Here is a 57,671-nt window from a genome sequence, read left to right on the forward strand (position 1 = left end):
CCGCACTTCAACAACTCATGAGTTTATTTATCGAAATGTCCCAAGCTAAAACGAAGAAGAACAAAACAGCTGTTTTTTGTCAACTACAGGACTGGATCTCTGGTTTGCCCAGCTATATCAAGGGTTTATTTGGAGATTTGAGCTGCGAAAGTTGAGTTAATAATTTTTAATGTCATTTTCTATTTGCTCCGTTCTATCAGAAATGAAAGTCTTGATGGTTATTTCAATTGCGTAGGTTTCGTTTAAATTTACTTTTTGTCTCTTTGAGCCTTGTTTCTGCATTATGTTCAATAATTGGATCAGACCAAGAAAAGCCATCATTCTTGTACCGAGGAATTAAATGCATATGATAATGATGTAAGTCGTTGAATATACCACCATTCTGACAGATGGTAATTCCATCAGGAGTAAATATATCTTTTATAATTCCAGACATCTTAACTGAGGTTGTCATTATTTCATTCAAAGTTACTTCATCTATCTCTTCTAATTCATGAAAATGCTTCTTAGGTAGAATTAAAAGATGACCTTCATTGAAAGGCTCGATATCTAACACACAAGCTATATATTCATTCTCATAAACTACCTGTACATCAGGCTCCATGTGATTAGCTATCCTACATCCGAGACAATCCAAATTGCTCACCTCGTCTTTTACTGTTTTTCAGAATTTAAGCTAACGTTCTTGTATTCACGAACCTAAGAATCTCATAACAATTTAGTAAATCAGTTCACAGTCGTGATGCTCCCAAACATCAAATAAATTTCCATCTAGATCTTCTAATACAAAAAACTTTCCGTACTGACCTTCATCACTTATACTCCCGACTTTCACATCTTCTGATTTTAAATAGGTATGTAAAGATTCAATATCATCAGTGAAAAATGTTACAACCCATCGTTTCTTATTATCGACTTCAAAAACTGCCCTTGTTTCATTATCACTCTGTATTAAATCAAGGATCGGCCTGTTTCCCCTAAACAAACTTAAGTAGCCTTCCCTCTTGTTTCTGATATTGAACCCAAAATGCTTAACAAACCATTTCGCCGATGTCTCAATATTGGCAACTGGAATAACATTATAAGCAATTCCTAGGATCCTTCCATTCTCCATGAAATAACCTCCAATATGTTGTTAACATGTTTCATGCTATGTTATATAAAGTTCTGGAATTCACGAAACGTCTCAGCCTTAGGTGGCTCTTATCTCGAAATACCTTAATAATCTACCAGTTTTTTATTATCCAATCTTTTATTTCTTTCGCCACTTCTTCTGGTGGTAACATTGAGGTGTCTATGGTTGGCATGGGTGGATTAAAAGCACGATCTGAGTTTATTAATAACCAGTTTGCAAAGTTCTTATGTTCTTCAATTAAGGTTTCTTCCCATCCTCTGGATCTTAATCGTTGTTCACGCGTTTGATCATTACAATGCAAATTAATATACAGTATCCTATCAAACTTATCTTTATATTCCGCCGATTCTATATTCTCTGGCACCATTGTTCCGCACAAAACTGTACCACGACCGCTTAATGAAATACTATATGCTATTCTCAACCAATTAGCTTTAGCTACTTGCCAATCTATATTATTAATAATATCCATATCAAATACATCAAAATCGGGTAGTAATTTGCGCAGCAATGAACTTATAGTAGTTTTTCCTGTTCCACTGGCACCTGTAACAACAAATAAAGGTAATTTCTTCATACACTTCACCTCTTATAAATAGTTGTTTTAAGGCAACTAAGATCCGGCTCGGAAAAGCGGTAGCCGTTGACGATAACTGTCTGCAGAGCCTTTATAGCTTTGTAGACGATGCCATGTTTGAAACCGCGTTTTTTCACACGAAGCCCCACACCGCTGTCCACTTTGAAAAGCTGTAGAGATTTCGACCGCCCCTACTGGAGTGCGAGATTGATACAAATTGGAAGACCTTAATTTTGTTCTTTTCAGGGGGTGCAAAACTGCCGAGGGGGGTGCAAGCCCTCAAAGAGTCATTTCCATACAGCGTTTTCTCCAAAGACGCTCATAATCTTTATGTGGAACAATCCTCTTTGAAAGGTCAATCGGGTTTATGATACCTTCATCTTTGCACCAGCATACATCAATCTCATAAGAACGCATGTCAAGATCATCTTCATCCCAATATACGGGAACACTATCCCATCCGGCGAGGTGAGCGGCAACGGCTCGGGTATGCCCATCAGTCATTAAGATTCTGCCGTCAAACCGTTTTACTGGAATGGGGTCGAAATTCTCCATATCATCAGGAGTAAACCACTCCCTGACAAGCCTCAGTTTGCCCTCGCTTATGTATAGTTGACTCGGCTGAAGCTCCGTAAGGGGGAAGGTAAATTGTTGATCTGCCGGAACCTTGACCCTGCGGCGTTCTATGAACTCCTGTCGTGTGAGGCGGTAGTGGTATTGCCACTGGCCTTTTTGTGGTTGTGGTTCCAACGGTTCTTCCAAAACCCGTGTAAACCCGTGCTTCTCCCACATGCGCTGTGAGCGGATGTTATAATCTTCGCAGAAACAATGCAAAACGTCTACATATTCGCCGCAGAACGCGAAGTCTACTATCATACCGATGAACTGTGTACCGATTCCCTTGTTCCAGTAAGCTTTCTCCCCGATGGACATATCAATCCTGCGGACGTCAAGGGTTTCGGGGTACATGGCTTTCACATCCGGCAGATTCATCTTTTGTAGCCAGCACTCGCCGATGGGTATATTATTTACCTCAATCAAGAAACAAAATGCATTTTGCGAAACTCCACCGTATATCTGATGTACCGTGTCCGCACCGTATGAAAGGTTGGTGCCCGCTGTACCTCCTTCAGTCCAGTATAACACCTCCGGGTCGGCACACCATTTGTACAACAGCGGCAGATGCTCGTCGCACAGCGGAAGCAGGACAATATCAACGTCGTTGCCGCCGTACAGGGTAATGTCGTGAGTTTTTATGATACTCATTTATATCTCTCCTTCCGTGCGGAAAACCCTATCCATTGTGGCAAAGCCGCAAAGGGGTTACGTTTCCAGTCGAATTTCTTATAATCGTCTGCTTCGGCTTCCACAAGCGTTTTATACCACCAGCAGTCGAAAGAGCCCAACTGAGAATGAAATTCCTCTATGTGCTTGATTAATAGCCCTGCGTCAAGCATTGCATTTACCAAATCCATGATGCGCCAAGAATAAGTCGGAACTTCACCAAATGGGCCGGTGTCTTCATACAGCTTCTTAACCTGAAACTGCATTTTATCAGCGGCATCACTGTCGAACGGTCGGATAAACGGATGTGTCTCGAACATGATGTAGCTTCCCCCAGGCTTCAGAACACGGGAAAAATTATGGTACATGGCGGCAAGGTCGTTAATCCACACATGCACACCGTTTGATGTGTAGACAAGGTCATATTCACCGTCTTTGATATGTTCAAGCGTCATGCTGTCGTCGCATATAAATTCGATATCCCAGCCTGATGCGTGATAAGACAGCCTCGACATATTCTGGACAAAGGATAAGTCGCTTGCCAACCCTGATAATCTCCCCTCGCCTGACGTCCTTGTGGATGAAATCATTGACAAGTATTCATGAACTGAGGGAACAGCTGTGTTAAATTTTGTTTTTCCTCGCATCAAATCGTTACATAAATTCAAACACCAACTAAACACCAAGGGCTTCGTTACAGCGCTGAAAAGTCCTGTAGTATCGGGCTTTCCGCTGTATCAAAGTCTTTTTTTTTCAAAAATCTTATCCTTACTCATCTTAACTTGTTCTATCATATGACCAATATTACCTTCACCTGCAAACAATGACATATCGAAAAAGTCTTTATTTAGATCGGACCAGTATAATTCATTTTCATCCCCGAAGACCTCTACATCATGATCTAACTGGCCAACATAAACTTCCACGTAACATTCATGAATATAGTATTTGAAGTCCATTAAATGATATAGAATTACATCTTTATTTGATATGTTAGTCTCTTCAAGTAATTCTCTATAAGCTGCCATAATGCCCGTTTCTCCGCGTTCAATCTTACCACCGACAAGATTACTTAAACCTTTATATGGATCCCTTGATCGCTTACACATAAGTAATTTATCCATATCTTTGTTGTAAATCATGAGCACATTATAGCCTTGCACTTTATGATCCCCCCTTTTAAGATCATTCAATATTGTCTGCTTGTTATTTAATATATTGTGCTGTTTTCCAATGTCGTTTTTGTATTTTGCAAACCCCACAGCTATAAGTGAGCAATGATTGGCATAAGACTAAGGCATGCAGGTCCGATCGCCTTTTTCCACTTCCAGGCTTCATAACTTCTGGGATCCAGGGAGACTTAGGGTACGTAGCGTGAATACAACGTTTTACGACGTAATGGCTTTCAACGGATTCTCATTCAAAAATTGCTCTTTCATTTCTGTCCTTTATAAAGATTTCTTTGGGATAGGGATTAGCTATTGGGGGGATTTCATCTTCGTTGAAGTATTTTAGTTCTTTGATTTCATCATTATCAGGAGTCAATTCTCCTCCTATACATATACATTCAAATACAATTGTTAAATACTCGACCTTATGACCATTTTTATATGTAAATCTATGTTTCTCTCCCCCAAAAACACCTATTAATCGTTCTGGTCGAACGATTAAACCTGTCTCTTCTAAAACTTCTCGGCAAACCGCTTCGGAAGGTGTTTCTCCAATTTCTATAGCTCCAGCGATCAACCCCCAATTATCCTCACTATGTTTTCTCCCAAAGAGTATTTCATTGTTTTCATTTCGAATAACTCCAACAACCGCAGGCATAAATATCAATTCAGATCCAAATTTGTTTCTTAGGTTTGCATAATATTCTGACATTCCCATTTGAATAGACCTCCTTTATGTTTGATCTTATTTTTAGGAATTATCCCGTCTAACAATGTTGCATTCACGACGCCTCATTGGCTAAAAGCCACCAAGCCAGGTATCTCCCACTCTTAGTCGTCCGGTGAATCTGCTCCCCGAAACTTCTCTTCCTTGCCAATGGTGGTCTTGCCGATCAGCTGCGTCCGTTGAATGCGATATTAGATGATGCTAGCTCCTTCTTTGAGCTTAATTCTAATTAATTTATATTTTTTCCTTTACATTGTATTCATACTGTATAAGTTGATCGTTCTTACCTAAATATTCTTCCATTCCATTTCTACTTATTTCCTTGTATCCTATCTTCTCTAGCATTCTTCTAGATCGAGTATTTGATTCATGTGTTTCCGCATAATAAGTTGTTATCCCTAGATTTATTGAACCATAACTCATCATACAAATAGCAGCTTGATATCCAATCCCTTTCCCCCATAATGTAGTTTCACCAATGGCTATACCCAATTCAGCAGTTTTGTCTTTTATACAGGCTAAATCAACGTAGCCAATTAATCCCTTATTAGCATTAGCCTCAATTCCCATTCGAATAAAATCGTCTGGAGGTGTGTTTACATATCTAGCCCACCAGTTATATATTTCTTCAGAACTTCTATTTTTTACCCATCCATTAGCAGAGCAAAAAATGTCATTCTTGCTCCAGGATAATACTGAATTACAGTCTTTCATTGTTATCATTCTTAGAATTATTGAAGTAGTAATGATGCTTCTTCCTTTCAAAATCTTTGGTTGGTTTGCTTTAGTATATATAATTGCGGAGATTCTAATAACGTTTCCGCATTCACGCTGAAACAGAACCTTAAATTTTGTATAGGAACCGCTGCCGCTTGCGGCAGTTAAACGGTTGAATGTGTTCGGTGAATGCTTCCCAGAAGTGCCTCTTCCTGACAAAGAAGAGCTTGCCGATCAGTTTAAATGCGATGTTACCAAATGTTAGGTTCTTTCAATGAGATGCCTACAAATGTTTCCACCAAATGCCTGCGCACTCTGGTACTATAGACCATTGATTCTGAATTATTTTATCTATTAATTCCTGCCCAAAGAAAAATTCTGTGTTCTTTATTGCATCATCTACACTCTCAAAAATATAATCAGTTCTCACCCATCGATGATCAAAACCGTATTTATCTTGTAATAATGCATAATACGAAGTCAAAAACTCAGGTGGATTTGGCGTTTCATATCCCGTTCCCATCGTCTCAAATATGATTATGCTTCCATTCGGTTTTAGAACTCGTTGTAGCTCTGTAATTATTAGATCAAGATTCTGTTCCCAGCCACTTTCATATGTATTTGTTAAGTAGCTTATACTCCACCCAGATACTACTAAATCAATTGATGCCTCAGGTACTGGCAACTCCCTATGATCCGACACTACAGTTTTCCAATTCAATGAATAGTTATTACTCATTAGTTTCTTCTCTAATACTTCCAACATCGGACGTGAAATATCAGTACAAATAAGCGATTTTGCCAGCGGAGCAATCACAGTAGATAGTCTTCCTGAGCCCGCCCCTAAATCTAATACATCCAAATATTTAAATGGTCTAATTTCATTGATTATGTCAGCTAAATTGGGTTGACGACTAATCATAGCATCGTACAATTCTGATTGGTTTAGGTAAACATTATTTGACATCAAAACAACACCTCACTTGTAATGTTATTGCTTTGTTTCGTTTCCCATGATTAACCCCTCACAAAACTCACACTGATTTCTGATAACGTTTCCATTTTCGGATGTGTCCCGGCAATCACTTTTTCGACTATCTAACACCTATGTCTCTTTAATTTTAGCCACATTCAAATGGTTCTTCATTAATCTTTTGTCTTTAAACTTTACGGTACACATAATGCTTCTTGTCTTACAAACCTGACCGTTTGATTTCCGCAATTGCATCGGGGCTAAGTGAAACCACTGTTTTTAAGCTTGTACAGATCCGTTCGATAATGTCCATTCGCCGTCCATTTCTCCAAGCCTCACTTTTGTAGAATGAATCTAAGGTTAAGTTCAGATGGACTAAGCTTTCAAAAGACCGTATCAAGTAGTACGCATTAGGGTCGTGAAGAGAATTGCCATAAGCAACAATGTCAATACCATTTTTAATATGCAACGGAACACTCATTTCTTTCATGATTCTATGAAATTCAACACCCGTCCCAGGCTTCAATGTTTACAGAAGAATCTCGATTATTCTATTCATATTAGGCTCCTTCGAATCTTTAGATTTGGCTATACTTTTTTGCGCATTTAGGCTTTAGTCACTTGAATTCGTTTAGTCGGATACTTCTTTCTGATCTGATAAGCTCTCTAGACTAGATGATTTACCATTTGTATAAGAAAACCGAGTGTGGTAAACACTCGGCTATACGTTGACTTGGATGGGGAAGGATCATGATCGTTATTGCATCTTTCAACTCTACAGATTCACTTCCTATCGAAGGGAAGCCATACCACCCAAAATTCAATTACACTTCCTTATTCTACCACATCATTCCAATAAATATTAGAATGTTTGTTCGTGTATACCGGGAAATCCATCCCGGGGACCTGTGACGTATGGCCCGATATGCCTCGGATGTCATGTAGTTAATTCTATTTGACACTGATCCTTCCATTTTAATAACCAATCAAGTTGATTATTAATAAAGTTTTCATCAACACAATCAAGTCCATAAATCTCAATTATGGTAGCCTGGAGCTGATAGTGCATGATAGAAACTAAATCATCAAATGCAAACAATTCACTTTCTGAAAGAGTTTGGTACTGTAAATAACCAGTTAAAAATCTCTTGAAAATCTTTCTAGTTTCTTTATATCCATTATCATCATAACTGAAATAGTCCGTACAATTACACACCATCATTATGTCATACATAGGAAAAGCTCTACATGAAGTATCAAAATCTAAAAGATACATATTCCCTTCTGGGGTTTGATGAATGTTTCCGCGATTAAGATCACCATGACAATAACCATACGGAAGACTCTTGACCTTTTCCCATAATAAATCTCCATACTCTATATATGTTTTCAGCTTTTCCTCTGGGTACTTTTTTCTCCTTAGTATTTCTATATATCTATCAACAAAAAAGTATTTGTTACGAGATATCAAATGGCCAGGGTAATTCTGCATAATACTGTGAAATTCCCCTACTAAACAACCAATCTTTTCTGCATCCTTATTCATATCAGGTTCTTGACCATCAATATATTCATATAAAATATAGAGGTGTTTCCCATTATCATGATCTACACTAATATATGGAGTTTCGTATTTAGTAAAAATAATTTGTGGTACAGGAAAATGATTGTTATACAAAAATAAATGAATATCAACTGACTGCAGAGCAGTATCCAAAAATTCCGGTCGAATTATTCTTAGAAAAAAACGTTTACTGTTTGAATAAACATTATATGATAGACTACCGCCATCACGGGTGAAAATGATCTCATCAAATTTAGTGGAATAGTTATTATTAATTTCACTTAGTATTCGAGCATCATTGATCATAGAAATACAACCCTCCTTGTAATTTTCGCTGATTTCCGATAACGTTCTCGTATCTACCAACCCGAAAGGCCCAAGGCGCGTATGCGCCGGGTGGCTTAGCCACTTCAGCCTTCAGGGTTGTGAACTGAAAGTTTACAGAAGTTACTTTACTCAAAAACAAACTTTACTCGTTGATCTTCACACCACTTTTCTCTTACCTGATCATAGTAAACATCCATATTTTTATTAATTATATTATTATAAGTGCTAACTAATTGAGGGTAGTTATGTCTAATAAACTTTTCTAACGTTGGCCCCGTGTTTTTTCCTATTCTAACTTTATCTAAAAATACGGGTATGTCTTTATCTAGAGCATTAATCATTAAATCTACGTCTGTTATTCCGGGTAAAATCGGAGTAATAAATGTCCAAACATTAATTCCCATTCTATGCAACTCATTTGCTGTCTGTATATTGCTCATCAGTGAATAATCATCAACCTTCTTCAACTGTTCCAGGTTAGATAATCCTAAAAGCAGAGTGAATTTATCCCCCATCGGTTTAACCACATCGAGATCTCTATAGATTAGTTTTGACCCGGCTTTAGTTGTGACCATACACTTTACGTTTAACTTACTTAATTCGATTAAACATTTCCTCGTTAATTGATATTTTCGCTCAATTTCCATATAAGGATCACACTTACTTCCCAAATATACGATATCTTCTTTATTCCAGTGAATTAATTCTTCATTTAAGATATCCGCAATATTGAGTTTAACATTTAAGTTGTTATTCCAATTATCATCTTCTAGCTGGAAACAGTACGGGCACCCGATTGTACATCCATCATACGGATCAATTATTGGTAATGTTGCACCGTCAGGGGGATATTCATTTGTCATTGCACTACTAACACGTATTTCTTTAAGCATTTTTAACCATCTCCATTCGTTCGTTTATACAAAGATGGTACGTTAATCCCAGAAAAAAATATAGACTTATAATATCCATTCTGTTATGATGTTAAATAAGGTCTTGAAAAAAATACTCATACAAACCCTGAGTTCTTAATGAACTCAGGGTTTTATTTTTTCGTTTTCGGTTGATTTCAGCTAACTGTTGTGGATGCCAATGTCGCGGATCAGCACTACTCCTTTATCCGTTTTGTCAAATATAAAGCCGATTCCGCTAAGCCGCTCTGGCTGAAATTTGGGATTCGCTTTTTGGAAGTCGGCCAGCCGGAAGGCAAAGTTTTGGAATACCGGCTCCTTCGCCGGCAGTGACCAACTGAACGGCCATTTGACAATTTTGCTTTCGAATATCGGCAGCAAGCTTCCGAAAGTGCTTAAAGGCAGCGCCGCAACGTTGCCGTTTGCATCAACGGCCTGTACCGTCAAGTCAACGAGCGCTTCCTTCGCATCGGTCGCCTCTTTCTGATCGTCCCTGTCTGCCATCGAAAACACGATCGAGCTGTTTGCCTGCGTGCCGATCCCGGCACCGCCACCCGGCAAAGCAATCTTGTAAGCTGGAACGCCGGTTTTTGCTGCGCGATCCCAACCTAGATGAACGGCGCTGTATTGAACCGGCGCAAATTTCATCTCAACTTTGCCTTCCTTCCACTCCTTAAGATGCTCCCCAGAGAGCCGTCCGCCAGCCAACGTTGTTGTGTTCAGATCGATATCTTCGTCAAAGCTGGCGACCACCTTCGTCTGAGAGTCCATATAATCGCTTATGTACATCGTATCCGGCAACCATTCCCGGGCATACCCGAGATCCTGGAATACGGTGCGGTACTCGCGTTTCCCGTTTAAAGTCGAATCGAGGAACGACGAAACGAGTACTTTGGCCGCTTGCAGCTGCTCCTCCTGCGATATGAGCTGAGCCGTGTTGTAAAGCTTGTTACCGAGACCGACGCCGTCGTACCGTCCCCAAACGGTGTTGAATTGTCCGTGGTTCGCTCCGTACATATATACGGCCGCTTTAAAATAATCTCCGCCCGAAAACCCGACCCGGCTGTATTGGCTTGCCCCATCGAACGAGCTGACATCCATGTCGTGCGATCCCTGCAAGGCCAAATAGTTCAAATCGTTCAGCACCGTTGGTTGCCCGGCCGGCTTGTATTGCCCGTCCGTACCCGCAAGCGAAATGACGGAACGGATGCCGAAATGGTAATCGAACTTGATGTTGCCGTTTTCGGGGTAAGCCTGCAGCTTGTTGTACGCCGCCGCCACCGTTACCGCTTCGCCGCCGCGAGAATGCCCGATCAGTGCAACCCGGTTCAAGTCCACTTTGCCGTAGAACGGGTTACCCATCGTGACGTTCCATTCCTTCCATGCTTTCAAATGCTCAAGCATAAGCCAGCCGCGCGCCGAGTTTTCCTTTTCCAGCGCATTGATCATAGACAAGTCGTCGTATGGCGACGTATTGAGGAAATTTTCATCGATTGATACAACAATGTAACCGCGGCTTGCCAGCAATTGACCAAGATATTCGTAACCGGGATCCGAATAATCGGTTGCGAGATGGTTGCCGTGCACGACAACGACGATTGGAAACGGACCTGCTCCGTCGGGATACCAAACCAGCCCGTTCAACGGCATCGCTTCCGGTCCAAAGCCAAACGTTTTCGTGCGGAGCGACGACCATTTCTCGACAAAAGCCGATCCGTCCACCGGTTTCGTCACAAGCGAGCCTTCCGCATTAAACTGTTTTCTGTAGCTGTTTGCACTTCCATACGTTAACGTCTTTACTTTATACGATCCTGGTTCCGCCGGATTCGCCATCGTCGTCTTATAGCGGTCCGCCGGCTTTACCGACTGTAGTCGGTACGGTTTTGCCAAATCCGCGCTGCCGTTTTCCACTAGCCAGTAACCGCCGATTATGATGAAGCAGAACGTGAATGCCGCTAGAACGCCAGCCGTCGCTTTCGAAATGGTCTTCGCCCCCCGGTACGCTCCGCATATCCACCTTGCGACTAACGCACCTAGCAAAGAAACGGAGGCAATCACCGACAGCGTGATTAGAAACGTAAGCTGCAGCGGGCCGATAAAGCTGATGAACAGCAGGCAGAAGGAAACAAGTGCCAGCCAAACATAACGCGAAGGCATTTTTTTAGCCCAGTGCAGCAGCCCGGCGGCGACGCCGGCGATCAGGACAATTGCAAGCAGGAATACGGCTGACCCCGTGACATAATCCACCGCGCCTCGCGACCCGATCAGATAATACGCCTGGACAAGGTAAATGCAACCGGCCGAGGCAGCCAACGCAATGAGAGCCCCCTTCCAGCCCGGCGTGAGCGGAGTAATTCGCTTGAACAGGGCCAGAAGGCGGGCGAACCGTTTCGGAGACGGTTCCTGTGGGGTCAATTCAGTTTGTGCCATAAGACAACCTCTTTTCACCATTAAATATGTTTTTCTCCATTGGACATTGCTCATTATAGAAACCGTTTCTTTCCGCCGACTTTCACTTTTCTTAAAACGATTTTACTTGTCGACGACGAACCGGATATCGTCGATTTGCATAAGCTTTTTCTGGAAAAAGATTTCGACGTGCTCGGGGCACACGACGGCCATGCGGCAGTAGAGTTATTTTCACGGCATTCGGTCGATTTAGCTGTGATCGATATCATGATGGGGGTTAAGAGAAGCGCAGCGACTGGGTCGAAGACTTATCCTCGCAGGGTTGATTTCCTGATTCCGCTTCATGGCTCCTTATCTTCTGGCGATCCAAGGAGCATTCAGGCTACGCAGCGAAAGATACAATACAGTGTTATCCGAAGTTAACGACCTTCTTGAAACACTTTTAGGTTTATTCCAATTCCTTATTAAATACTAAGTCTTCTTTTTGGTGATATCCTGCTTTTTCATATGTTTTTATTGCCTTTGTATTCTTTAATCCTGTCAAAATCTTTATATTCTTTACTCCAGCATTCTTAAATATTTCTTCTAATAGTTCTATCATCCTTACAGCCAAGCCATTCCTTCGGGCAAATTCTTGTATGTACATTTCTGTAATTTCAGCCTGAGACTCTGCATAGCAAAACGATTTATAAATTTGTCCGCATGCAAATCCCACGATTTGCTCTTCCATTACTGCTACTACAATTGTTTCTCTTGTATTTAATAGATCCGTTTTCACCTCTTCTATACTTCGCCGAACCCCATTAAATTGGAAATTCAGTTCTACTAAAGACGGAATATCCTCTTGAACAATTTCACGAACGAGTAATTTTGGCGCTGACAAGGAAGTGCCTCCTTAAAAGGTTTTAAATGTTTTTTTCTATCATTAATTTCAGATAAAGTTCCGTATATACGAACCCGAGAACCTTAAGCCTCCACGAGGGCGACCGCGATGCGGTTAGGTTCGTAGGGTTGTCGCCTGAATCCGCTCCCTAGAAATGTCTCTCGGCGACCTAGCAGCCATAAAGCTGGGATGCATGAATGCAATGTTATAAGAAGTCAGGGGGCATCTTCGCTAAATTCCGGGCAGTTGGATGCCGCACCTGCCGCTTACATCGCATTGTCCATATTCATTATCACCAACAGCAATCACCGTACCGTCCGATTTAAGACCGACGGTATGGGCACAACCCGCCGTAATCGCCATAATATTGCGCCAATCATTTACATTACATTGGCCATACTCATTCCAACCCACTGCCGTCACCGTACCGTCCGATTTAAGACCGATGGTATGGCTACTACCCACCGCAATCGCCACAATATCGTGCCAGTCGCTTACATCGCATTGGCCATGTTTATTCCAACCCACTGCCATCACCGTACCGTCCGATTTAAGACCGATGGTATGAAGATAACCTGCCGCTACCGCCACAATATCGCACCAACCGCTCACATTGCATTGGCAATATCGATTATTACCAGCAGCAATCACCGTGCCGTCCAATTTAAGACCGATGGTGTGCCAATCACCCGCAGCGACCGCCGTTATATCATGCCAACCGCTTACACTGCATTCACCTTCATTATTTCGGCCCACAGCTACCACCTTGCCATCCGATTTAAGCCCAATGGTACGACACCAACCTGCCGTAACCGCTACAATATCGCGCCAGTGTTTACATTGCATTGATTATGCTTATTCCAACCCACAGCCGCCACAGTACCGTCCGATTTAAGACCGATGGTATGAGCATTACCTGTGTTCGTCGCCATATGAACATTACTAGCCGCAATCGCCGCAATATCGCGCCAGCCGCTTACATCACATTGACCATATTTATTATCACCCACAGCAGTCACCGTTCCGTCAGATTTGAGCCCCACGGTATAACGACGACCCGCTACTATAGTTTCTTTAGGCCACCGTTTCACCTTTAATAACGCTTCTTTCGGTGAAATGTAATCCATATCTTACCTCCCTAAAAACAAGAGCTATTTTATTCTAAAGAAGACATCTCCAATATCATCCGTTATATCATGCTTGATAAGCCTAGCCCTATCCATGGTCAATAATTATGAGTAATCAATATCAGTAGTATTAGAGTTAATTCCAAACAGCGATACGATTCCCGATGACATTAAACCTCAATCTTGAGCTAAAGAATGTTGTTGTGGAACCTTCCTGAATGACTCTCAAATTCATTTTTCACTTTTATTATCATTTGGTTCTGAGGGGTATTTTATCGATACTAATTTCACCTTATTGGTTATATCCTCATATTCATAGGTAGCAAAATAGATTTGATCAACTTTAATCAAATTCCACAAGTTTCCATCATTAATTTGTATTTTGAATATTTTAGCATTCTTATCATATGGATTCTTTGCTTCAAGTTCCATCTGAGATTTCGTATAACGTTCTTGTATTCACGAAACGCCCAAGCCTTAGATACCTCTTATCTTAGGCTGGGGCGTTTGTTGTCTGAGCTTCTTTTATGATTATACATCTGGACAATCAAGGGGCGATAGTCCCGATGCGTGAATGGGGTATTATATGATGTGAAAGTCACACAGTTTATACAATCAAAATTTCTTACTGATATTCAATATAATGTTTAATGATATTGGTCTGACTAAGATCCTTAAGATCTTCTTTCAATCTCTCTGGATATACCTCTATATTCTGCAACTCTTGAATATGGAACCACTTGAAGATAAGTCTTCCTCCATCCTCTATTCCATTAAATTCTCCGTTCATGCCTACTATCTCATGACCTTCTGGAAAGGAAAATAAATAATAAAACCCTATCTCATGATAGTTCAAATCGTCGTATTCAAAAAAGTCTTCATTTATGAAAATCAATCGATCTATCTTTATGTCTATATCTAATTCTTCCTTGATCTCTCTAACTAAAGTCTTGTCAGTTGATTCCTGAAATTCCACACGACCACCTGGCAAGGTCCAAAAATCATCCTTTAAGGTTGTATGTAACAAAATCCTATCATTATGTATTACTATTCCTACCACTCTAAAATTAAATTTGTCTCTGTCTTGTGTAAATGAGATCATCAGAATCACCTTTCTTTATTTCATTTATGATTTCGATCCGCTGCTTTTTCATATGACGTTCTTGATTCACGAACCTTCACTGGCTTAGGGTGCGTAAGCGCCGGGTCCGACGGACTTAGCCAGTGAAGGGCTGTCTGATGATTCCACTCCCCCCGAAAATCCTCTGAAGACTAAAAAGCCGTAAAGCCCGCCGAGTGAATACGGTGCTATACGCTGTTACTGTCTATTGTGCGGGGATCCATGATACCAAATGCCCATAACTCACCTCATGTCTTTTCATGTTTTTATTCTTAATATGTATTGCAGTAGTTGCGCACTACATCCCGTATTCACGAACCCAAAAAGCTTAGGCGGCAACATCGCCGGATACGCTTGCGCAATTAACCCCGCAGGGCTGGTTGCCTGAGTATACTTCCTCGCTTTTTTCTCTTCGGGCAATCCTAGAGCCAAAGGTCCGCAGCGTGAAAACTGTGTTATAAGATGTCACGCCCTCTACGAAATATTCAGTTTAACTGTTCATCTCCCATCATTCAGAAATCCTCCTGCAAATACGATTAGCGTTCAAAATGGCCTAGCTTATTACGATCTCTAGTCATGATACTTTCATATATTTATTCAATTGCCCTCTTGCGCTACTTCCCACATATTAAATTAAATATGCCTTTGAATCTTTACGTTAAATTCTGACATTGTCGGAGTAATATACTCAATATAATTCACCGAGCCAGTATAATTTAAATAAGCTTCATAGCGAACTCTAATGGTTGGTAGAGTAATGAAATCCAAGACTTTGTCCCTTGGAACCCAACGACAGTCGCTTGTTTCATCAGAGGTAGTAATCTCTCCTCCCTCAACTTTACATACGAAATCAAACATGACCTTCGTCGGAACATCAGTTGCACCATCATACCACTTATGCATTACTGTGCTTGAAACAACATTAATCAAATGGCTTACGGTTGCGTCTATTCCACTCTCCTCTTTGATTTCACGAATCACACCATCAATCAGATTTTCCCCAACTTCAGTAATTCCACCAGGATATACCCAGCCATCATCATGAGCTTTTACCAATAAGATATTTCCGTTTCCATCCTCTACAATTCCGCCAGCAGAAACGATATGTGTTGGAAATGCCATTTTTAAAACCTCCATATCATCACATTCTCTTATTTTTTCAATTTTGTTCATGTGCAATACAACTTAGTAAGGAGATTATCATTTCTTTTTTGATTTATGAAAAGCCATTTTCCTTTCTACTTCTGTTTCTTCATAATTACCATTAGAATCTAACCGGAATCTATCAAATCCAACCGTAAGCAATTGGTACGGCTTCCTGTCTTTATTTTTGTAATACAAAATGGCTTCAGGTACATTCTGATTTGTTAACTCAGGTACAGATTTATATTTGTGATTCTTGGGTTGAGGGATCTTTATAATCTTATCTCCATTGAAAGGAATAAATATCTGCATCCAGTCATACATATCACTCTTTCAATTTTTTATTTATCCTGATTTCACATAACATTCCCGCATTCACGACGTTCAAGCAGCTTAAGGCACGTAAGTGCCGGGTGGCTCTGCCACTTAGCCGGTTGAATGTGTCCGGAGAATTAGCTTCCCCGAAATGCCCCTTCCGGACCAAGGGTCGGGCTTGTCCCGGCTCGCATTTCACATATTTATTATTTTAAACTAACTTCTTTATATATCTAATTTGGTCTCTATTATCGATAAAGACCCTGTCTAGCATTTTAAACCCTGCACCTTCATAAAAATTACGAAGTCTTGGTCTAAAAGTACCACAGTTCAATCGTAGTGATTCAATACCTCGTTCTCTACATAATTGTTCAGCAGAATATATTAGCTTTCTGCCAAATCCTTTACCGCAATATTCTCTACATACAGCTAATTTATGTAAATATCCAGATTCATTTTTTCTTAATTCAGACCAAAAAAGGGGATCATAACACTGAATAACATATACTCCTATCAAGTTACTATCATCATAACAAAGCCGCATCTCTTCCATACTATACTTTTCAAGTAAAGCTTGTACTGATACATCATTAGCTTTCCACATGGATAGACCTTTTGAATTCAACCATTCCGATGCCTCAATTAATACTCTTGAAAATATTCCCACATTACCTCTATTCACTTTCACAATATTCATTTAAACCACCCCCAATAATACTTCATTCACAGAATTTTACTTTCTATTTATTTCACTTCTCGCTAAAGTAATCAGGATCGTCACCGTATTTTGGTATTTTTTGCTTTTTATCCTTTTTGATTTTATTGAGTTTCAGGCATTTCACCTAACATTCTCGTATTCACAACATCCTACCACCTCAAGCCCGAAGGGCGGCCGCGATGCGGTTAGGTGGTAGGATGTGTCCGGTTGAATTGCTTCCTTTGCTACTGAATTACTCCAATCGAATTCTCTTCTCTACTTCTGCCGGACCGAGGGCGAATGCCCGATGCATGAATTTGGTGTTAGCTGAAGTTTATGCCATCTCGAAACACTTTCACAACCTATTTTCTGTTCTATTATTTTACTTTTCTAATGCTTTTCTTGTCCTTCACTTAACTTCAAGTTCTTTATTTTTTTGATTACTACTTGATGTTTTAACTATTTTCTTAATTTTATCCTCAAAACACCCAATCAAAATTTAAATTGTCCCTAACACACTAAATGTGATTCCATAATAAGTTAGCTGTAATTTATGTGTTTCATCTAAGGCACTCCAATACTTCCCTTTGTCTGAATACCATGATGTAACTAATGGTAAATAATTTACTGCTTGAATATGTGCCGTAATATAGAGAACTAATCCAAAAAATAAGAATGATATTCCACCGAGAATTTTCCTCATGAATTTACCTCCAGTTCTTTTCTGATTTCTATTCAAGCATAAATTTCGGCTAAGGTTCTTGCATTTACAACGCCCCACCCACCTTAAGGTCCCGTTAGGGACCGGCTGCTACGCAGTTAGGTGGTGCGGGTGTGTCCGCCTGATTTCGCTCCCTTGATGCCAACTTCAGGCGGACCGAGGGGCTTTAACCCCGATGCGTGATGCGGTGTTAGCCGATGCCATTGCCACCATTGAGAAACTTACAAGTCTGACCTACCTGGTTTCCAACCGACTTCCTGAGACCAAATGTGAGACTTTTGTATTATATTCCATACGATCGGATCTTTACCTTCAACATATTTAGGCCATTCATTCTTAAATAATTTCATCAATCGATGTTTTTCCTCGGCATATCTCAAGCAATCTTCCGGATGCCCCCTAAGATAATCTCTAAAAAGTATAGTCATTTGTTCTGAAAAACTTCCTAGTTGTCTTACGTGAATATGAGTTCTTCTTGCCCCAGGAACTTCCCTAAAATATCTCTTCGTCTTGTCTGGATTTTCTTCACGAAGTACAAATCCAACAGCTTTGATTTTATCCTTATAGACCAGTACATCCTCGAAATCCAGGACAGAGATCTGAATATCTATGATCGGTTTTGCATCTAGTCCAACAACTGACGTCGAACCAACATGATCTATCCGGACTGCAAGGTCCCCCAATGATTCCCTTAATTTCATTCCAGTTTCAAGGAACAGATTTCTCCATTCTGGATCATGTTTCGCTATTCTCCATTGATCTTCCATGAAATTGCTCCTTTGAAATAAATCTCTGCAATGGTTTCACCTAACGTTTCCGTGTTCACGAGGTCCCACCGCCTTAAGGCCACATAGTGACCGGCAGCGACGCGGTTAGGTGGTGAGGAGTCCTGGCAATAGCTTCCTCGACTTATCTCTCCCGGGACCCAGGCAGTTGTCCGCCGATGCCCTTGCATCCTTTATTACATTCAAATTATTGTTACTTAGCATTCAAATGACGGCAAATCTTTTATCTCCTCATTAAAGATAGCTTCCCAAGTAAACCAATCATCAGAACTTAATACACCAACAATTTGTAAACCAGAGGGTTCCACTGAAGCATATAGATAATACTCTGACTTCCCTTCCTCGCCAAACCAAGCTTGAACATTATTATTTATTATTTGCATTGGAAGTTTTGAATATATGACTGCAAGTTTATCCCAGGTTTCCTCGCTAAAGTTACTGAAGTCTAAACAATACACTCTATCTATCCTAATCTTGGGTTCGTTAATAATTTCGCTGTTATCATAAAAACAAACTGACAAACCAATCATCTCCTATAGCAAAACCAAAGTACTTAGTGGTTTTTGAATAATTCCTCGCAGCGGTTTCATCTAAACGTTCATGCATTCACGAAACGCCCCAGCCATAAATTACTCTTATCTTAGGCTGGAGCGTTTGTTGTCTGAGTTTCTTCCATGATTATACATCTGGGCAACCGAGGTACGGTAGTCCAGATGCGTGAATATGGTGTATCTGCTATTCCTCGCTTCCTGGATTAATCTCAAATTCTTTTATTTTCTATATTCAATAATATAGGCATGCGGAATGTCATCAATTTCATATTGAGTTCTAAAAGCCATTCCATGCCCTACAATTATTACATGATCATAGTTCAAATATTTATTGATGACTCCATCCATTCGTGCTTTCATCATTGGTTTGGACTCCCATAGTCGGGTTTCACCCACAGGATAATTTCCGTTATTTAAATCAAAATCAGTTCCGAGTTTTTTCAATTGTTCTAATGAATCATATTGAAATGTTAGATCGGGTTGCCATTCTCTTAAATCAAACTCAACCTGAATCTCAAGATATAATTCCTTTGACAAAATTGCAGCTGTTTGCAATGCTCTTGTATACGGTGATGAAAGTATTAATTGAGCATTCTGAAGTCTTTCGTCTTTGGATGCCTTATAGACTTGCTCAACTCCAAGTTGAGTTAAAGGGACTAGATCCCTACCATGGCCCTTAAGTTTGTATTTCTCATTAATATCCCAATCTGGTTCACCGTGACGAACAAGATAAAAGGTAGTCATAGTTTCCCACCCTCCTTTTTGAATTTAGAGCCATTCGAGGAATTGCAGATAACGTTTCCGCCTTCTTCGAATTACTCTGTTTAACTGTTCCTTTCCCTCTCCACAAATCCTCATGCAGACACGATTTATTTTGAAAATGGCTATTACGACCTCAATTTATGATACTTATATATATTATTCTATTGCCTCCTTACACTATTGCCCCAAATGTGCAATTAAACATGTCTTTGAACCTTTACATTAAATTCTGACGTTGTCGGAGTAATATACTCAATATAATTTACCGAGCCGTTATAATTTAAATAAGCTTCATAGCGAGTTCTAATGGTTGGTAGAGTAATGAAATCCAATACTTTGTCCTTGGGAACCCAACGACAGTCGCTTGTTTCGTCAGAGGTAGTTAACTCTCCTCCTTCAACTTTACATACGAAATCAAACATGACCTTCGTCGGGACATCAGTTGTGCCATCATACCACTTATGTATCACTGTGCTAGAAACAATATTAATCAAATGACTTACGGTCGCATCTATACCACTTTCCTCTTTGATTTCACGAATCACACCATCAATTAGATTTTCCCCAACTTCAGTAATTCCACCAGGATATACCCAGCCATCATCATGAGCTTTTACCAATAGGATATTTCCGTTCCCATCCTCTACAATTCCTCCAGCAGAAACGATATGTGTTGGAAATGCCATTTTTCATCCTCCATTTCATCATATTTACTTATTTTTTTCGACTTTGTTTCCGTACAATTCTACCTTTTGTTCTTCTTAGTGTGAAGATCATCATTTCCTTTTTGATTTTTTGCGGTGATTTCTTATAACTTTCTTATATTCACGAAACGACCCAGCCTTAGATAGCTTTATCTTAGGCTGGGTCGTTTGTTATCTGAGTTTCTTCCATAATTATGCATCTGACAACCAAGGGGCAGTTGCCCCGTAACGTGAATAGGATGTTATCCGAAGTTAATGCCTCCATTGAAATATCCATCAATAGTTTGTCACTCATTTTCGAACTGGGTACCACCTCAACTCTTCCAGATTTGTATAGTTTGGTCTTGCAAATCTATATTCATATAGAATCTTTCCCTCCTGGTTTAAAGCTTTTGGAGTCAAGTCCAACAAATTGATAGTTTTATTCCATGAAAAAGTAATAGGTTCCCCTAATACCACTTTTTTTCTTTGCTTTTCTCCTTCAGGCCCTGCTTCTAACAGAGTCACTTCAGGGTCAGTTACTATTAAACACAGTTGCCTGTTCTTCCTCTTCCGCTATAGTGACTCCACCAATTGTTTTCACAGGATCGCTATTATGGAAGAAATATGTTGATGCCCTGGAAACCCAAAGAAAACTAAACTTCTTATTACTAATAGCTGTTACAGATTTTTCTTTTGAATTAAATATATAGACTTTACCCCAGTTATAATCTACCTGATCAAGAAGAATTGCATCTTTTGGTACAAAACTATTCGCTCTTGCAGCACTTAACCCGTTAGTTCTATACCCACCCCAATAAATACTGACAAGCACTAGAAAAGCAATAATAACTAGCGGTATTAATCTGTTTTTCATCTTTTCCCCCTATGCATTAATTTCATATAACGTTCTTGTATTCACGAACCCGAGAGGCTTAAGGCGCGAAGTACCGGGTCAAGACTTAGCATCACAGGGTTGTTCACTTGAATCCACTCCTCTGAAATCCCTCGGGCGAACCATGGGCAATTGCCCCCCGTAGCGTGAATGCGGTGTTAGGCGATGTTACGTCCATCCATGAAAAACTCACACATTACTATATCGTTCTTAATTCATCACCATCACTTCGGGTCAATCCATTGTCCCATTTAATTCTTTCAATGGTTTTAATACTGTTTTCTTTTCGAGGTGCAGCCAACTTACGTTTGATCTTTATATCGAGAATTCCCCAGCATTCTCCATCAACAACTAAACAAACTTTCGTAGAATCATGAGACCAAACAATATTTACAAAATTACATTCTTGAATTGCAGGTTTTATTTGGTTATATATCCACAAATGATCAAGTATTTTATATTTTTGGTTGTCAGAATTATAGCTACAAAAATACAAATATCCCGTTTCCCCATCATCTTCGAATATAACCAACCAACGTTCATCTGGGGATATTGCATCAATCAAGAAATTATTGAGTTCTTTCTTGCTTTCATGATTTTTAGTCATCATTTATCTTCCTTGTCATCTTTATTATGCCGTAATTTCGGATAACGTTCTCGCATTCACGACGTCCCAGCGCCTTAAGGCTCCGTCAGGAAGCCGGTTTTTTTCTAGCTTTTATAATATAAAATGAGATGTATCCCAAATCACTTTCAAGTTATCTTATTATCCTAGTATTTTATTGAATGTTTGTTCTTACGAACAGAAAATAACTGATGTAATCCACACGTCCCCAAAGCCTTGAACCATTGTATATAATTACTTTTTACATACTAAGAAATACTGAATCATACCGGCTACTTTTTCTTTTTTTTCTATTTCAAAGTAATTCTGAAGCATAGTATCAAATTCTTGAGATGACATATTAAATTTATCAGGTCTGCCTAAATGCTCCTCAATTAACTTTGTAATTCGGAAGATTGGACTATCAAAGTTAGGAATATCAAGAACAAATCTTCCATAAGGTTTTATGATTCGATAAGCTTCTATGATTGCTTCTTCAACAAAGTCCTTTTCAAAATACTCAAGTATGCCGACACACGCGCCAATGGCAAAATAATTATCTTCAAAAGGTGTTTCATGTATACTTCCGCAATATAATGATCCAATAGGCAATTTCCTTTTTGTAACAAACTCATTAAGGAGTTGGATGGTTTTACTGCTTATATCAACCCCATGATATGTTGAGAGCCATTTATCGTACCCATTAAACATTAGGTTTAAACAGCATCCAAGATCAACAAATTTCATATTTGTATCTGGCGATAGATACTCCTTGATTTCCTTACGTCCACTATCGGAAAGCGAGCCTTCCATTTTCAGCCTTTGAAATATAGGGTAGTCGGGATGATTTGTGATATGCTCCGGTAGATCTTCGTATAAATCAATACCCCTCCTCCCAAAATCAATAGCTTTATCGTAAGACTTTGAAACTGATTCCAACTGGTTTGCCATTTTATTATCTAAACTCCCTTCGCTTTATTTCAGTACTGTCCTGACCCAAAAATTACACCTCTCAATTTTACCGCAATAACCCAATTTCTTATTGGAATGGTTTTTCGTTTTTTTGGGGGTTAATTCAATGTTTTTAAAGTGGTTTACCGGAATTTCCTATAACGTTACTGTATTCACGAACCCGAAAGGCTTTAGGCGACATAGTCGCCGGGTGGCTCCGCCACTTAGAAATGAGCTGAATTATTGAGTCTTGAAAAATAATTTCCATAAATACCCTCCACTAATACATTATTTCGTTCCTTTCATCTAACCTTGTTGTATTCACGATATCCCAGCGCCTTAATATGCTCATTACAGGAAGTTAAGGTTTTTTTGCTAAATACAAAACTATAGTATCATTAAGCGTTATTTTATTACCTGCATCTAATATTGCAGTTCTTATACCCTCAAAAAAATTTGTTCTATATGGCTCTTTTAACGCAATATGGTCGCAATGCGTACCTGTATACAATACAAATTCATCTGCATTAAACTCTCTTGTTTTGTGATAATTTCGGCATTCAAAATCAACAAAGCCATATTTATCAACATTGCTGTAAGCTAAGCTACAAGTATACTTATTGTCAGGATAAAAATACTTACTATAAACATCTTGTATGCTAGCATACAAGTCTTCGTTTGGAGTTTTATAATCTGTTCTAGTCATCATCATTGCAAATGTCCCGCCGTTTTTTAGTAGATTATTAACTTTTGGGAAACCGATTTCTTCCGGTATCCATTGAATCGTCGCAGCAGAATATACCAAATCAAATTTTTGTTGTCCAAAGTCATATGTTTCAAAATCGGCATTTACAATATGAAAATTGTTATATGAACTAAACTTATTCTTTGTATATTCTGCAAGATGTTCTCCAAGTTCAATCGCCAAATACGAACAACCTGTTTTTAAAATTGGTTCAGTGGCTTGACCTGTTCCGGGACCGATTTCAAGAACTGTTTTATCTTTATCAAGTTTTGCATACTGAATAACATCAGAAAAAACTTCCTCACAATAACGAGGTCTCCATTTATCAAATTGTTCCGGGATACTGTCAAAAACTTTTCTAAACTCCATGATATTCCCTCCCAAACAAAATACAAATAATTTGTGCATCACTCAATTTTTTACAAATACGTTCCAGTCCAGTTACTTCTTCAAAATGCCTGGTTACTCAAAACCAATTACTATATGTATTTAGTTCACGACAATTTCAGGTAACTTTCCCGAATTCACAAATGTCCACTGCTTTTGTCCGCCTGAAACGAATTCCCCGAAATTCCTCGGTGCAGACCGAGGACAGACTTGCCAATCCGCAGTGTGAATGCATTGTTTCCTGAAGTCGTCGATTCTTTGATTATATTCCTAATTCCATTATTAGGATAATACTTCATTGAAATGCCTCATTGCTCATTTCAATAGTGCTCTATGTGGTCTTTATATGTGTACTAAGTTTCTCGACGATTTCAGTTAACGTTCTAGTATTCACGAAACGCCCCAGCCTTAGATAACTCTTATCTTAGGCTGGGGCGTTTGTTGTCCGAGCTTTTTTTCATGATTATACATCTTGACAACCAAGGGGCGATAGCCCCGCAGCGTGAATGCAGTGTTAGATGAAGTCAGTTGGCTTCATTGAATAATCCCAATCCTTCTTTTACAACCTTGATCAGTTCATCTTTATGATCAGGATGACACGCAATTATGTAAGGTTCTGTTTTCATGCCTGTAAAAGGATTACCCTCAAAATCAGTCACAATTCCCCCTGCTTCTTTTACCATTAAAATTCCTGAGTAAAGGTCATCTCCTGCGGAATTGTAAAGGACAATTCCATCTATATCGCCTTTAGCAAGCATGCACCATTGTAATGTCGGTGCCCATAATCTCATCATTCTCTTACAGTTCAAATCGATATGTTGTCTTAATGTAACTGCTCTAATGTCGTTTTGGACGTTATGTCCTTGAATCCATCCAATATTCCCTCTTCTGAAATTGTCATTACTTTTCATTTTCATTTTTGTTCCATTGCAATGAGCGCCTTCATTAATGCAAGATTCAAAAAGTCTGTCCGTCATTGGTTCATATACAACACCAAGAACTGGCTCTTTCTTATACATCAAAGTAATTGAGGTACTGAACACAGGCAGACCAATTGCAAAGTTATTTGTCCCATCCAATGGATCAATTAACCATAACCAGTCTGATCTTATCCCGTTATCCCCTGCTTCTTCGCTATGAATTTGATGATATGGAAAAGCGCTTTGTATACCTTTCAATATGATTGCCTCAGCCATATGATCTACTTCAGTCACGACATCACCAAAGCTATCCTTGGCCCTTAAATGTTCAATGTTACCAAATTTCTCTTTGGCTATGAGTCCAGCTTGTTTAATTAATTTTTCTGAAAGTTCTTTCGCACATTGAATAATCTCTGTTTCCATGATTCACCTCTTTCGTATAATCCATCTGTTTTCATCTAACGTTTCCGTGTTCACGACGTCCCACCACCTTAAGCGAACGAAGTGAGCGGCCGCGATGCGGTTAGGTGTTGTGGATGTGTCCCGGCAATTACTTCCCGGACTTAACTCCCGGGACCGAGGCAGCTTGTCTACCGATGCGTGAACACATTGTTATAGGATGTCAGCGTCTTCTTCGAAATATATATTTAATTACTCCAATCCTAAACGAAATCATCAATCAATGAGCGGCCATTGATTATCCGCATATGACTATCTCGTAGAAAATCCAGAGTCCAGTCATCCGGCTGACGTAAATCCCAGCTCCGGTACATTCCTACTATTACAATTATTTCGCGAAGCTTTAGAAAGAGTGGTAACTGTTCTTTCCAACCGTCGGGTAGCTGTCGGCCATCCTCCGTATAGCCTCGTATGAAATGCTCAATAAATAATTCGTACTGGACCTTCCGATCGAACTTCGAATCTTCGCCGAAAACATAAAGAAAATAATAAAGTTGTATGGCAATGTCTTCCGCAAACCAACTGTATTGGCATTCATCGAAATCAAAAAGTATAATTCCGCCTGTTTCATCGACAGTAAAATTGCCCACGTTAATATCCCCGTGAATCAAGCCGAAATTGTCAGATGAAACAGATAATCTATTCAAACGTTCAATTAATTCATCGAGGGCAAGCAATACAGATGTATGCTCTGGAGGTATATACTCCCGTGCCCGCAATAGGTACTCATTGCGCTCCCACGAGTGTCTTCTTGCCAGCGGTTTGTAACGCTTGGATAATTCATGAAGTTGACCCGTTATTCGGCCGCACTGCTCATAAAGTAATGAATTGCCTAAGCATTCTGGGTATCCGATCTTACGACCGGGAGCGTATAGAAATGAGGTAACGAAGAAATCAACTATGTCTCCAAAAACACGTTCAACATATACACCTTGCGTCGAAGGAACTGGTTCTGAGACCGACATCCCATTCACAGCAAGATAACGAATCCATTCTATTTCGGCTTCAATACCTTCCTGATCACGTAGAGAACTGGGGGTGAACCGAAGAATGTATTTACGCCCATTGACAGTATAATAGAATATAAAATTTTGAAATCCTCCAATGAGAGAAAGCGCAGCTTGATTCAAACCAAAACGTGCGGCGCCTTCCTTAACGTACTCATCCTTGAATATCGATTTTATTTTGGGGTCCATATTACTCTCCTATGTTCTAAAGAATTCTTAGTTGTACTACTAAGCAAATCAAACAAATCATGGTAATGTGATTCTGCTGACTATTATGTTTTTACGCTGATTTCCTATAACGTTTCCGCATTCTCGACGTTCAAGCTGTTTAAAGACCGTAGGTCCGGGCTGCTCCGCTACTTAGCCGTTTGAATATGTCAGGTGACTTTGCTTCCCCGATATGCCTCTTACGGACCAAGGGTCGGGCTTGTCCCGACCCTCAGCGTTGAATGCGATGTTATCGGATGTCAGCGATTGCTTTGAATTACTTACAATAGTTCTTTAACTATCATACCAGTTAGTTGAATAATTAGTTTGCATACAAAAAATTGAACACTTTATCTATTATCTTCTACTAATCTATATCCTTCATACTTAAGTTTTTCAGTTTTTGCTCTTCCATCTTCAGAGTAAAAAACCCAATCAGTAATGAAACCATACTTTTTACGATTGTACTCATGCTTATTACGTTCATACTCAGAAGAACTATCTCTCGGATCAGATTCAGTACCCAAAAAACTGTTAACCGAAGACATTACTGCAAAACCTGTATTCTCGATGACTTCAAATTTAGAAACATCATCTACATAAAGAGGTAAATTCCCACAGAATGCGTCGTTTTTATCTTTTGAATATGGAAACTCTATAACTTCAAAACTATTAGGGTCTGCATTAATTACTTTATATACTGACCAGTCATCACTCGCGTAAATATATACTTTATTCTTATCTTTTGCATAACGATATCTGCCTTTGTCGCTAATGATTTGAAATGTATCCGGATCAGACCCTTCTATTTTTTCGCTTTTAAAATACACACTTGTGTTATCTCTTGCGAAACCATGGTATTTTAAAATTTTGAATTCATCTTTTTTTACATTTATCGGAGTAACTCTTCTACCAACGCCTGTATCATAGGAAACGTAGTTCCACGTTCCATTTTCATAAACAAATCCCGGTTTGTATGAGTTCCACAAATGCAAAATAATAATAAAACTTAACACAATAAGTCCACTAATTGCTAACCTTTTCTTCATCAAAATCAATCCATTCTAAAAAGGTGTATAGCGTCGTTTTCGCTTAGCTAGATTTTACCTTTAATGGTTATTTATTCTTTTTGTTGCTCGTTAGTTAAGGTTCACCAACGAACTTAATTGATTTTTATTTCTGATTATTTTCGCTGATTTCCGATAACGGTTCCGTGTTCACGACGTCCCACCACCCTAAAAGAACGAGGTGACTGGCCGCGATGCAGTTGGATGGTGCGGATGTGTCGTTTGAATCAACTTCCCTGACTTATCTTCTGGCGACCGAGGCAGCTTGACTGCCGATACGTGAACACATTGTTTGAATAAGCCTACTATGATTTTTAGTTATATTGAAGACTCACTGATTGTTTTAATTTGTTGAATTACATCTGATATCTCATTTGGATCCTTAATGACAAATAAATGATTCACTACATCTTCACTGGGTTCCTCTGGTTTCGACATTTCCTGTCTCTCCAACACTTCCTGATAACTCGAAGCATTTCGAAAGATGGTCTTAGGTCGGTTTGTTTTTTCTATTCGTTCTATCAACACTTCGGTTGGTAAATCAAAGTACACAATAATACATTTAAATCCTTTCTCATAAAAATAACGGAGGACATTTGAACGTGCTGGATTATGAAGGTTGGAATTACTTAAAATGATATGAAAATGACTTTGCTCTATAGCATACTCAACAATCGTATTAGTTACGGTGAATTTCAACTTGTTTGGTCCTTCTTGGGGACGTAGTTTCATATAGTGTTTATTGATAAATTCAGCATGATTGTCCTGATCTATGACAATAGCTTCTTGTAAAATTGATTCTAATTCATTTGCAAATGTAGTCTTGCCGCTATGTGTTTTTCCGACCGTCATGATCATTAGACGATTCATTATCATACCTCCATGGTCGCACTCTTTTATGTGTTTTAGCCGATCTTTCAGATAACGTTCTCGTATTCACGACGTCCATTCCTCTTAAATAGCTCTTATCTTAGGGGAATGGTTGTGTCCGCAGATTCAACTACTTGAAAATGCATTTGCGGACCGAGGGTGAATGCCCCGAAGCGTGAATACTGTATAAGACGAAGTTAACGCTTTATCATATTAGTCACACAATTCCTTTGGTTCCTTTCAAAGAGTTTTTAGTAGGTCATTACTTTCTTTAAAAGTGTTTTACTTATCTCTATTTGTTCACTTCTTTTTCCAATTGTGTTATCTTATCTTAAAGAAGCTGAGTGCGGCAAACACTCGGCAAAACAACTGGCTTGGATGGGATTATCCTTCTACTGTCGAAAAAGAATAAGAATCCACCTTTGGCGCTAACCTTGGGGTGGGTTCTTACTTTCTCTTGTTGTTATTACTGATGTATGTTAAAAGAGCAAGAATAAACATTCCTAAAAGGAACATAATCGTTATTGCATCTTTTACTTCCATAGTATCATCTCCTCTCGAAGGGATACTATGCCCACCCAAGATTCAATTGTCTTTTACTATTATACCATAATATACCAGTATAATGAAGAACAATTGTTCGGGTTTTTATAAGTCTTTGTAATGTTTTAATCTCGTTAATTTCACCTAACGTTTGGCATTCACGAACCTTCACTACCTTGAGGCTGAAGAGCCGGCCGCGACGCGGTTAGGTAGTGCAAGTTGTCGCCTGATTCGCTTCTCTGCAAATTCTCCTGGCGACCGAGGGATCATTAGAGACCCGATGCGTGAATGCGGTGTTAGACGAAGTTAACGCTTCTTTGTGCTACTTACAAACGTATTGATGTCATTCAAAAAATACTTTTATAACGTCCTTAATACGCCTTTAATACGATTTTTATTTCAAGTTATTTTATCGCTTTTAATGTGCCTTTGAATATTCTTTAATGGACTCTCCTGGTTCACTTCTTTTACCAATTGTGTTATCATACTTTTAAAGAAGCCGAGTGCGGCTAACACTCGGCTCAACAATTGGCTTGGATGGTTTATTCCCTTCTAAGCGATCAGAATAAAAACCCACCTTCGGCGCTAACCTTGGGGTGGGTTTTTACTTTCTCTTGTTGTTCGAATTAATGTAAGTTAGAAGTGCGAGGATGAATGATCCAAATAAAAACATGATCGTCAACACATCTTTAACTTCCATGGCTTCACCTCCTTTCGAAGGGAAACCATGCCCACCCAAGATTCAATTGTCTTTCCTATTGTACCATCATCTACCAATAAGGTGAAGAACAACTGTTCTCTATTCTTGGATCTTAAACCCGTTAATTTCGTTTAACGTTGTTGTAATCACGAAATGCCACAGCCTTAGATAGCTCTTATCTTAGGCTGTGGCGTTTGTTGTCTAAGATTCTTCCATGATTATACATCTGACAACCAAGGGGTGATAGCCCCGATGCGTAAATATTGTGTTATAGGATGTGGCTGCCTTCTCCGAGATACTCACATTATGGTTTTGTCGCTTTCCATATGTATTTCAATTCTTTAACACCGATTTTCCCGTCAATCATACTTTCTTTTAGTTTCTTCTCAAAATCACTTTTCAGCTCCGGTAACGTGTAGTCCGGATTACCTGGTATATCAGAAAGGAATTTTGCAAACTCCATTTCATTAGGAAAATAAAAGACCGCCTCATTGTATTCTTCAATTTCTATATTTACATAGCCATTAGAAGCTAATCGTTGTCTTACTATATCCACATTATTATGAATTCCATAAATAATTCCTCCTGATGTCAGCAATCTACTGTGATTTAAAATGGAAGTTGGTCCTCTTCTGTCATAAATAAGATCAAACTGTTCATCATGAAAAGGCATCTCAACTTTGGTTGTTGCATAAATGAATTCTACATTCTTTACATGACTCAAAACTAACGATTCTTGGGCAATTCTAATCATTTCAATGGAGTTATCAAATCCAATAATTTTCTTGGCGTATTTTGACATATTTAGTGTGAAATCGCCGTGACCACAGCCCGCATCCAGTACAGATTGAAACTTCGGTAACATACTCATTAATCGTTTTTCAAAAACTTCTTCTGCGGATATTCCTTCTGTAAAAAATATTGATCTTCCTTTATAACCGCCATTTCTTCTGGCGATCATATCATACCAATCTACTCCCACAATATAACCTCCCTAATATACTCGTTCTGCAGTAATTCCCTATAACGTTCTTGTATTCACGAAACAACCCAGCCCTAGATAGCTCTTATCTTAGGCTGAGTCGTTTGTTGTCTGAGCCTCTTATACTTCTGACAACCAAAGGGCGATAGCCCTGAAGCGTGAATACTGTGTTATGTGATGGATCAGCCCTCTTCGAACTATTCACATCTATATTTCTGCTTTATTAAGATTATAATCATCGCTAAAGTGAGCGTGGATTCTGTGCCCACCAAATAAATCCCCATCTAGATATTCACAATAAATTTCATTGGATCGAATCTCTATTTCTATCAAACTAATTAATTCAACAAACTCTTCTATTGTTATGTCAAATTCGCCTGCATCTACAGCATCCCAATCAAGTTCAGCATCATTCTCATCATATTCTGGCCAAAATTCATTCTTAAAGTCTATCAACTTCTCAGCGATTTTTATTTTTGCTGCCTCCTCGAAACTCTCTAATTCAATAAACAACAATTCGGCTTTCCGTATTAATTCTTCAATATCAGTGCTTTCATCCACCATTTTCAGTGCCCAATGCACCTTTCCCTCATTGTGTATATATGAATATAGTTCAGTGCTATACTCAAAATGGCCGATTCCGTTTACTTTAATGATCTCTTCCATTCAGGTTTCCTTTCAAATGAAATCCCAAGCTTAGATGATATGACTTATTGCTGATCTTTCACCTAACGTTGTTGTATTCACGAAACGATTCAACCTTAGATAGCTCTTATCTTAGGCTAGGTCGTTTGTTGTTTGAGCTTCTTCCTTGAATTATACATCTGACAACCGAGGGGCGAATTGCCCTAAGCGTGAATGCGGTGTAATATGATGCCGGACACTTCAAAGCCGATCTTTAAAAATCCTCCATTGTCTTATATCCTCCACCCTTATGGAAATGCATTATTCCTTCAACTTCATTAATATATCCATTGATTTCAATGTATGGATTATCGAGATCTATATTGTTATTCCCTTCATACATTTCCATAGGAGCAAAAACTGTAAGAAACAACTCTTCCCCCGGATGAATATCAAGTTTATTACCCTTTGACTCGATCTTAAAATCATTTCCTTTTGTTCCATTGTCTATTTTTATTGGAAAACTTAAATTAACATTATTCTGTTTTATAATGTACCTCGAGTTGTTTTGTAATTTCAAAACAAAATTCAAACCATTTGAACTTTCTGATTTACTATCCAATGTTAACGAAATATCATCTATATCCTCATGTGTGACCTTTATTTCATGGTTATTAGTACAACTAGCACAAAGTAACACTACCAGAATTATAAATAATAGTGTTTTTTTCAACTTCAAAGAATTCTCCTTTCAAAATATTAACGTCCGGTTTCGTCTAACGTTCTTGTATTCACGAACCCTCACTGGCTTAAGCGCGCAGCGCGGGTCATCAGACTTAGCCGGTCAGGGTAGTCCGTTGATTCCGCTTCTCCGAAAAAACTTCTAGCGGACCAAGGGCATTGCCCCCTAAGCGTGAATGCGGCGTTATCTGATACCAGCGGCCTCTTTGAAATACTATCAATTTCTTAAATCCATTTCATAAATGTCTTATTGATCACTTCAATATTGTTATTCTTCGCCCAATCTATTAATGTGTATATCTCGTTATTGGTGTTAATAATTTTAAAACATAATGCAATTGGAACTATTCTATTCTTCTTTGGTTTAATACCAATTATGTACTTACCATCAATAAATATCTGGGATATTTCTTTGGCTTCGAATTGATTGTTATTAATAATTAAAACTCTACTATCGAGCTGTAATAGCCTGGGCTTTAAAAATCTCCTTATAACAGCTATAGCAATAATCAATAAATAGATAATACAAAAAACTATATAAAGTAATTTTTGGGATTTGTTACTTGTTATAATGATATTGAAAATACTTAATAAAGTCAGAATCGACATGCTGATAATTAACCTAATATTCAAGGGATATCTTATATAAGTTTTCATTAATTCTCCTTTCGCTGGTTGCAGATAACGTTCTTGTATTCACGAACCCGAGAGGCTTAAGGTCGTAGCGCCGGGTCGTCAGACTTAGCCTCGCAGGGTTGTCTGCCTGATTCCGCTTCTTTGAGATGCCTCGGGCAGACCAAGGTCGGCACCAGCCGCCGCAGCGTGAATGTGGTGTTAGGTGAAGTCTGGACAGTTTAACTTACATAGGTTTTATCCACATTGAAGTATAACCCATGGATTCTCAAAGTTTTTCTCTTTCAGGTCTTTCTCTCTAATCCAAAAATACAATCTCCCCACATCCCCCCACATAAAACCAATTTCTTCTTCAGAATCGATTTGTAGTAATAATATCCAATCATAAACCCCTTTCTCTAGTTCATTTCTTGCTGGGTTGTTATACCCAGTGCCATCACCACAATATAAACCATTTGTTACTAACTGACATTCTAAGTACATATCTCCTTGGATATTATCCGGGTAGCCTTGTATTCTATGAATTAATCCATCTTGTACTGCCTGACCGGTTAATTGCTGCTGCAGTTCAAAATAATTATCTGATTTTTCTTGGTCTAAATTTAGGTTATCTATAAAAGGAGATTCCCATGGAGGTAAGCAAACTTCACTTATATAGTTCAATTCACAAGAACCAAAGGTTCCTTGTTCGAGAAATATTGTTGGCTCCTCTATCCTAATTAATTGGCTTGGCTCTTGAGAAAAAAATAAAATTCTAAATCCATTTTTATCGTTTGGGTCATACCCCCATGGTTGCTCAAGCGCATCATAAAAGAACGAAAGAATTCCACTACTAGGTAATAAATCACTCAAATCAAATGGCTTTACCTCATTTAAGTTTAGTTGACAAATAAAATATAGTGGTTGACCGGCATCATTCTGTGGCCATAAAAATCCTTGAGGAACATCAGGACGACCACCAAACTTAGATCTCCCTATATTGATATTTTCATCGTTTTTATTATCTGTAGTGATTCTAATTGAGTCTCTTGACAAATTTAATAATGCTTTGGAAACACTCCCTAATCCATTACTTTCAATTAATTGTTCTAACTCTTTCTTGTCCATAACTTTACCTTTCTGAAATAACTAATCAATAATAAATTGATACCTAGGATTTCACCTAACGTTTCCGTATTCCCCGACGTTCAAGCGGCTTAAGGACCGTAGGTCCGGTTGGCTCCGCCACTTAGCCGGGTGAATCCACTTCCCCGAAATGCCTCTTCCGGACCAATGGGCGAGCTTGCCTCGGCCCGCTGCGTTGAATGCGATGTTATCTGCTGTTACTGCCATCATCGAATAATCAACAAAATCTTTCCTGTTTATGTTTAACTATTTCTTCAAGTTCTTTTCCTATTAATAAACTTGTAAAGTAATATATCCAATATATTTATTGCAATACCAATTAATGCAACCAAAATCGGATAACAATATATTTTATGTGTCGTTACTCGCATAAATTGCAAGTGTTAAATATGAAAAGTCTAATTTATCAATTGTGCTTTTTTCTAGTTCAATCAAATACATAACACTTTGAATTCGGTTACCAAATCGAATTAGTGACGAAAAGATTATAAGAATAAATAATATATTGTATGATAATAATCCCTTGTATGTTCTCATTTTTTCTTTTCCTTTCGAGAGTAAAATCTAATCATTAATTAGGTGCTTTTATATATTGTTGCAGTAATAGCAGATAACGTTTCCGTGTTCGCGACGTCCCACCACCTTAAGGCTCCATAGGAGCCGGCCGCGATGTGGTTAGGTGGGTCGGATGTGACGCCTGAATCTACTTCCCTGACCTATCTCCTGGCGATCGAGGCGGCTTGTCCGCCGATGCGTGAACACATTGTTATCGGATGTCAGCGCCTACTCTGAATAGCCAACATCATTATTATTATCTTATATGCTAAACTGTTTTAAATGATGGTCTAGATGTTTATATATGCCCATGCCCCATTCTTCAGGAGAAAGTTTCCCAAAGAAAGGATGTGGGATTTTTGTACATTTTTCAGGTCCATTTTTTTGAAACACAATTATTTTTTGAATTAAAATTTCTTTTTCTTTATCAAATTCTTTTTTATCAACAATCATGATAGTCGGAATCGTAGACATATTTTTTGGAAGCGGCTTATCGTTATAGAACATGGGCTTCACAAACTTTCCTATTAATATCCCAAGCCAACTTCTTGAAGAAGTAGAGTTTCCCATCGCTACATCCTGAAACGAAGAGCAATGGGCTAACATTTGAGCAACATTCATTTTGCCCCAATTTCGTTGTGAATCCGGACGTAATTGTTTGATACGGCCTATAATTTCATTTGCATAACATTCATCAAAAATGTTATCCATTTGAATGACACCTCCGTGAAAAAACGAGTATTATTTCTTGCGCTGATTTACGATAACGTTTCCGCATTCACGACGTTCAAGCGGCTTAAGGCACGTAGTGCCGGGTGGCTCTGCCACTTAGCCGGTTGAATTTGTCCGGTGACACGGCTTCCACGAAATGCCTCTTTCGGACCAAGGGTCGGGTGTCCCGGCCCGCAGCGTTGAATGCGATGTTATCTGTAGCCGATGCCTTCTTCGAACTACTCAAAAGATCTTGCTCTTATCCAATATCTTTGGATTATTATTCCGTCTATCTTAACTTCAGATTCAAATTTTCCGCCATTATTCTTTATTGTCCTAGCAGAACCTATATTGTCATAGTCACAAGTAACTAAGGCTTTATCTATTCCAATATCCAATGCTTTCTTTAAAGCTAACTTTAATAATGTTGTTGCATAACCTCTTCTTCTTTCACTTGGCCTTATACCATACCCAATATGTCCACCACTTTCTAGTAATGAAGCATTTAGTGTATGTCTTATATTCGTAGCTCCTATAATTCTGTCTTTATTCTGATCAAAAAGCCAAAATGTTGAACTATTCACCTTGCCTTCAGCTAGATCCTTAGAAGTTCTTAATCTATTCATTTCCGTTAGTAATTTATCAAAATCAGAATAATCATACCGTAAAACAAATGGTATCATACGCTCTCCAGTGCTACTCCACTCTTGAACCATATCAATATATGCTTCCTTGTAAAGTGTAGATGGTTCAACTAAATAGATGGCTTCCATGAGTATTCCTCCCAAAAGTATATAAGCACCGGTTTCAGATAACGTTTTGTATTGACGACGTCCTGGCCCCTTAGAGTCGTTGCTTATAGTTATGAGGCTTGCCGAACTCCTAATGTAGTGACGTCCCGACGGGCTTAGGGGGCTGGATGTGGTCACTCGCTTCTCAGAGTGACCCGGAGCGTCAATATGATGTTAGCCGAAGGAAGTTCTGGAAGCAGCCATTGTATTTAAAGCGTTCTCAAAATAGCTATATACTTCATCTGCAATTCCCAGAAACTCTTCAACAGGTACATTACTATCCAAATAACAAGCATACAGATAATCAACTAAAGCGGGGTCAATCTCGCAATAGTTTAATATGGCATTCTTCATCTTAATAATGTCATCTTGCCATACACCTGTATCTTCTAAAACCAAAGAGTATAATGCACGAATTAATCTCTTAGAATAACCTTTAATATATCTAGTTTTCATTGTGTTATCACTAGCATTAGAAAGTAAACGATGTATACGATTTACTTCCTCCTTGGTCTCTGTATTTAAGTCTAAAATGAACTCTGGAGAAATAATTATCGGTGGTACTTTTTCACCAACGTCATGACCATATATGCAAACACAAATTATCTTAACCCAAAAACCCCACTCATTCGGTTTACTTAATACATCGTCAATCGAGCAAATGATCGTATCAATCTTAGTTACTACTGGATATTCTTCCAAAAGCCTGTCTTTAATGTTTGACAATCTTTCGTAATCAATATCTTTGGGATTTACACATACAATAGTAAAGTCTGCATCTGACTTAAAAGGTTTAGCAGTTCCTTTTGGAATCGAGCCACACATATAAATGCTATGAATCTTACCTTTAAATTCGGTAAGTATATGATCTATATACTTATTAACAAAATCCTTATATTCACTTTGTATTACAATTCTATTTATAACTTTTTCTAATATCATATAAACTCCTCCTCAACTAAGAACTTCGTTCGCCTAACGTTCTGGTATTCACGAAACGCCCCAGCCTTAGATAGCTGTTATCTTAGGCTGGGGCGTTTGTTGTCTGAGCTTCTTCCATGATTATAAATCTGGACAACCGAGGGGCGATAGCCCCGATGCGTGAATACGGTGTTATCGGAAGTACTTGCCCTCCTGATCCACTAATTATGACTTCTCTAATAGTTCTGTCACTATATCATTTATTTCAGAAACGATCTCATCTTTCGTCGGGAAATCTTTCATTCGAATTAAATCAGGTTTTAATTCTTTTATAATATGTTTTGGTAACCTACTTACTAAACCATGAAGTATAAAATACTTCCATTCCCCATCATTTGTATTAAATATTTCCTTTAAGTGTGGCAATAGATCTTCTTGATAGTTAATTACAATGTTTTCTATATCTTGAGCAATTGGCCAATTCATATCCTGCAACCACTTAAGTAAATCAGGTAATATTGGTTTCATTTCTTCGAGTGTTTTTGTTTTTAATTGTTCTACTCTTCCATAGTCTTGCTTATGTTTTGGAATTAATTCGCGAATATCCACCGAATTCACCTAAATCCTTAATGAGTTATATGTTTTAAATTTGCAAGTATTTCCTATAACGTTGTTGTATTCACAAACCCAAGAGGCTTAAGGCAGCTTGTTGCCGGGTGGCTCTGCCACTTAGCCTCGCAGGGTTGTCCGCCTGAAACTACTTCTCGAAATGCCTCGGGCGGACCGAGCAGCCGTGAGGCTGCGACGCGTGAATACGGTGTTATCTGATGCATCCGCCTACTATGAATTACTTACAAATTTCTCTCTATATTTATCTGGAATTATCCCTACAATTTCTCCACCTGGCATTGATATTACCTGCCAATGTTCGCACCTAGGATTAAACGCGACCCCAATGTCCCAGCTCTCATATTGTTCGTTATACCCATGCATATAAAAAACTGACCCATCACTAAATTCTAATATCAATCCAGAAGCTTCAATCGAGACAGTTGCATTTACAATTAATTTATTCCTAAACTCCAATATCATTAGCAATTCTTCATATTCCTTAATATCTTCGATATCCTCTTCATTCTTTGGGAATTCAAAAGGCATGCTTTTGAAAATACTCCATCTTGAAGCAAGATTTATATAGATTTGACCTTTTAGTTCTAATACGTTTTGTTCCGAATTTGATATTAGTACTTGCGGGACAGAGCCAAATCTTAAACCATCTATTTGCCCACCAACACAGAGAAATTTTATTACTTCCTCGAACGATACCATCATAAGATTCACCTGCTTTTTGAGTAATTTACTTTGCGGATGTTTCAGATAACGTTGTTGTATTCACGAACCCTCACTGGCTTAAGGGGCGCCAGCCCCGGGTCCGACGGACTTAGCCAGTGCAGGGTTGTCTGCTGATTCCGCTTCCTCGAAAATCCTCTCGCAGACCAAGGGCCGTCAGGACCGCCGTGTGAATACAGTGTTATTAGATGTCCCCACCTTCTTCGAATTGCCTTCCCATATTCTTTAGAGTCTTGTTAACTAACGGTTTTCATTTCGCTTTATTAATAGCTTTTCAATTGTATTAAAAATCGCCTTGGTTAAAGTACCGCCGCTCCCTTTATATTCAATGCCTTCATCATCAAAAACTATAAATTTAAATCCTGAACCAATGTTCTTTATAAGCCTCATCCCATAACCATTAACATGTATCCAGTCAAATATCTCATCAATAGTATATAATTTTAACCCTTGTTTATAGACTTCCTGTGGTGCTAGCAGTGATTCATTGCCTGTAATTTGCCCTCCAAGAGACCATTCTTCATTTTTGTAACTGTAATATTCGTAAGCATAAACCTCGCCTGTTTCATAGGGAGATCTAAAACCTAATTCTTTAAGTCTTAAAACATCTTCTTTCTCCAGGTATACCATAGTCCTCCTGTAGGTCAGGTTTTTTTATTTTTTCTAATAATCATTGCGGGGATTTCTTATAACGTCTTTCCCCCGAATTCACCCATCCCTCCTGCCACAGTGGATTTGCGAATTCGTGTAATATCCATACCAACCATATTAAGCGAATATGGAGCTACTTATTTAGAGACTCCTTCCCCCACTTGCTCATCCCCAAACCAAACCCACCAAAATAGCCAACGCAATCATTATCAAACCAAATATGAGCAGCGCTTTGCCTAGACTTTTCTTGTCTTCGTCCTCGCTAAATGCGAAGATTCCGCCTACAATCAGGCCTACGAGAGGTATGAAAAAGGTGGCTACAAATATTAGGGCAACGGCACATCCGTCTGAACGACTTTGGGTGTATTCGGGTTCATGGTAGGTGACGGTCGGCTTAGAGCGGGTGATCCAGGCCCCGCAGTATTTACATTTTTGAGCATCAGGTTCTACGGTTTCGTTGCAAATGCTGCATGTGGTTACTTTGTTTTTGGAACCTAGTAACATTCTCTCGAATTTTTTGTCATCATCCAACGTCCCTACTGGATCGACATCTTGGAGTGAACTGCCGCACACAATGCAAATATGGGCCGTTTCCTTGTTGGCTTCACCGCAGCTTTTGCATATTTTTACTGCCATGTTTATACCCCCTATGGAGCATCAATAATCCTCTGACCGAAGCATGGTTTCAACCATCTAAGCTAAGTTACCAATTATTATATTTTATCATCTATGGTATATTGTGGCTATGAAATGCTCCCCTCCCTCAAAAAAACAACCCCAGAACCAATTAAGGAACCGGGGTATCTATTATCTACATATGTTCAGAGAGTTACTATCTCCCTTTCATATAATCATAAGTCCGATCATAGACTTCTCTTTCAACCGGGTTGGTGGAACGGGCCGCCTTCCACAAGGTCTTGACCTGCTGGTAGAAGGCGCTGTAGGATTGCTGCTTGTAGTGGAACTCTTCACCTTTTTGCAGGTATTCATAATATCGGCTCCGCAGGGTTTCATTGGTCAGAACCGCATCCGACAGTTCAATCTCAACGCCTAAGCCATTCTCATAGGCCGCTTTTGCGATCGTGTCCAGCCGATCAACCGTAGCGTTAGCGTGGAACAAGTAGTTTGGCTGCATCAATGCGGAATCGAAGCCATTTTCCTTCCAATCGTCCCAGCCTCTAGCAAAATAATAAGGAATCCACTGGAAGGTCGCCCCCTTACTGCGGACATAGTCCCCGGTTTGCTTCACTAGTTCATGATCGAGCTCGCTCAGTTGGTGGGCGATATATTCGTTATACCAGTAAAACGAGGCGAGCTTCAGGTCGCTGTAGCCTTTTTCCTGCCAGCGCTTGTAGACTTCGTCCACGTACCACTTGGTGACCTTAAGTCGATTGGCCAGCGCCGTCTGCTCCCCTACCTCCTTGACGTTCAAGTTTTCACTGACGCCATCGCCGTCGACATCCCCAAAATCGCTTTGGTCAAGCCGCGGATAGGGGATCGTAATGACAACTTTGGCCTCGTAATTGCGATCAGGCAAGGTAGACTTGGCCTCTTTTACCGCCTCATTTAATGCCCCTAACTCGTAATCGTCCCTAAAGAGCCGATCAAGAAACTTCACGAAGTGGCTTTTATTCGTAGGTTTTCCGGTTGTCGGCCCGTAATTGGCCCCGTCCAGCAATGGAGCGTACGGAATGAACAAGAATCCGTCGAACAAATAATCTTTAGGCTTCATTTCTCCATCCACATAAGTGACGTATGGCTTAAAATCCTCCTTCGTAAAAGAAATCCAATCACTCGGCTGATACTGCCATTCCCCGCTATAAATTAACACCTCATGATTGATGCCAGCTGCTTGAGCAGAACCTTGCGCAGGATATCCTTTATTGGGATTTGGCTGTGGAGGTGTCGGAATTAGCTTAGCCCCGCGAGAGCCCCAGCTCCCCATCACTTCGATTTCGTCGAAGAACGCCCAAGAGACAACTGGGATTTCGACCTTAACATAACGAACCTGCGTCCCTTTATCTTTCATCGAATATACTTGCTTTACAGGTCCCGGCGTAGTGGTGGGATAGCTGTTTGCAACTTCCCCCAGATTTCTCCAAGCCTTTCCATTTACGGAGATCGAGAATTCAATCCCTTTCGGGAAAAAAATGCCGTTTGGCAAATCATGAAGCATGGATAAACGGATTTCCTTGACCGATGCCTTTTGGCCTAAATCAATCGTGACGGTACGGCTCGCTTGCCAAATTCTCCCGACATAAGCCGAATCTTTAAATGACGTGCTTCCAAACACTCCGTCGGTGAGGCTGCTTCCATTTTCATCGGAATAGGCCTGTTCTGTCGCCTTAAAATGGCTGTCTACGGGATAAGGAGTTTCGAGCGTATAAGGCTTGCCCAGCGCTAAATTGACGACTTCATGGGACATTTGCAAACCTTCATCATTTTCTTCATCCTCGTATGCTTTGACCGCTTGAGGTCCGCCCAAGCTTACAATCATGGCTGCTAGCAGCAATACATTCATGGTCTTCTTCCATTTCATCCTCGGAACCCTCCTAATTAATAGATTTAGTCCATCGTATAAAAAATCGTTCTATCCAAAAGCCTCAGACAATAAGCGTAAAAAGTCATCGGACCGGTAAACGGCAGTCAATCCGTCCTTACGCCATGCCGTAGAGCCATCATACCGACGGCGATCCGCCTGGTCTGTATGGAGGAAGCGGATTTCCAGCTCATAAGGGCCATCCGGAACCACGGGACGTCTGCCCCCTCGATCACGTACTGCTGCAGCAACAGCTAACCTCATCTCCTCCTTGACCCGGGCGGGTGCTTTGAGTAAAGCGGAATGGCGCCCGGCCGCAGTTTTAGTCGAAACGACTGGAACCCCTTCAAGTTCGCGCAAGGCCTCGGCACAGGTGGAATCATCTCCGGTCACGAGGAGAACGGGTACCCCGTGCAGGCCGAACAAGCGAGCATCAAGGCCGATTTCCCCGATGTCCCGGCCGTTTAGCTTTAAGGATTGCCACCCCTCAGAGGTCATCGTGTGGTCGCGAACCGCCCTCATCGTTCCTCCCATTGCATGATAGCCAAGCAAAATCGCGCCAGTAAAACCTCCATCAAGACCGGGAAAGCGATTTTCTACACGCGTAGCTCCCATGACATATTGTGCGGCCGGATGAAGAAGCTCCGGCATAAGGTTAAATCCACTCCCATGGGCATCCTTCACAATAATCTGCTCCGCGCCTTCTACCGCAAGGGCTTCAACAACGGTATTTACTTCAGCGGTTAGAAGATGTCTTGCTTCCTCATAAAGGGACTCTCCCCTAACGAGCTGTTCTCTTAACACAACCCCTCCGATCCCCTCCATATCGGCGCTGATATAGAACTTCACGTTAGCTCATCACCTCCGAGAGACAATTTACGGTCCAGGTAAAGCTCCAGTTTGGATGAATTAATATAGCAACCGATGCCGGGAGCTTCAGCCAGAACAACAGAATCGCCTTGAAGGGGCCACTCCCCATCCACAGCGTCATCCTGCAGGAAAAATGGACCGTTCAGATCCACCGGTGGCCTGATATCCAAATATCTGAAAAGATGAGCCGACGCCATAAACCCGAGCTTGGATTCCGTAAGCCCGCCGCCAAGTAGTCCAAGCCCGCTCTCTCTAGCAATTTCCCCGCATAGCTTGGCCCCAGCCAAACCACCCATTTTGGTCAGCTTGATAACAGCATAGTCGCAGGCTTCGCAGCGAATCGCCTCGATCAGCCCGGCCGGAGACCAGATGCTCTCATCGAGAGCGATAGGAACGGGGGATTTACGGCGCAGCTCGGCGCAGGCTGTCAGTTGTCCTGCCGGAAGCGGCTGCTCAAACACATCAACGCCAATTCTGGCCATCTGCTGTGCGAGTATCCTCGCTTCATGGAGCGTATAGGCTTGATTTGCATCTACTCGAAAGAACAAACCGGGGGCCTCTGCTTTGACGGCTTCGAGGATCTCGATATCCAAAGCGGGGTTAAGGCCAATCTTGACGTCAACACCCTTGTATCCTTCGTCTTTAGCGGCTCTTGCTTTTTCGGCCGCAATGAAGGGATCGTCCGTGCTGATCAGGTAAGAAAGAGACATCTCTCCTTCTGGAGACGATTGCCACAATCCAGGCAGCGGAATGCCGAGGCTTTTGGCGAGAAGATCATGCAGCGCGGTATCTACCGCGGCACGAGCTATCGGATGACCGGGATGCAGACTGCCAGCGGTCTCTTTCGCTATCAGCCGTTGCAGCCTGAGCAAATCATCGGCTCTCTCGCCCACGAGTACTGGCTTCCAGTAACGGTTAATGACGGAGACGACCGTTTCCGGTGTTTCGTAGCTCCACTTGGGGCTTGGCCGCGCTTCCCCCCAGCCGCACATCCCATTGTCCCCGGTGACGCAAACATACACATGCGGGGCGCCCTCCGAAAGGGCTCCTACCGTCCCGCCCGAGATCCGGAAGCTTTGCTTCATAGGGAATCGGAGCGGATAAACATCGATCCGGTTGATACGAACCATGGTCCATCCTCCAATCTGCTTCGCAGTAAGTAAGCACATTTTTAAATAATATTTAAGGTTTTCATCTTGTTAATCGTTTACAGGATGATGGCTTAAATTCTATAATGAGTGTGAATTACGGAGAAATATTTTGCTTTAAGTTTATATTCCGGGAGATTTTATTCGTCATAAAAACATGAGGAGGAACGTGATGAAGATGAAGCCGCTGACTGGTACTTGGTTCGATTTTTTCCATTGCAACCCGTATGAAGGAGACACCTGGAATGCAGCGACTCAGCAGTTTACGGCCGAGGATTGGGATTTGAAGCTGACAGAGATGGCCGAAGCAGGAATGGATACGCTGGTGCTGCTTAGTGTGGCGCTGCACGGCAAAGCTTTTTATCCATCTGAGGTTTTTCCTCTCCGGTGGGATACCGTTTGTTCGGATCCCATGGAGGCCGTTCTATCTGCGGCTGATCGGTTAGGACTTTCCCTTTATGTCGGTTTAGGCTTTTTCACCACTCCGATCATGGGCAGCTTATCCACTGAGGGCGAACATAATGCTTTAAAATACAGCGTTGCTGAGGAACTGGCCTCAAAGTATGGACATCATCCCTCCTTTACCGGGTGGTACTTTCCTGTGGAAGCTGCCATTCACAATTACTTCCCGGAGCCGTATATCGCTTATGCCAACGATTTGGCCGATTTTGTCCGACGCCTTGGACCTTCTAAGGTGTTAATCGCCCCCTACGGGACGCGTTCTGTTATTCCGGACGACCGATTTGTGAGTCAGCTGCGCAGCCTTGATGTTGACTATATCGCATATCAGGATGAGATTGGTGTAAATCGTACCACGGTTGAGGACGTCTACCGTACCTTTTCCGGTTTACGGGAAGCTCATGAACGGGCGGCAAAACCTCTCTGGGCTGACATCGAGCTATTCCGTTTTCAAGGCAAGGTGCTGATGCCGGCCGATTTTGAACGAGTACGGCTACAAATCGAAACCGTCTCTCCTCTGGTGGATAAGTTGCTTTGTTACCAATACTTAGGCCTGATGAACAAGGAAAACAGCGCGGTTTTTGCCGGTCATGAATCCTCCGCTGTGTTATACCGCGAATACATGAATTACATGAAGCTGCAAGGAATTGGGCCGTTTGAAGCGGGTTTGGATCAGATCAGTTCGTAAAATTATAACGGCGGCAAAGCAGCCCTTTCAGGCTATTCATTAAGAGGCTGCCCTGCCTTTTTCCTACTTACCCTCCGTATCGAAGTAATACACCCAGAGCCGAACCCGCTTCGCGCTCCAATACCTCATAAGCCCGCTCCGCCTCATCAAGCGCAAATTCGTGGGTGATCAGCCTATCCAGCTCCAAAGCCCCTGCTTCCACCTGACGGATGAACTCCTGCATATTACGCCCCTCCGTCCAGCGCACATAGGATTTGGGATAGTCGATGCAATCATTTTCATACTGTGGATCATATCGGCCTGGGCCTGCGCCCCGGGCAATCACGAAATCCCCTTCCTTTTGAAAAAAGAGCTCGCGCGGAAACTCAATCGACACATTGCCAACAAGCGCATAGGTCCCGCGGAAAGCGAGCTTGGTCATCGACTGCTCAATCAGTCCCGGTTTCGTGGAATGGGCACATAACGCGATCGCGTCAAACCCGTGCCCGGCTGTAAATGCATCGATATGTTCATCCAGCATAGGATCGTTCGCCGCATACACATCAACAATACCGGCAGCCCGTGCCAGCTCGCAGCGCGCAGGATTCATGTCGGTGGCGAACACTCGGTAATTGGCGTTTTTGCAAATTTGAGCAATTAACAGCCCAAGGAAACCCAGACCTACAACCCAAACGGTCTCACCGAATTCGAGCTTCATTCTGCGAACGCTATGAACAGCCACGGCGCCAAGTCCCACATAGGCCGCTTCGCGGAGATGGCGATCCGATTGCAGCGGCATTACTAACGACTCGGGTACGGACAATTTTTCGCCATGATATACATATGGGCCCCCGTAGACAGCCACCCAATCTCCCGGCTTAACAGTTCGTACAGCTGAACCTACAGCCTCAACCTGCCCGGAGCCACTATAGCCGAGCTGAAACCCGTCCGGGATTTGCGGATTGTGAATCAAGCCCAGTTCCGTGCCGGGACTGATTGAGGAATACTTGATGCGAACCAGTACACGGTGGGGATTTTCATCCGACAAGGCGGGTTCCATATCTTCCACCAGAGCAGCTTTGCCACCGCTTACAACAATTTTTTTCATCGAGATAACCTCCCCCTTTCCGAGGAGCTTTCTTAGCCCCCGAACTTCTGGTTCCATTATATATGCCTATGGAGAATTGTTTCACTATGAAATAGTACCAGGAACATTTTTTCCTCAATTTAAAGACACATTACTCTGCAAACCCCATCATGAACTAATAATTAAACTCATTTCTACCAGCAAGCCATTGAAATAAGGCTTTATCCGCCGCACCAGGCTGCTAATCATACACCGATCCATGTTCGTTGTCCTCCTTTTAGTCACACAATTTGCCACCATCATAACATGAAAAGGGAAGAATATACCCACTTAATGTTCGAATTATGGAGTATATTTTCACAGAAATGATTGACAGCTTTGATTCCTCCGATCTACGATAAAGTTAGACAAAATGTGAACGGAGTGTTAACTGCAACTTAATTTTATAAGGAGGGCAGCCTTTGCTGACAAAGCTGAATTCATTCAGGAAGCCTTCTTTCAAGAGGAAGCTGTTCTTCTACTCCCTGCTCATCAGCCTGCTTCCCGTTTTTATCATCGGCTTCCTATCCAGTCGTATGGCGGCAGTGATGATCCGAGACGAAGTGAACCAGAATCATCAATTTATTTTGCAAGAAGTTCAGCGTCAGGTGGAGGCTTTCTGGGAGGACCTCGACACAGCCTCTATTCAGCTTGCCAACAATCCGGTTTTGGAAAAAGCCGTATACGCCAAATCCGGCCCGTCGGCCAAATCGTTTGATACGATGCTGGAGATGGTCGATACAATTCAAATGCAGCGCGGTATTTCAAAAATACCTTATGATGTGTCGGTGTTTTTTTTGCCATACGGTAAGATATACAACAATAAGCTGGGATTTATTAACCTGGCCGATTTTCCGTATCGCGATCTGCTCGACCGGCTCCCTCCCTATTTTCGATCCGAGACGATCCCGCCGGGCACATACCCCGGGCAGCGGGAGCTGCTGTATCTTCGCCCAGTACCGATCTTTTCAGAGTCTCGTGGTAACGGCATCCTTATGATGCATGTCGACAAAAATGTACTCAGCAGCTTCTCCGAAAACGTTCCTTTAAGCGGAGGTCGCCTTCTCTATGTATTTGATGGTGAGGACAGAGTTCTAATTAGCCGGAACCAGAATGAAATCGGTTCGAAAATGAGCCTCCTCTCTGCTTCACTCCCATTGTGGCGTGAAAACGGAGCCGCAGATATCGATACACAATGGAACGGAGTTGACTATGTCGTAACCTTGCACCAATCAGAAGCGACACATTGGACGTATGTGGCTCTTACTCCGAAAAACGAGCTGGATCGGCAGTCCAAAAGAATTATTACCTTAACCTACGGAATGATGGCCTTGCTCGCGCTCTTTTCGATTCTCATTGCAAGAGTCGGCGCCTATCGTTTCTATGTTCCCGTGCAAAAGCTGCTTCAGCGCTTCGTCCCAGTATCCGGTTCAACTTCAGAAGGAAATAAGCTTGACGAATGGGGCACCTTGGATACGTGGGTCACCGGAATGCTCTCACACAATGAAAGCTTAGAGCGAAAACTGCATGAGCAGACGCCTTACATGAAAGAAAACTTCACTCTCCAGCTGCTGCGGGGAGAATGGTCTCACCGGGAAGCAGAGGTTCGGGCAGAGGCACTCAATCTGACACTACTTGATTCGAGATTTTGCGTCTGTCTGTTGGATCCGGACAACAATCTTCAAACCATTTATTCGAAAAAAGACCGCTCACTAATTGTTTATGCACTGCGCAAAATGGCCGAGGAATTTTTTCAGGACAGCTTTACCTGCTTATCCGCGGTAACGTTATCCGGGCAAGTGGCCATCATAGTCTTCCTGGATAAAAGCGATAACGCTTTGACCTCCCTGCACCATACGGGAGAATGTCTTCTCCAGGCGGCAGATCAATACTTTCCGGTGAGCATATCGATGGCCTGCAGCTCGCCCGTTAGTCTATTCACTGACATTTCAGAAGCTTACCTAGAGGCTGAAGAAATGCTAACATATCGTCTGCTTATAGGCTGTCGAAAGCTACTTACCCCGGAACGAATAGAGCCAAGTCTGAAACAATCGGGTAGTGATCTGTCCAAGCTTCGCAAACGCATACTACCCATGGTCATGCAAGGGGAGGCTGACGAAGCCGCCGCGCTGATGCAGGAGTGGGTAGCTGAAGTGTCACGTGTGGCCAGCCACCCTGAGGCTGTACACGGTTTTTTTGCTCACTTTGTTGGAGAGCTTCAGTCCCATATACAGGAATGGGGCCTTAATCCGGAAACCATATTCGGTGAAAATCCATACAAACGTGTTTATGCGATGACCAACGTTGAGGAGATCACGCGTTGGTTGACGGATGTGATCTTCGTCAAAGTCGCGGAAAACATTTCACAATCCCCGGCTAAACAGCCGGAGCGAATCATAAGTGATGTGCTTCGTCACATCCATGAGCATTATGATACGGATTTGTCTCTGCAAATAATGGCGGACCGATATCAGTTGTCCTCCTCCCAACTGAGCAGAATGTTTAAAGAGCAAACCGGTCTGAGCTTCATTGATTATTTGATCAGCTACCGTATGGACAAAGCTAAGGAATGGCTTGCATATACGGATATGCCGATCAAGGATATCGCGAGGAAGCTCTCCTACACATCGGTTCAAAACTTTACCCGGATTTTTAAGCAGATCGTGCAAATCCCGCCAGGAGAATACCGAAAACTGCAGCATGAACGAGCATCAAACCGCTCCTAGAGACCGCTCCTAGAGCGGCTTTTTCTTTTTTTGCATGCATTTATCTTCCTTTGCAGCGTGGCAAAAATGGAAAATTGCACATAAAATCGGCCGCCCACCATAATGGAAATAGCCCTAAGCGTCAAAGACGATCCAAAGGAGGAAGCCCATGAATGAATAAACAGCCCGTGCTTCAACCGGTTCAATCCCTGAACCGGAGACCGCAGCCAAACAAGCTGTTTCGGAGAATATGGAAAGACCGCTATCTGATCTTGATTGGGCTCCCCGGTTTGCTTTACTTTCTCATTTACCGGTATGCGCCTATGGCGGGACTCTATATGGCCTTTATTGATTTCAGCCCGTTTCAAGGAATTCGGGGGAGCCCTTGGGTCGGTTTGATGCATTTCCGGCGGATCTTTGAAGATCCCGAAATCTTAAGGGTGCTTTGGAACACGTTGACGATCTCTTTTCTGCAAATTGCCTTTGCTTTTCCTGTGCCGATTTTACTGGCACTTATGCTAAACGAGCTGCGCAGCCAGGTTTACAAAAGAATTATCCAATCGGTCGTCTATTTGCCCCACTTTCTTTCCTGGGTCGTTGTTATCGGGATCTGCGTCGTTTTTTTAAAAGGTGACGGTCTGATCAACAATTTAACGCAGCAGTGGTTTGGCTGGGACTCCGTCCCTTATCTGACCAACCCGGATTATTTCAAGCCGATTGTCGTCTTGCAGGTCATCTGGAAGGAGGCCGGCTGGGGCACGATTATTTTCCTAGCCGCATTGGCCGGGGTGAATCCGCAGCTCTACGAAGCAGCCGTTATGGACGGAGCCAACCGGTTTCGGCAAATTTGGCATATTACGCTTCCGGCGATTCGGAGCACCATCGTCATTTTGCTGATCCTACGTCTGGGCAGTGTGCTGGACAGCGGCTTTGAGCAAATCTTTCTCATGCTGAACCCGTTCAATATGGATACAGGGAACGTGCTGGATACTTACGTTTTCCATAAAGGCATTCAGCAATCGGACTACAGCTTCGCTACCGCCGTCGGCCTCTTTAAAGGGACGGTTGGGCTTGTGCTCGTCGTATTCGCGAACTTCCTTGCCAAACGGTTCGGCGAAGAAGGCGTCTATTGATTATTTTTCATGGAAAGGAGAAACCCAGGATATGAAAATACGTCCATGGAGCGAGCGCATCATCGACGCCGTTAATGTCGTCCTTCTGGGGCTGATAGCCTTGATCATGTTCCTCCCCTTTTGGTACGTGGTGGCGACATCCTTCGCCTCGTACAAGGAATTTCTAGAGAAGGATATCATCTGGTTCCCTCGGGAATGGGTACTGAGCGCTTATGAGTACATTTTCGCTTCCGGCTCCTTCGTCCGCTCGGTGCTGGTCACTATTTTTCTGACTATTATAGGTACCTGCGTCAATTTGATATTTACAGCCACCATGGCCTATACCCTGTCCAGGCCGGTGATCGGGCAGCGGTTTGTCATGATGCTCGTCCTCTTTACCCTGCTATTCTCGGCCGGTATGATTCCTACTTATCTTATTGTAAAAGAGACCGGACTTATCGATTCGCTCTGGTCCCTCATTCTCCCTACGGCGATCAGCCCGTTTAACTTGATTGTCATGCGCCAGTTTTTCATGAGTATTCCTAGTGAGCTTCACGAAGCTGCGGTCATTGACGGGGCGAACGATTTGCACATATTCAGCCGGATCATACTGCCTCTTTCCAAGCCTTCCATGGCCGCTTTTGCCCTGTTTTACGCCGTAGCTCATTGGAACAATTATTTTGCCGGAATTTTGTACCTCAATACCCCGGAGAAGTGGCCGATTCAGGTCATCTTGCGGCAAATCGTGGTGGTGGGTGAAGCCCAGACATCTTTAAGCGGAGGACAAATTTTGCTGGAAAACGCCCCTCCTTCGGAGACGATACAAATGGCCGCCATCATTGTTGCGACACTTCCGATTCTTGCTGTTTATCCGTTTCTGCAAAAGCACTTCACCAAGGGGGTGATGCTCGGTTCTGTAAAAGGCTGACGCCCTGCTCTTCAAATTCGCTTGTCTATGTATAACATTCTTGGACATCTTTGTGTGAACACATGAAACGGTTCAGTCTATATTAAAGAAGGAAGAGGGGTTGTCATATGAAATTGAAATGGAAAACGTCCTTAACGGCCATTCTTGCTACGGTTATGGTATTTACGGCGGCTGCATGCAACAGCAATAAACCGAATGGAGAAGCGAAAACCACCCCTTCCCCTTCCGCCAAGACAGAGACTGCGAAGAAGCCCACCATTACGATGATCGATTTTCGTTATAATGCCGTTCCGCCAACTGGGGGACCCGGCATTCAAATGATTAATGAGAAATTTAATGTGGATTTCAAACCCCAATATGTCGTCCGGTCGGACTATGACCAGAAGCTGAGCGCTATTGTCGCCTCCGGTGACATTCCCGACATCATCGTCATGGAAGGTCCTGACTCGAATTTTTACAAGTGGGCCAAACAAGGTGCCTTTCTTCCTATAAATGAATATTTCGACAGCTATGAAACGTTGAAGCTGATTCCAGATAATGTCCGCAAGGCTGTAACCGTAGACGACAAAATTTTTGCGGTTCAAAAATACTTGACCGAAACTTATCAGCTCACTCCTGTCATTCGCAAAGACTGGCTGGATAAGCTGGGCCTGCAGGTTCCGCAAAACTACGAAGAACTGAAAAAGGTAGCTCTTGCCTTCACGAAGAACGATCCGGATGGCAACGGCAAGAACGATACCTATGGCATCGCCATGTCCCAGAACATTAATCCTAGTTACAGCATGGGCGCATATTGGGATTTGGACGCTTGGTACCATAAAAATAAAGACGGCCAGCTCATCCCTGGGATGATCTCCGAAGCTCGCAAAAGTCATATTCAATGGCTCGCAGACTTGTATAAAGAAGGAGCGATCACCGAGGACTTTGCGCTAATGAACTGGGCCCAAACGAATAAAGAATTCTACTCTGGCAAAGCCGGCATTTTCATCGGTACACCGCGGGGGATGAACCCAACCTTCATGCAAGGCCTTGTCGATGTCAATCCAAAGGCTAACATTGTACCGATTCCAGCCTTTAAGGCGCCTGATGACTCGCAGGGCTTCGTCTCCTCCCCAGGCTATTACGGCATTGTTATGCTGAGCTCGAAGCTGTCAAGCGATCCAGAAAAGGTAAAGAAAATTCTTGAGATGATCGATTATGGCCGCAAGTTCTTCCCGGTGGAAGAGCGGAACGCCTCCAATGCGGATTTCGACTGGCTTAACGGGAAAGAAGGCCAAGGGTATCGGATTGAGAACGGTAGTGTGATCCGCGAGCTTGAGGAAAAAGGTCTAGCACCATTTAACTACTTGCCTGACAATCGGATGTGGGCGCCGAACGATGCAGCGAACGGATATTCCAAGGAATATTCAGTACCCCTCTTAAAAGACCTGGCTGCAAGCCTCGAAAAAATGCACGCTGAAACGAAACACTTAATCAATCCGATCAACTCCGTCTTCTCCGAGACGCGGGCTGTTAAGGACACCGAGCTGAACAAGTATTTGTACACCGAGCAAACCAAAATGATTTTCGGTGAAAAGCCGGTATCCGATTGGGATCAGATGGTCAAGGAATGGTCCGACAAGGGCGGCGCGCAAATCATTAAGGAAGTTAATGACGCGCTTAAGGAAAGCGGATATACAGAAGCGCAGTGGAAATAGGTAAAGTAGTCGTAGTCTGCACCCGTGAAAGAAAACCGTCCGGAAAAATATCCGGACGTTTTTTTATGGTGGCCACCTTCATTCACCACAAGACTATGAATATGCCTTACCAACGCCCACTAAATGTATTTAGTACAACTATTTCAAGAAGAATTGTTCATTTATGGATTTTAATTGTAAAAAGTACATTTAGAATGGGGCAATTCGTTTAGACAGGGCGATTTTGCGCCTTTTAGCTGCACTTTCTGCAATTAAAGGCCTAATGTTGGGGGTAAGGCGGTTTTTAACTGTATAAAATACATCTAGTGAGTTCGATCAAAGTAAGTTACTTCAACAGTAAGCAAGCGATAGCAGACGAAGTTCTCAAAAAACCGCTGGTAGGAACGATCTCCAGCGGTTTTTGATGTTCATAAATGTACCGGTTAAATAACACAGTCTATAACTTCACCGGCACCCCGCCCCGTGAGGCGCTTTCATTCGCAGCCTCCAGAAATCGAACGATTTCCAGCGTTTCATTGATTGGCACATCAATCTTACCTGTCATAAACATATCCATGATACGTTCCACTAGACCGGCGTAAAAAGGCTTCTTATCCTTTGTCACATCAACCAATCTCGGACCTTGCGTACTGTAGAGCAGTGCGCCGAAGCCTTTCATCCCCTCGCGGGCTCCGCGGATCGTTCCGATCCGCCCATCCTCCCACTCCCCGGTGATGAGATCATGCTGCGGCCAAGAAACAGCCGACACCTGCCGGCACCCCTTCCCCAAGATCCGGTAAAGCATCTCCGCCGTATGGATACCGTACCAGAAGTACCCGGGCTGCCCCTCCAGCATCTCCATCGGGCCGAAGGCTTCGGCACCGGTAAGCCCGGAAGCGAAACTTGGGTCCTCCAAAGCCCCCACCAGTTCCTCCGAATAACGCAAAGCCGAACTGCTCATCAGCTTAATCGAATACCGTTCTGCCATCTCCGCAATACGCATCGCATCCTGGTAGGATACGGCAAGTGGCTTGTCGATAAACACTGGCTTTCCATATGGAGCCAAAACCTCGAACTGTTTCAAATGCACTCTTCCATCCGCAGATTCCAGCAGTATTACATCGGAAGCTTCAGCAACAGCCTCTATCGATTCACATATTCGTACGCCATACTTTCCGGACATTTCGTCCGTAAAACCCTTTACCCTAGCTGCCCCGAAAGGAAAATCAGGCGTACCCCCGGGAAAAGCCGCCACGACCTGTCCGCCAGGCACATAATAGGGCCCGGTGCTATTGTGCAGAAGTTCAGTAAAGGCTACCGAATGGGAGGTATCAAGACCGATCATTCCTATTTTCAGCATGAGCGCCCCCTAGCCTCTACGAACGAAATTGCTGAATAAAAGCGATCGATTTGCGGATATCCTCCTCGGGAGAATCTCCAACCTCTCTTTCGATCGTCAGATAGCCGGTATACCCGATTTCCTGCAGTGCGGCAAAATAACTTTCGAAGTCAACGTCACCTTCGCCTAACGGGAGCTCCCGGAAGTACCCACCGGAGCTTACCATCTCGGCAATCTTTTCATGATCGAGCGGCTCAAAGCCTAGCATTCCATATATAATCCGCGGATCGGCTTCCTGCAGCCGAATACCATCCTTCGCGTGAGTATGCACGATATAATCCTTCAGGATGCGTACGCCTTCCGCCGGATCATCCCCTGTAACCATCACCATATTGGCCGGATCAAAGTTGACGGCTACCCCTTTGCCACCAAGCGTATCCAGAAACGCCTTCAAATGGGCGGCCCGCTCCGGCCCCGTCTCCACGGCAAAATAGCCGTTCATTTCGGAGGCATAACGGCACAGCTCCGAGCATGCCTCCTGCATCGTTACATATATCGGGTCCGCTGGGTCTTCCGGAACGATGCCGATATGCGTCGTCACCACGTTGCAGCCCAGGTCCAAGGCCAAGTCAAGAATACGCTTGGATTTTTCGATTTTTGCTGGATTTTCCCGGGCGTCCTGGAAACCATGACCGCCCAAGTCGCCGCACAACGCCGATATCTCCAGACCTAAGCTTTCAATATAGCTTTTCAGCTCTTTTCGAGCCTCCGCCGACAGATTCGCCGGATCCATTTCTCCGGAAACCGCCCAGATTTGCACACCTTCCGCTCCGACTTCCTTCGCTTTTTTGAGCCCTTCCCGAACCCCAAGCCCGAAGCTGTCCACGATCACGCCAATTTTATTAGTTAATGGCATTAACATGATATTTCCTCCCCCGATTTGTTTAGGAAAAGATAATTTCCCGGCCCTGCTCCCCTGACTCATAAATCGCACACAATATTTTCATGATCTCCACGCCATCCTCGACTGGACTTAACGGTTCTGTACGGCCAAGAATACTGTCTACAAAATGATTGATTTCACGGCTGAATGCAACGCCAGCATCAAAGGAACGGCTGTCAATCTGCGGGGACATGTTTAAAATCGTATCGTACTTTTCGGACACCAACAGCAGCTCCGGCTCGAGCTCGGCACCGCCTTTTTCCCCGTACAGCTTCACGCTCAGCTCATCCGATTTGGCGTGAAGCGTAAAGCTAACGTCTAGCATCAGACTAGCTCCATTCTCAAACCGGATCAAGGCATTAGCGAGATCTTCTACTGTGTTGAGCGACGCATCATAATCGGCTGTTTTATAGAAAGAAAGATGCTGCACATTAGAGCGGTTTCCAAGACGGTGGTACGTATTGGCCGATACCGATTTGACTTTGGGACGCCCCATCAAATACCAGCATATGTCGATAATATGTACGCCAAGATCGATAACCGGCCCGCCGCCGGAGCGCTTCTTGTCAGCGAACCAGCCTCCGGGATTTCCAAACCGCCGCAGGCAGGAAGCTTTAGCGTAGTAGATGTCTCCCAAGTCCCCTGCATCAATAAACTTCTTCAGAATTTGCGTGTTACTGCCATGCCGGCGGACAAAGCCTACCTGCAGCACGCGTCCGCTGGTTCGCACCGCTTCCTCGATGCGCAGCGCCTCCTCCACCGTTTGGCACAGCGGTTTTTCGATGAGCACATGCTTGCCCGCCTCAAGAGCGGCGATACTCACTTCGGCATGCGTATTGTTTAGGGTACAAATGCTAACCGCATCGAGTTCTGAAAGGGCCAGAAGATCCTGGTAATTCGTGAATGCGCGGGTATTCGCGATCCCGTAAGCCTCTGCTTTTGCTTTGGCCCGAGCTTCGTTCAAGTCGCTAACGGCATAGAGCTCCACCTCCGGGTTATCCCGGTATGCTTTCAAATGCAGGTCCGAAATCGAGCCGGCCCCAATGAGGCCAATTTTCAATTTACTCATAGCGCTATCGCTCCTTAAATTAAGAAGGTACTACTCTATACTTATGGGATCGCCCTGACACACAGACTAGTTATGAACACTAACGGACAAGCTCCTGCAAAAAAGTGAACCGATAAATCTGCTTCGGTCTCCCCTTCCCCTTGCCTCTCTCTTCGCCGGTGATTTCCACCATCCCGGCATCGATCCAGTTGAGCAGCAGCCGATGTGTGCTGCGCACGGTAATTCCCAGTACATAAGCGAGATCATGCACGTTGTAATCGACTTTGCCTTTCCGAGCAATCTGGCCGACAATACGGCTCAAATACGCGGCGGTCAGCCCGGCTTCCTCGGCTTGTTTGAGCAGGGAGGCCTCGATGAGAGCCAATCCGGACTCCAGTGGACGGCCCATCTCCAGAGGGCCGATCACGCTTTCGTCCTCCCGGACGATAAAGCAGCTATCTCCGCCAGCTTCTTGTGCTTGCCGAAGCGCAATACGGGCATGGGTGCCGGCATCGTTGGCGCTTCGGCCGAAGCCAATCCCGATGCTAAGAAACAGGCCGAAGGAGGCGTGAGCCGTTTTAGCCAAAGGAATATACTTATATCCTCCGGTCAGTCTCTCAAAGGTCCCTCTAGTCGTGACGAATAGGTACTCTTCACCGCCTAAAGCAGTCAAGTGCCCCTCCAGCGTCTCCACGTACTCCAGCATCATCCGATGTATGTCCAGCTTGAGCCGCTGCACCTCGTGCTCGGATTTACGAACATCGGCCAGCTTCGGAAAACCGTTCACCTGAATAAGTCCAACTACTACCTGTGCTTCCTTGCTTTTACGGGTTTCGGTCGACAGCAGCGCTCTTTCCAAAGCTACAATGACATCCTGCTCCGTAGGCATAATCCACTCGTTCGGCACTCCTCGCCGGTTCAGTTCCTCTGAGACAGAACTCAGCGCGGTTAGCGCGGCCTTAGCCCGGCCGGACCGGAACTGGCTTTCATGAAACCGAACCAATTCCTCCGTGTCTACCTTTGTAGACGGACAGAAAACCATATCAGGCATGGGCTCTCCGAGTTCTCGGAACGTTCCGGTAAAGACATGCTCCGTAAGGGTGTCAATGGATAAAGAGACCAAACCATATGTCCGATTTAACCTATATAACGCGCGGTATAACCCCGAACCGGTCAAAGGCACGAAGTGAGCGGGCTTAGGGATCGACAACTGTTCAATACATAGCCCATAAGAGATTGGCCCCGAAAACAGCAGTACTTCGGCTTCCTTCATGAGCTCCTCCGTCAACTGGACCGCTTCCTCTGGCTTCTGGTAGGTTCCCGCTACGGTTACGAAAGATGGAAAACCTTTAACCGCCCGCTTCATGATCTCAACCATCGGCGTTGGCCCAATCAGGGCAATGCGAATTCCATTCTCTGCAGATGTACGGTAAACGTCAGACATATGAGCCCCCTCCTAAGTTCCTTTCTCCTCTGCGGTGTCACTTCCATTTACTTATGATGATGGAACAGGATGGATTAAAAGACAAGTCTTTATATCGTCTTTATTTCAAAACTATTCCCCCAGCCACCGAGACAAATTTTCAGCAACAAATGCATCGTCGTGCAAATGCGGATACATCCGGTAAACTCTATCGATTTCCTCCATTTGGCCCGGCGACAGCTCCTCCTCAGGATTCAGGCACCAGCGGCCTTCCAATAGCCCTTGTCTTCGCAGCACTTCATGAATTCCCGGGATGCACCCATGAAAATGATGGGCAGGGTCAAAAAATGCGGCATTGCTATCGGTAATTTCCATATTCCGAGTCAACCATTCGGCAGAAATTTCTGGCAGACTCCGAACTGTCTTGATCTCCTCCAGCAGCTCGACCGCTTTACGAGTCCATACGGCCCAATGGCCGAGCAGCCCGCCGACAATTCGCTTTTCTACCGGCTTGCCGTTCACCGGAAATCGGAATACAGTCAACAGATCATTGACGATGTTGTCGTCATTGCCCGTATAAAGAGCGATGTCGTCACACCGCTCGGATTCCATCACCGCTCGCACTACATCTAGCGTTTGATATCGATTAAAAGGGGCCATCTTGATCCC

61 protein-coding genes and 2 pseudogenes (1 of these 63 running past the window's edge) are annotated in these 57,671 nt (G+C 42.4%); 8 read left to right on the forward strand and 55 right to left on the reverse strand.

The genetic code is table 11. From position 1 onward, the window contains the following. Positions 1–155: pseudogene (locus ACFQ3W_RS26070) on the forward strand (IS4 family transposase); the annotation flags it as partial. 68 nt (positions 156–223) lie between these two features. On the opposite strand, the gene ACFQ3W_RS16040 reads toward ACFQ3W_RS26070, so the two are convergent. The 13 genes from ACFQ3W_RS16040 to ACFQ3W_RS16100 form a co-directional block, all read right to left on the reverse strand. Continuing rightward, positions 224–604, reverse strand: a complete 381-nt coding sequence (locus tag ACFQ3W_RS16040; protein ID WP_379320254.1) for an HIT family protein — start codon at positions 602–604, stop codon at positions 224–226. A gap of 114 nt (positions 605–718) precedes the next feature. Next, positions 719–1,114, reverse strand: a complete 396-nt coding sequence (locus ACFQ3W_RS16045) for a VOC family protein (protein WP_379320255.1) — start codon at positions 1,112–1,114, stop codon at positions 719–721. 112 nt (positions 1,115–1,226) lie between these two features. Beyond that, entirely contained in the window at positions 1,227–1,712 is a 486-nt protein-coding gene (locus ACFQ3W_RS16050) for an AAA family ATPase (RefSeq protein WP_379320256.1), read from the reverse strand. Positions 1,713–1,991: 279 nt separating this feature from the next. Beyond that, positions 1,992–2,978 carry a GNAT family N-acetyltransferase gene (locus tag ACFQ3W_RS16055; RefSeq protein WP_379320257.1) on the reverse strand — a complete coding sequence of 329 codons (987 nt, stop codon included), beginning with the start codon at positions 2,976–2,978 and terminating at the stop codon, positions 1,992–1,994. Next, the gene (locus ACFQ3W_RS16060) at positions 2,975–3,541 is read right to left on the reverse strand and encodes a class I SAM-dependent methyltransferase (RefSeq protein WP_379320258.1); all 567 of its coding nucleotides are present in this window, start codon (positions 3,539–3,541) and stop codon (positions 2,975–2,977) included. The genes ACFQ3W_RS16055 and ACFQ3W_RS16060 overlap by 4 nt, the downstream gene beginning before the upstream one ends. Before the next feature lie 192 nt (positions 3,542–3,733). Continuing rightward, on the reverse strand, positions 3,734–4,159 hold the full coding sequence (locus tag ACFQ3W_RS16065; RefSeq protein ID WP_379320397.1) for an NUDIX hydrolase: 426 nt from the start codon (positions 4,157–4,159) through the stop codon (positions 3,734–3,736). Between the two features lie 253 nt (positions 4,160–4,412). Beyond that, positions 4,413–4,883: an NUDIX domain-containing protein gene (locus ACFQ3W_RS16070; protein ID WP_379320259.1), complete on the reverse strand. Its 471-nt coding sequence runs from the start codon at positions 4,881–4,883 to the stop codon at positions 4,413–4,415. 243 nt (positions 4,884–5,126) lie between these two features. Further along, complete coding sequence (locus ACFQ3W_RS16075) at positions 5,127–5,615, reverse strand: GNAT family N-acetyltransferase (RefSeq protein WP_379320260.1); 489 nt, start codon at positions 5,613–5,615, stop codon at positions 5,127–5,129. Between the two features lie 277 nt (positions 5,616–5,892). Then, positions 5,893–6,576 carry a class I SAM-dependent methyltransferase gene (locus ACFQ3W_RS16080; RefSeq protein ID WP_379320261.1) on the reverse strand — a complete coding sequence of 228 codons (684 nt, stop codon included), beginning with the start codon at positions 6,574–6,576 and terminating at the stop codon, positions 5,893–5,895. A gap of 226 nt (positions 6,577–6,802) precedes the next feature. Beyond that, entirely contained in the window at positions 6,803–7,072 is a 270-nt protein-coding gene (locus tag ACFQ3W_RS16085; RefSeq protein WP_379320262.1) for a hypothetical protein, read from the reverse strand. Positions 7,073–7,519: 447 nt separating this feature from the next. Next, entirely contained in the window at positions 7,520–8,452 is a 933-nt protein-coding gene (locus tag ACFQ3W_RS16090) for a phosphotransferase enzyme family protein (RefSeq protein ID WP_379320263.1), read from the reverse strand. A 146-nt stretch (positions 8,453–8,598) separates the two neighbouring features. Further along, positions 8,599–9,366 (reverse strand): SPL family radical SAM protein, encoded by a 768-nt coding sequence (locus ACFQ3W_RS16095; RefSeq protein ID WP_379320264.1) that lies wholly within the window; start codon positions 9,364–9,366, stop codon positions 8,599–8,601. Positions 9,367–9,546: 180 nt separating this feature from the next. Next, positions 9,547–11,814, reverse strand: coding sequence for a poly(ethylene terephthalate) hydrolase family protein (locus ACFQ3W_RS16100; protein ID WP_379320265.1), 2,268 nt, complete (start codon positions 11,812–11,814; stop codon positions 9,547–9,549). Between the two features lie 39 nt (positions 11,815–11,853). Here ACFQ3W_RS16100 and ACFQ3W_RS16105 point away from each other — a divergent pair, with 39 nt between their 5' ends. Beyond that, positions 11,854–12,216: a response regulator gene (locus ACFQ3W_RS16105; protein ID WP_379320266.1), complete on the forward strand. Its 363-nt coding sequence runs from the start codon at positions 11,854–11,856 to the stop codon at positions 12,214–12,216. Positions 12,217–12,241: 25 nt separating this feature from the next. Here ACFQ3W_RS16105 and ACFQ3W_RS16110 read toward each other — a convergent pair whose 3' ends face one another. The 26 genes and pseudogenes from ACFQ3W_RS16110 to ACFQ3W_RS16235 all read right to left on the reverse strand — a co-directional run bounded on the left by ACFQ3W_RS16110 (position 12,242) and on the right by ACFQ3W_RS16235 (position 34,250). After that, positions 12,242–12,676: a GNAT family N-acetyltransferase gene (locus ACFQ3W_RS16110; RefSeq protein ID WP_379320267.1), complete on the reverse strand. Its 435-nt coding sequence runs from the start codon at positions 12,674–12,676 to the stop codon at positions 12,242–12,244. 231 nt (positions 12,677–12,907) lie between these two features. Next, positions 12,908–13,803, reverse strand: a pseudogene (locus ACFQ3W_RS16115) (RCC1 domain-containing protein). A 625-nt stretch (positions 13,804–14,428) separates the two neighbouring features. Beyond that, positions 14,429–14,905 carry an NUDIX hydrolase gene (locus tag ACFQ3W_RS16120; RefSeq protein ID WP_379320398.1) on the reverse strand — a complete coding sequence of 159 codons (477 nt, stop codon included), beginning with the start codon at positions 14,903–14,905 and terminating at the stop codon, positions 14,429–14,431. A gap of 651 nt (positions 14,906–15,556) precedes the next feature. Beyond that, entirely contained in the window at positions 15,557–16,096 is a 540-nt protein-coding gene (locus ACFQ3W_RS16125) for an NUDIX hydrolase (protein ID WP_379320268.1), read from the reverse strand. Positions 16,097–16,123: 27 nt separating this feature from the next. Further along, on the reverse strand, positions 16,124–16,390 hold the full coding sequence (locus tag ACFQ3W_RS16130; RefSeq protein ID WP_379320269.1) for a hypothetical protein: 267 nt from the start codon (positions 16,388–16,390) through the stop codon (positions 16,124–16,126). 202 nt (positions 16,391–16,592) lie between these two features. Further along, positions 16,593–17,078 carry a GNAT family N-acetyltransferase gene (locus ACFQ3W_RS16135; protein ID WP_379320270.1) on the reverse strand — a complete coding sequence of 162 codons (486 nt, stop codon included), beginning with the start codon at positions 17,076–17,078 and terminating at the stop codon, positions 16,593–16,595. Between the two features lie 499 nt (positions 17,079–17,577). Next, a complete protein-coding gene (locus ACFQ3W_RS16140) occupies positions 17,578–17,781 on the reverse strand; it encodes a hypothetical protein (RefSeq protein WP_379320271.1) in 204 nt (67 codons plus the stop codon). Positions 17,782–18,020: 239 nt separating this feature from the next. Then, a complete protein-coding gene (locus tag ACFQ3W_RS16145; protein ID WP_379320272.1) occupies positions 18,021–18,566 on the reverse strand; it encodes a GrpB family protein in 546 nt (181 codons plus the stop codon). 215 nt (positions 18,567–18,781) lie between these two features. Further along, the gene (locus ACFQ3W_RS16150; protein WP_379320273.1) at positions 18,782–19,114 is read right to left on the reverse strand and encodes a hypothetical protein; all 333 of its coding nucleotides are present in this window, start codon (positions 19,112–19,114) and stop codon (positions 18,782–18,784) included. A gap of 240 nt (positions 19,115–19,354) precedes the next feature. Further along, positions 19,355–19,879 carry a histidine phosphatase family protein gene (locus tag ACFQ3W_RS16155; protein ID WP_379320274.1) on the reverse strand — a complete coding sequence of 175 codons (525 nt, stop codon included), beginning with the start codon at positions 19,877–19,879 and terminating at the stop codon, positions 19,355–19,357. A gap of 215 nt (positions 19,880–20,094) precedes the next feature. Beyond that, entirely contained in the window at positions 20,095–20,583 is a 489-nt protein-coding gene (locus ACFQ3W_RS16160) for an NUDIX hydrolase (protein WP_379320275.1), read from the reverse strand. 532 nt (positions 20,584–21,115) lie between these two features. After that, complete coding sequence (locus ACFQ3W_RS16165) at positions 21,116–21,457, reverse strand: hypothetical protein (protein WP_379320276.1); 342 nt, start codon at positions 21,455–21,457, stop codon at positions 21,116–21,118. A gap of 217 nt (positions 21,458–21,674) precedes the next feature. Further along, positions 21,675–22,085: a DUF2251 domain-containing protein gene (locus ACFQ3W_RS16170; RefSeq protein WP_379320277.1), complete on the reverse strand. Its 411-nt coding sequence runs from the start codon at positions 22,083–22,085 to the stop codon at positions 21,675–21,677. A gap of 249 nt (positions 22,086–22,334) precedes the next feature. Beyond that, positions 22,335–23,030 carry a class I SAM-dependent methyltransferase gene (locus ACFQ3W_RS16175; protein WP_379320278.1) on the reverse strand — a complete coding sequence of 232 codons (696 nt, stop codon included), beginning with the start codon at positions 23,028–23,030 and terminating at the stop codon, positions 22,335–22,337. Between the two features lie 361 nt (positions 23,031–23,391). Then, positions 23,392–24,144 carry an rRNA adenine N-6-methyltransferase family protein gene (locus ACFQ3W_RS16180; RefSeq protein WP_379320279.1) on the reverse strand — a complete coding sequence of 251 codons (753 nt, stop codon included), beginning with the start codon at positions 24,142–24,144 and terminating at the stop codon, positions 23,392–23,394. Positions 24,145–24,686: 542 nt separating this feature from the next. After that, positions 24,687–25,505 (reverse strand): inositol monophosphatase family protein, encoded by an 819-nt coding sequence (locus ACFQ3W_RS16185; RefSeq protein WP_379320280.1) that lies wholly within the window; start codon positions 25,503–25,505, stop codon positions 24,687–24,689. Between the two features lie 239 nt (positions 25,506–25,744). Next, positions 25,745–26,737: a phosphotransferase enzyme family protein gene (locus tag ACFQ3W_RS16190; protein WP_379320281.1), complete on the reverse strand. Its 993-nt coding sequence runs from the start codon at positions 26,735–26,737 to the stop codon at positions 25,745–25,747. Positions 26,738–27,105: 368 nt separating this feature from the next. Further along, positions 27,106–27,771, reverse strand: a complete 666-nt coding sequence (locus tag ACFQ3W_RS16195; RefSeq protein WP_379320282.1) for a DKNYY domain-containing protein — start codon at positions 27,769–27,771, stop codon at positions 27,106–27,108. 369 nt (positions 27,772–28,140) lie between these two features. Beyond that, positions 28,141–28,692 carry an ATP-binding protein gene (locus ACFQ3W_RS16200; RefSeq protein ID WP_379320283.1) on the reverse strand — a complete coding sequence of 184 codons (552 nt, stop codon included), beginning with the start codon at positions 28,690–28,692 and terminating at the stop codon, positions 28,141–28,143. 447 nt (positions 28,693–29,139) lie between these two features. Beyond that, positions 29,140–29,235, reverse strand: a complete 96-nt coding sequence (comI, locus tag ACFQ3W_RS16205; RefSeq protein ID WP_379320284.1) for a competence inhibitor ComI — start codon at positions 29,233–29,235, stop codon at positions 29,140–29,142. A 604-nt stretch (positions 29,236–29,839) separates the two neighbouring features. Further along, positions 29,840–29,935 (reverse strand): competence inhibitor ComI, encoded by a 96-nt coding sequence (gene comI, locus ACFQ3W_RS16210; protein ID WP_379320285.1) that lies wholly within the window; start codon positions 29,933–29,935, stop codon positions 29,840–29,842. Positions 29,936–30,239: 304 nt separating this feature from the next. Beyond that, positions 30,240–30,917 (reverse strand): class I SAM-dependent methyltransferase, encoded by a 678-nt coding sequence (locus ACFQ3W_RS16215; RefSeq protein WP_379320286.1) that lies wholly within the window; start codon positions 30,915–30,917, stop codon positions 30,240–30,242. 207 nt (positions 30,918–31,124) lie between these two features. Then, a complete protein-coding gene (locus tag ACFQ3W_RS16220) occupies positions 31,125–31,583 on the reverse strand; it encodes a DUF2262 domain-containing protein (RefSeq protein ID WP_379320287.1) in 459 nt (152 codons plus the stop codon). A 232-nt stretch (positions 31,584–31,815) separates the two neighbouring features. Next, complete coding sequence (locus ACFQ3W_RS16225) at positions 31,816–32,274, reverse strand: hypothetical protein (protein WP_379320288.1); 459 nt, start codon at positions 32,272–32,274, stop codon at positions 31,816–31,818. Positions 32,275–33,152: 878 nt separating this feature from the next. Beyond that, positions 33,153–34,022, reverse strand: a complete 870-nt coding sequence (locus tag ACFQ3W_RS16230) for a YwqG family protein (protein WP_379320289.1) — start codon at positions 34,020–34,022, stop codon at positions 33,153–33,155. A 51-nt stretch (positions 34,023–34,073) separates the two neighbouring features. After that, positions 34,074–34,250: a hypothetical protein gene (locus tag ACFQ3W_RS16235; RefSeq protein WP_379320290.1), complete on the reverse strand. Its 177-nt coding sequence runs from the start codon at positions 34,248–34,250 to the stop codon at positions 34,074–34,076. 459 nt (positions 34,251–34,709) lie between these two features. On the opposite strand from ACFQ3W_RS16235, the gene ACFQ3W_RS16240 reads away from it, so the two are divergent. Beyond that, positions 34,710–34,832, forward strand: a complete 123-nt coding sequence (locus ACFQ3W_RS16240) for a hypothetical protein (RefSeq protein WP_379320291.1) — start codon at positions 34,710–34,712, stop codon at positions 34,830–34,832. A gap of 24 nt (positions 34,833–34,856) precedes the next feature. On the opposite strand, the gene ACFQ3W_RS16245 is transcribed toward ACFQ3W_RS16240, so the two are convergent. From ACFQ3W_RS16245 to ACFQ3W_RS16290, 10 genes are all read right to left on the reverse strand, one after another. Next, on the reverse strand, positions 34,857–35,306 hold the full coding sequence (locus ACFQ3W_RS16245; protein ID WP_379320292.1) for a DUF1569 domain-containing protein: 450 nt from the start codon (positions 35,304–35,306) through the stop codon (positions 34,857–34,859). Between the two features lie 239 nt (positions 35,307–35,545). Continuing rightward, positions 35,546–36,079 carry a GNAT family N-acetyltransferase gene (locus ACFQ3W_RS16250; protein WP_379320293.1) on the reverse strand — a complete coding sequence of 178 codons (534 nt, stop codon included), beginning with the start codon at positions 36,077–36,079 and terminating at the stop codon, positions 35,546–35,548. A 192-nt stretch (positions 36,080–36,271) separates the two neighbouring features. Next, positions 36,272–37,039: a nucleotidyltransferase domain-containing protein gene (locus tag ACFQ3W_RS16255; protein WP_379320294.1), complete on the reverse strand. Its 768-nt coding sequence runs from the start codon at positions 37,037–37,039 to the stop codon at positions 36,272–36,274. A gap of 204 nt (positions 37,040–37,243) precedes the next feature. Next, the gene (locus ACFQ3W_RS16260) at positions 37,244–37,627 is read right to left on the reverse strand and encodes a DUF5071 domain-containing protein (RefSeq protein WP_379320295.1); all 384 of its coding nucleotides are present in this window, start codon (positions 37,625–37,627) and stop codon (positions 37,244–37,246) included. Between the two features lie 231 nt (positions 37,628–37,858). Further along, positions 37,859–38,350 (reverse strand): hypothetical protein, encoded by a 492-nt coding sequence (locus ACFQ3W_RS16265; RefSeq protein ID WP_379320296.1) that lies wholly within the window; start codon positions 38,348–38,350, stop codon positions 37,859–37,861. Between the two features lie 258 nt (positions 38,351–38,608). Continuing rightward, complete coding sequence (locus ACFQ3W_RS16270) at positions 38,609–38,998, reverse strand: hypothetical protein (RefSeq protein ID WP_379320297.1); 390 nt, start codon at positions 38,996–38,998, stop codon at positions 38,609–38,611. A 186-nt stretch (positions 38,999–39,184) separates the two neighbouring features. Beyond that, positions 39,185–39,655, reverse strand: coding sequence for a double zinc ribbon domain-containing protein (locus ACFQ3W_RS16275; protein WP_379320298.1), 471 nt, complete (start codon positions 39,653–39,655; stop codon positions 39,185–39,187). A 196-nt stretch (positions 39,656–39,851) separates the two neighbouring features. Then, positions 39,852–41,558 (reverse strand): DUF4855 domain-containing protein, encoded by a 1,707-nt coding sequence (locus tag ACFQ3W_RS16280; protein ID WP_379320299.1) that lies wholly within the window; start codon positions 41,556–41,558, stop codon positions 39,852–39,854. 51 nt (positions 41,559–41,609) lie between these two features. Continuing rightward, positions 41,610–42,407 (reverse strand): M55 family metallopeptidase, encoded by a 798-nt coding sequence (locus ACFQ3W_RS16285; RefSeq protein ID WP_379320300.1) that lies wholly within the window; start codon positions 42,405–42,407, stop codon positions 41,610–41,612. Continuing rightward, on the reverse strand, positions 42,404–43,558 hold the full coding sequence (locus ACFQ3W_RS16290; RefSeq protein ID WP_379320301.1) for a mandelate racemase/muconate lactonizing enzyme family protein: 1,155 nt from the start codon (positions 43,556–43,558) through the stop codon (positions 42,404–42,406). The genes ACFQ3W_RS16285 and ACFQ3W_RS16290 overlap by 4 nt, the downstream gene beginning before the upstream one ends. Positions 43,559–43,748: 190 nt before the next feature. Between ACFQ3W_RS16290 and ACFQ3W_RS16295 the strand changes: the two genes are divergently transcribed. After that, positions 43,749–44,723: a DUF4434 domain-containing protein gene (locus ACFQ3W_RS16295; protein WP_379320302.1), complete on the forward strand. Its 975-nt coding sequence runs from the start codon at positions 43,749–43,751 to the stop codon at positions 44,721–44,723. 67 nt (positions 44,724–44,790) lie between these two features. On the opposite strand, the gene ACFQ3W_RS16300 is transcribed toward ACFQ3W_RS16295, so the two are convergent. Beyond that, positions 44,791–45,810 carry a zinc-dependent alcohol dehydrogenase gene (locus ACFQ3W_RS16300; RefSeq protein ID WP_379320303.1) on the reverse strand — a complete coding sequence of 340 codons (1,020 nt, stop codon included), beginning with the start codon at positions 45,808–45,810 and terminating at the stop codon, positions 44,791–44,793. 440 nt (positions 45,811–46,250) lie between these two features. Between ACFQ3W_RS16300 and ACFQ3W_RS16305 the strand changes: the two genes are divergently transcribed. The 4 genes from ACFQ3W_RS16305 to ACFQ3W_RS16320 all read left to right on the forward strand — a co-directional run bounded on the left by ACFQ3W_RS16305 (position 46,251) and on the right by ACFQ3W_RS16320 (position 52,270). Beyond that, a complete protein-coding gene (locus tag ACFQ3W_RS16305; RefSeq protein WP_379320304.1) occupies positions 46,251–48,554 on the forward strand; it encodes a helix-turn-helix domain-containing protein in 2,304 nt (767 codons plus the stop codon). 152 nt (positions 48,555–48,706) lie between these two features. Next, entirely contained in the window at positions 48,707–49,666 is a 960-nt protein-coding gene (locus ACFQ3W_RS16310) for an ABC transporter permease (RefSeq protein ID WP_379320305.1), read from the forward strand. Positions 49,667–49,697: 31 nt separating this feature from the next. Then, positions 49,698–50,573 (forward strand): carbohydrate ABC transporter permease, encoded by an 876-nt coding sequence (locus ACFQ3W_RS16315; RefSeq protein ID WP_379320306.1) that lies wholly within the window; start codon positions 49,698–49,700, stop codon positions 50,571–50,573. 107 nt (positions 50,574–50,680) lie between these two features. Continuing rightward, positions 50,681–52,270, forward strand: a complete 1,590-nt coding sequence (locus ACFQ3W_RS16320; protein WP_379320307.1) for an extracellular solute-binding protein — start codon at positions 50,681–50,683, stop codon at positions 52,268–52,270. Positions 52,271–52,706: 436 nt separating this feature from the next. Here ACFQ3W_RS16320 and ACFQ3W_RS16325 read toward each other — a convergent pair whose 3' ends face one another. The 5 genes from ACFQ3W_RS16325 to ACFQ3W_RS16345 form a co-directional block, all read right to left on the reverse strand. Then, the gene (locus ACFQ3W_RS16325; protein WP_379320308.1) at positions 52,707–53,609 is read right to left on the reverse strand and encodes a Gfo/Idh/MocA family protein; all 903 of its coding nucleotides are present in this window, start codon (positions 53,607–53,609) and stop codon (positions 52,707–52,709) included. A 16-nt stretch (positions 53,610–53,625) separates the two neighbouring features. Then, complete coding sequence (locus ACFQ3W_RS16330; RefSeq protein WP_379320399.1) at positions 53,626–54,504, reverse strand: sugar phosphate isomerase/epimerase family protein; 879 nt, start codon at positions 54,502–54,504, stop codon at positions 53,626–53,628. 28 nt (positions 54,505–54,532) lie between these two features. Next, entirely contained in the window at positions 54,533–55,600 is a 1,068-nt protein-coding gene (locus tag ACFQ3W_RS16335; protein ID WP_379320309.1) for a Gfo/Idh/MocA family protein, read from the reverse strand. A gap of 79 nt (positions 55,601–55,679) precedes the next feature. Beyond that, on the reverse strand, positions 55,680–57,023 hold the full coding sequence (locus ACFQ3W_RS16340; protein ID WP_379320310.1) for a hypothetical protein: 1,344 nt from the start codon (positions 57,021–57,023) through the stop codon (positions 55,680–55,682). A 111-nt stretch (positions 57,024–57,134) separates the two neighbouring features. Further along, positions 57,135–57,671: the final stretch of a dihydrodipicolinate synthase family protein gene (locus tag ACFQ3W_RS16345; protein WP_379320311.1), read on the reverse strand. It continues 537 nt past the right edge of the window; 537 of the gene's 1,074 nt are visible here — the last part of the coding sequence; the start codon falls outside the window, past its right edge; it ends in the stop codon at positions 57,135–57,137.

Origin of the sequence: Paenibacillus puldeungensis (assembly GCF_042678945.1) — a bacterium.
Lineage (GTDB): Bacteria > Bacillota > Bacilli > Paenibacillales > Paenibacillaceae > Fontibacillus > Fontibacillus puldeungensis.

What these genes read in the sequence shown, in the direction of transcription:
- ACFQ3W_RS16235 (WP_379320290.1), bottom strand. Translation starts at nt 34,250, where the DNA reads ATGATGGCAGTAACAGCAGATAACATCGCATTCAACGCAGCGGGCCGA.
- ACFQ3W_RS16265 (WP_379320296.1), bottom strand. Translation starts at nt 38,350, where the DNA reads ATGATGGTATCGTTCGAGGAAGTAATAAAATTTCTCTGTGTTGGTGGG.
- ACFQ3W_RS16270 (WP_379320297.1), bottom strand. Translation starts at nt 38,998, where the DNA reads ATGGTATACCTGGAGAAAGAAGATGTTTTAAGACTTAAAGAATTAGGT.
- ACFQ3W_RS16045 (WP_379320255.1), bottom strand. Translation starts at nt 1,114, where the DNA reads ATGGAGAATGGAAGGATCCTAGGAATTGCTTATAATGTTATTCCAGTT.
- ACFQ3W_RS16180 (WP_379320279.1), bottom strand. Translation starts at nt 24,144, where the DNA reads ATGGAGTTTAGAAAAGTTTTTGACAGTATCCCGGAACAATTTGATAAA.
- ACFQ3W_RS16275 (WP_379320298.1), bottom strand. Translation starts at nt 39,655, where the DNA reads ATGGCAGTAAAAATATGCAAAAGCTGCGGTGAAGCCAACAAGGAAACG.
- ACFQ3W_RS16075 (WP_379320260.1), bottom strand. Translation starts at nt 5,615, where the DNA reads ATGATAACAATGAAAGACTGTAATTCAGTATTATCCTGGAGCAAGAAT.
- ACFQ3W_RS16165 (WP_379320276.1), bottom strand. Translation starts at nt 21,457, where the DNA reads ATGAAAAACAGATTAATACCGCTAGTTATTATTGCTTTTCTAGTGCTT.
- ACFQ3W_RS16290 (WP_379320301.1), bottom strand. Translation starts at nt 43,558, where the DNA reads ATGGTTCGTATCAACCGGATCGATGTTTATCCGCTCCGATTCCCTATG.
- ACFQ3W_RS16255 (WP_379320294.1), bottom strand. Translation starts at nt 37,039, where the DNA reads ATGATATTAGAAAAAGTTATAAATAGAATTGTAATACAAAGTGAATAT.
- ACFQ3W_RS16150 (WP_379320273.1), bottom strand. Translation starts at nt 19,114, where the DNA reads ATGATTGGTTTGTCAGTTTGTTTTTATGATAACAGCGAAATTATTAAC.
- ACFQ3W_RS16175 (WP_379320278.1), bottom strand. Translation starts at nt 23,030, where the DNA reads ATGGCAAACCAGTTGGAATCAGTTTCAAAGTCTTACGATAAAGCTATT.
- ACFQ3W_RS16095 (WP_379320264.1), bottom strand. Translation starts at nt 9,366, where the DNA reads ATGCTTAAAGAAATACGTGTTAGTAGTGCAATGACAAATGAATATCCC.
- ACFQ3W_RS16170 (WP_379320277.1), bottom strand. Translation starts at nt 22,085, where the DNA reads ATGATGACTAAAAATCATGAAAGCAAGAAAGAACTCAATAATTTCTTG.
- ACFQ3W_RS16130 (WP_379320269.1), bottom strand. Translation starts at nt 16,390, where the DNA reads ATGTATGACTGGATGCAGATATTTATTCCTTTCAATGGAGATAAGATT.
- comI (WP_379320285.1), bottom strand. Translation starts at nt 29,935, where the DNA reads ATGGAAGTTAAAGATGTGTTGACGATCATGTTTTTATTTGGATCATTC.
- ACFQ3W_RS16140 (WP_379320271.1), bottom strand. Translation starts at nt 17,781, where the DNA reads ATGAGGAAAATTCTCGGTGGAATATCATTCTTATTTTTTGGATTAGTT.
- ACFQ3W_RS16330 (WP_379320399.1), bottom strand. Translation starts at nt 54,504, where the DNA reads ATGCCATTAACTAATAAAATTGGCGTGATCGTGGACAGCTTCGGGCTT.
- ACFQ3W_RS16085 (WP_379320262.1), bottom strand. Translation starts at nt 7,072, where the DNA reads ATGAAAGAAATGAGTGTTCCGTTGCATATTAAAAATGGTATTGACATT.
- ACFQ3W_RS16310 (WP_379320305.1), top strand. Translation starts at nt 48,707, where the DNA reads ATGAATAAACAGCCCGTGCTTCAACCGGTTCAATCCCTGAACCGGAGA.
- ACFQ3W_RS16055 (WP_379320257.1), bottom strand. Translation starts at nt 2,978, where the DNA reads ATGAGTATCATAAAAACTCACGACATTACCCTGTACGGCGGCAACGAC.
- ACFQ3W_RS16325 (WP_379320308.1), bottom strand. Translation starts at nt 53,609, where the DNA reads ATGCTGAAAATAGGAATGATCGGTCTTGATACCTCCCATTCGGTAGCC.
- ACFQ3W_RS16160 (WP_379320275.1), bottom strand. Translation starts at nt 20,583, where the DNA reads ATGGCATTTCCAACACATATCGTTTCTGCTGGAGGAATTGTAGAGGAT.
- ACFQ3W_RS16100 (WP_379320265.1), bottom strand. Translation starts at nt 11,814, where the DNA reads ATGGCACAAACTGAATTGACCCCACAGGAACCGTCTCCGAAACGGTTC.
- ACFQ3W_RS16220 (WP_379320287.1), bottom strand. Translation starts at nt 31,583, where the DNA reads ATGGAAGAGATCATTAAAGTAAACGGAATCGGCCATTTTGAGTATAGC.
- ACFQ3W_RS16280 (WP_379320299.1), bottom strand. Translation starts at nt 41,558, where the DNA reads ATGAAATGGAAGAAGACCATGAATGTATTGCTGCTAGCAGCCATGATT.
- ACFQ3W_RS16200 (WP_379320283.1), bottom strand. Translation starts at nt 28,692, where the DNA reads ATGAATCGTCTAATGATCATGACGGTCGGAAAAACACATAGCGGCAAG.
- ACFQ3W_RS16080 (WP_379320261.1), bottom strand. Translation starts at nt 6,576, where the DNA reads ATGTCAAATAATGTTTACCTAAACCAATCAGAATTGTACGATGCTATG.
- ACFQ3W_RS16120 (WP_379320398.1), bottom strand. Translation starts at nt 14,905, where the DNA reads ATGATCTCATTTACACAAGACAGAGACAAATTTAATTTTAGAGTGGTA.
- ACFQ3W_RS16245 (WP_379320292.1), bottom strand. Translation starts at nt 35,306, where the DNA reads ATGGATAACATTTTTGATGAATGTTATGCAAATGAAATTATAGGCCGT.
- ACFQ3W_RS16295 (WP_379320302.1), top strand. Translation starts at nt 43,749, where the DNA reads ATGAAGATGAAGCCGCTGACTGGTACTTGGTTCGATTTTTTCCATTGC.
- ACFQ3W_RS16230 (WP_379320289.1), bottom strand. Translation starts at nt 34,022, where the DNA reads ATGGACAAGAAAGAGTTAGAACAATTAATTGAAAGTAATGGATTAGGG.
- ACFQ3W_RS16125 (WP_379320268.1), bottom strand. Translation starts at nt 16,096, where the DNA reads ATGAACAAAATTGAAAAAATAAGAGAATGTGATGATATGGAGGTTTTA.
- ACFQ3W_RS16315 (WP_379320306.1), top strand. Translation starts at nt 49,698, where the DNA reads ATGAAAATACGTCCATGGAGCGAGCGCATCATCGACGCCGTTAATGTC.
- ACFQ3W_RS16070 (WP_379320259.1), bottom strand. Translation starts at nt 4,883, where the DNA reads ATGGGAATGTCAGAATATTATGCAAACCTAAGAAACAAATTTGGATCT.
- ACFQ3W_RS16250 (WP_379320293.1), bottom strand. Translation starts at nt 36,079, where the DNA reads ATGGAAGCCATCTATTTAGTTGAACCATCTACACTTTACAAGGAAGCA.
- ACFQ3W_RS16090 (WP_379320263.1), bottom strand. Translation starts at nt 8,452, where the DNA reads ATGATCAATGATGCTCGAATACTAAGTGAAATTAATAATAACTATTCC.
- ACFQ3W_RS16185 (WP_379320280.1), bottom strand. Translation starts at nt 25,505, where the DNA reads ATGGAAACAGAGATTATTCAATGTGCGAAAGAACTTTCAGAAAAATTA.
- ACFQ3W_RS16155 (WP_379320274.1), bottom strand. Translation starts at nt 19,879, where the DNA reads ATGACTACCTTTTATCTTGTTCGTCACGGTGAACCAGATTGGGATATT.
- ACFQ3W_RS16145 (WP_379320272.1), bottom strand. Translation starts at nt 18,566, where the DNA reads ATGGAAGATCAATGGAGAATAGCGAAACATGATCCAGAATGGAGAAAT.
- ACFQ3W_RS16300 (WP_379320303.1), bottom strand. Translation starts at nt 45,810, where the DNA reads ATGAAAAAAATTGTTGTAAGCGGTGGCAAAGCTGCTCTGGTGGAAGAT.
- comI (WP_379320284.1), bottom strand. Translation starts at nt 29,235, where the DNA reads ATGGAAGTAAAAGATGCAATAACGATTATGTTCCTTTTAGGAATGTTT.
- ACFQ3W_RS16040 (WP_379320254.1), bottom strand. Translation starts at nt 604, where the DNA reads ATGGAGCCTGATGTACAGGTAGTTTATGAGAATGAATATATAGCTTGT.
- ACFQ3W_RS16335 (WP_379320309.1), bottom strand. Translation starts at nt 55,600, where the DNA reads ATGAGTAAATTGAAAATTGGCCTCATTGGGGCCGGCTCGATTTCGGAC.
- ACFQ3W_RS16190 (WP_379320281.1), bottom strand. Translation starts at nt 26,737, where the DNA reads ATGGACCCCAAAATAAAATCGATATTCAAGGATGAGTACGTTAAGGAA.
- ACFQ3W_RS16340 (WP_379320310.1), bottom strand. Translation starts at nt 57,023, where the DNA reads ATGTCTGACGTTTACCGTACATCTGCAGAGAATGGAATTCGCATTGCC.
- ACFQ3W_RS16050 (WP_379320256.1), bottom strand. Translation starts at nt 1,712, where the DNA reads ATGAAGAAATTACCTTTATTTGTTGTTACAGGTGCCAGTGGAACAGGA.
- ACFQ3W_RS16240 (WP_379320291.1), top strand. Translation starts at nt 34,710, where the DNA reads ATGTGGTTAGGTGGGTCGGATGTGACGCCTGAATCTACTTCCCTGACC.
- ACFQ3W_RS16135 (WP_379320270.1), bottom strand. Translation starts at nt 17,078, where the DNA reads ATGAATATTGTGAAAGTGAATAGAGGTAATGTGGGAATATTTTCAAGA.
- ACFQ3W_RS16320 (WP_379320307.1), top strand. Translation starts at nt 50,681, where the DNA reads ATGAAATTGAAATGGAAAACGTCCTTAACGGCCATTCTTGCTACGGTT.